The sequence below is a fragment of the Streptomyces sp. NPDC006602 genome (assembly GCF_042870385.1).
In the GTDB taxonomy this organism is placed as follows: domain Bacteria; phylum Actinomycetota; class Actinomycetes; order Streptomycetales; family Streptomycetaceae; genus Streptomyces.
Map to the genome: position 1 here is coordinate 195,353 of NZ_JBIAHG010000001.1, position 57,671 is coordinate 253,023.

A 57,671-nucleotide genomic window follows, 5' to 3' on the forward strand; every position below is an offset into this window, starting at 1 on the left:
CTTTTCTCTCTTGTCTTTTTCTTTGCCTTCTGTGTCGGGGGGCGGGGGGGCGCCCCCCCCCCCCCCCCCCCCCCCCCCCCCCCCCCCCCCGCCACGGGAAAGTCATCGCAGGAACCGGGGACTCATCGCAGGAAGGGGTCCACCGCGACCGCCACGAAGAGGATCGACACGTAGGTGATCGACCAGTGGAACAGCCGCATCTCCTTGAGCTTGGCGCCGGTCACCTCGGCACTGGCCCGGTTCTGCAGCCCGTGCGCCTCCCACAGCCAGAAGCCGCCGGCCAGCAGCGCGACCGCCGTGTAGAACCAGCCCGTGTAGCCGAGCGGCTGCAGCAGCAGCGACACGGCGACCATCACCCAGCTGTAGAGCACGATCTGCCTGGCGACCACCTTGTTGGAGGCGACGACCGGCAGCATCGGCACGCCCACGCGCGCGTAGTCGTCCCTGACCTTCATGGACAGCGGCCAGTAGTGCGGCGGCGTCCAGAAGAACATGACGAGGAAGAGGATGATCGGCGCCCACGACATGGAGTTGGTGACGGACGACCAGCCGATGAGCACCGGGAGGCAGCCGGCGATGCCGCCCCACACGATGTTCTGCGACGTACGACGCTTGAGGATCATCGTGTAGACGACGACATAGAAGAGGAGCGCTCCGAGCGACAGCCAGGCCGACAGCCAGTTGACGGCGAGGCCGAACAGCAGTGTGGAGACGACGGCGAGGGCGACGCCGAAGGCGAGGCACTCGCGCGGGCTGACCATCCCGGTGACCAGTGGACGCTGCGAGGTGCGGTCCATCAGCGCGTCGATGTCGCGGTCGATGTACATGTTCAGCGCGTTGGCGCCGCCCGCGGAGAGGTAACCGCCGACGCAGGTCAGCAGGACGAGCTTCAGATCGGGGACGCCCTGCTGCGCCAGGAACATCACCGGAACGGTGGTGATGAGCAACAGCTCGATGATCCGAGGCTTGGTCAGAGCTACGAACGCCTTGACACGGGCCCCGAACGGCCGGTGGCTCGGGCTCTGGCTCGCACCGAGTACCCCCGCTGGACGGGATTCGACGGCCGTCACGCACACCCCTACAGAGACATCCCAGCAAGCCCACCCGTGTGAAGTCCCGGTAAAGGCTCGCGCGTACCACGCCACTGTAGACGTTGCCCATACCCCGACATTCGCGGGGGTGCGGTCGTGTTGGGCGGCACCTCCGGAAGAGCCGCGCGGCACTCGATTGAGCACTCGGACGAGCGGCTCCGTATTCACATGCCGAACGCGGAACAGCCCGGTCGGCAGGCGGATCCCGAAGAGTCCCGGCACTCTGTAATGACTCGAAAAAACGCACGTTCTCACGGGGGTAGGCTCGACAACGGCCGGGGCGTTCAGTGCACCGGCATTCGACATGCGTGACATGTGGAGAGGAGCCCTGACCCAGGGTGAGCACCAAGCCGACCACCACAGACCTCGAGTGGACCGAGTTGGACCAGCGGGCCGTCGACACCGCCCGCGTCCTGGCCGCCGATGCCGTACAGAAGGTCGGCAACGGCCATCCCGGTACGGCGATGAGCCTGGCACCCGCCGCCTACACCCTCTTCCAGAAGGTGATGCGGCACGACCCGGCGGACCCCGACTGGGTCGGCCGCGACCGCTTCGTGCTGTCCGCGGGCCACTCGTCCCTGACCCTCTACACCCAGCTGTACCTGGCCGGCTTCGGTCTGGAGCTGGACGACCTGAAGGCGTTTCGGACATGGGGTTCCAAGACCCCCGGTCACCCCGAGTACGGCCACACCACGGGCGTCGAGACCACCACCGGCCCGCTGGGCCAGGGCGTGGCCAACGCGGTGGGCATGGCGATGGCCGCCCGCTACGAGCGCGGTCTGTTCGACCCCGAGGCCCCGGAGGGCACCTCCCCCTTCGACCACCACATCTTCGCGATCGCCGGTGACGGCTGCCTCCAGGAGGGCATCTCCGCGGAGGCGTCCTCGCTGGCCGGCCACCAGAAGCTCGGCAACCTCGTCCTCCTGTGGGACGACAACCACATCTCCATCGAGGGCGACACCGAGACGGCCGTCTCCGAGGACACCGTCAAGCGGTACGAGGCCTACGGCTGGCATGTGCAGCGCGTCGCCCCGAAGCCCGACGGCGACCTCGACCCGCACGCCCTCTACAACGCCATCGAGGCCGCGAAGCAGGTGACGGACAAGCCGTCCTTCATCGCGATGCGCTCGATCATCGCCTGGCCGGCGCCGAACGCGCAGAACACCGAGGCCGCGCACGGCTCGGCGCTGGGCGACGACGAGGTCGCGGCCACCAAGCGCGTCCTGGGCTTCGACCCGGAGAAGAGCTTCGAGGTCACCGACGAGGTCCTCGCGCACACCCGGGCACTGGGCGAGCGGGGCCGTCAGGCCAAGGCCGAGTGGGAGAAGTCCTTCCAGGAGTGGCGCAACAACAACGCCGAGCGGGCCGCCGAGTTCGACCGCGTCGCCGCGGGTGAGCTGCCCACGGGCTGGGAGGAGAAGATCCCGGTCTTCGAGGCGGGCAAGGGTGTGGCCACCCGTGCCGCGTCCGGCAAGGTGCTGCAGGCGCTGGGTGCGGTGATCCCGGAGCTGTGGGGCGGTTCGGCCGACCTGGCCGGCTCCAACAACACCACCATCGACAAGACCTCGTCGTTCCTGCCGGCGGACAACCCGCTGCCGGAGGCGAACCCGTACGGCCGCACGATCCACTTCGGCATCCGCGAGCACTCGATGGCCGCGGAGATGAACGGCATCGCGCTGCACGGCAACACCCGCATCTACGGCGGCACCTTCCTGGTCTTCTCGGACTACATGCGCAACGCGGTGCGGCTGTCGGCGCTGATGCACCTGCCGGTGACGTACGTGTGGACACACGACTCCATCGGTCTGGGCGAGGACGGCCCCACCCACCAGCCGGTCGAGCACATCGCGTCGCTGCGCGCCATCCCGGGCCTGAACGTGGTCCGTCCCGCGGACGCCAACGAGACCGCGATCGCCTGGCGCGAGATCCTCCGCCGTTACACCAAGGTCTTCGGCAAGGGCGCCCCGCACGGCCTGGCGCTGACCCGTCAGGGCGTGCCCACCTACGAGCCCAACGAGGACGCGGCCAAGGGCGGTTACATCCTGTTCGAGGCCTCCACGGGGACACCCGAGGTGGTACTGATCGCGACCGGTTCCGAGGTGCACGTCGCCGTCGAGGCGCGCGAGCGGCTCGAAGCCGACGGTGTGCCGACGCGGGTCGTGTCCATGCCGTCCGTCGAGTGGTTCGAGGAGCAGGACCAGGGGTACCGGGACAGCGTCCTGCCGCCGACGGTCAAGGCACGCGTCGCGGTCGAGGCCGGCATCGGTCTCACCTGGTACAAGTACGTGGGCGACGCCGGTCGCATCGTTTCCCTGGAGCACTTCGGTGCTTCGGCCGACGGCAAGGTGCTCTTCCACGAGTTCGGCTTCACTGCCGACAATGTGGCTGCCAAGGCCCGGGAATCCATCGCCGCCGCCCAGCGCTGACGCTCATACACGACACGTAGGAGATGCAATTTCCATGACAGACGCACTCAAGCGCCTCTCCGAGGAAGGCGTGGCGATCTGGCTGGACGACCTGTCGCGCAAGCGGATCACGTCCGGCAACCTCGCCGAGCTGATCGACCAGCAGCACGTCGTGGGCGTCACCACCAACCCGTCGATCTTCCAGAAGGCGATCTCCGAGGGCGACGGCTACGACCAGCAGGTCTCCGACCTCGCCTTCCGCAAGGTCACCGTCGAAGAGGCCATCCGGATGATCACCACGGCGGACGTCCGTGACGCCGCCGACATCCTGCGTCCGGTCTTCGACGCCACCGGCGGCCAGGACGGCCGGGTCTCGATCGAGGTGGACCCGCGCCTGGCCCACAACACCAAGGCGACGGTCGCCGAGGCCAAGCAGCTCGCCTGGCTGGTCGACCGCCCCAACACCCTCATCAAGATCCCGGCCACCCGCGCCGGCATCCCGGCGATCACCGAGGTCATCGGCCTCGGCATCAGCGTCAACGTCACGCTGATCTTCTCGCTGGAGCGCTACCGCGAGGTCATGGACGCCTTCCTGGCCGGCCTGGAGAAGGCCAAGGAGCGGGGTCTCGACCTGTCGAAGATCCACTCGGTGGCGTCCTTCTTCGTGTCCCGCGTGGACACCGAGATCGACAAGCGGATCGACGCGCTCGGCACCCCCGAGGCCAAGGCCGCCCGCGGCAAGGCCGGCGTCGCCAACGCGCGCCTCGCCTACCAGGCGTACGAGGAGGTCTTCTCCTCGGACCGCTGGAGCCCGCTGGAGAACGCCGGCGCCAACAAGCAGCGCCCGCTGTGGGCGTCGACCGGCGTGAAGGACAAGGCGTACAAGGACACCATGTACGTCGAGGAGCTGGTCGCGCCGAACACGGTGAACACCATGCCGGAGGCGACCCTGTTCGCCACCGAGGACCACGGCGAGATCCGCGGCGACGCCGTCACCGGCACCTACGAGCAGGCCCGCGCCGAGATCGCCGCGCTCGAGCAGCTCGGGATCTCCTACGACGAAGTGGTCCAATTGCTGGAGGACGAGGGCGTCGAGAAGTTCGAGGCGTCCTGGAACGACCTGCTCAAGTCGACCGAGGCGGAGCTTCAGCGCCTCGCCCCTTCGGAGGGCTGAACCCTTGTCGAGCAGCAACCCGCTGCGTGACCCCGCCGACCGACGGCTCCCGCGTATCGCGGGGCCGTCGGGCCTGGTCATCTTCGGCGTCACGGGCGATTTGTCACGAAAGAAGCTCATGCCCGCCGTGTACGACCTCGCGAACCGGGGTCTGCTGCCGCCGGGTTTCTCGCTGGTCGGCTTCGCCCGGCGGGAGTGGCAGCACGAGGACTTCGCGCAGGAGGTCCACGACGCCGTCAAGGAGCACGCCCGTACGCCGTTCCACGAGGAGGTCTGGCAGCAGCTCATCCAGGGGATGCGCTTCGTCCAGGGCACCTTCGACGACGACGACGCCTTCGAGCGGCTGCGCGGCACGATCGAGGAACTCGACAAGGCACAGGGCACGGGCGGCAACTTCGCCTTCTACCTGTCCGTGCCGCCGGGCGCGTTCCCGGTGGTCATCCAGCAGCTGAAGAAGCACGGCCTGGCCGACCAGTCCGGCGGTTCCTGGCGGCGCGCGGTCATCGAGAAGCCCTTCGGCCACGACCTGAAGTCGGCCGAGGAGCTCAACACGACGGTCGAGGAGGTCTTCGCGCCGGACCAGGTCTTCCGCATCGACCACTACCTGGGCAAGGAGACCGTCCAGAACATCCTGGCGCTCCGCTTCGCCAACACGATGTTCGAGCCGATCTGGAACCGGTCCTTCGTGGACCACGTGCAGATCACGATGGCCGAGGACATCGGCATCGGCGGCCGGGCCGGCTACTACGACGGCATCGGCGCCGCCCGTGACGTCATCCAGAACCACCTCCTCCAGCTGATGGCCCTCACGGCCATGGAGGAGCCCGCCTCCTTCGACGCGGACGCGCTGGCCGCGGAGAAGACCAAGGTGCTCGGCGCGGTGCGACTGCCGAAGGACCTGGGCCGCGACACCGTCCGCGGACAGTACGCGGCCGGCTGGCAGGGCGGCGAGAAGGTCATCGGGTACCTCCAGGAAGACGGCATCAACCCCCAGTCGAAGACCGACACGTACGCGGCCATCAAGCTGGAGGTCGACAACCGCCGCTGGGCGGGCGTCCCCTTCTACCTGCGCGCCGGCAAGCGGCTCGGCCGGCGGGTCACCGAGATCGCGGTCGTCTTCCAGCGGGCCCCGCATTCCCCCTTCGACCACACGGCGACGGAGGAGCTGGGCAAGAACGCGATCGTGATCCGCGTCCAGCCCGACGAGGGCGTCACGGTCCGCTTCGGCTCCAAGGTGCCGGGCACCTCGATGGAGATCCGGGACGTGTCCATGGACTTCGCCTACGGCGAGTCCTTCACGGAGTCCAGCCCCGAGGCGTACGAGCGGCTCCTCCTCGATGTGCTGCTCGGCGACTCGAACCTCTTCCCGCGCACCGAGGAGGTCGAGCTGTCCTGGAAGATCCTCGACCCGATCGAGGTGTACTGGGACCGGCACGGCAAGCCCGCCCAGTACCAGGCCGGCACGTGGGGCCCGGGCGAGGCGGACGACATGCTCGAGCGAGACGGACGGAGCTGGCGCCGGCCATGAAGATAGACCTCACGGACACCACGGCCAGCAAGATCAACAAGGCACTGGTGAAGGGCCGCCGGGCCATCGGCACGCCGGCCGTCGGCATGGTGCTCACGCTGGTCATCGTCACGGACGAGGAGAACGCGTACGACGCCCTGAAGGCCGCCAACGACGCCTCGCACGAGCACCCCTCGCGCACGCTCGTGGTCATCCGGCGCGTCTCGCGTTCACCCCGCGACCGTACGCAGTCCCGCCTCGACGCCGAGGTGCGGGTGGGCGTGGAGGCGGGCACCGGCGAGACAGTCGTGCTGCGGCTGTACGGCGAGGTCGCGAACCACGCCCAGTCGGTCGTCCTGCCGCTGCTGCTGCCCGACGCCCCGGTGGTGGTCTGGTGGCCGGTGAACGCGCCGCTGGACCCGGCGAACGACCCGCTGGGCGCGCTGGCCCAGCGCCGGGTCACCGACACCTACGCCTCCGAGCAGCCGGTACGGGAGCTCGGCGCCCGCGCCGACACCTACACGCCCGGCGACACCGACCTCTCGTGGACCCGCATCACGCCCTGGCGCTCGATGCTGGCCGCCGCCCTCGACCAGGTCACCTGCGAGGTCGAGGCCGTCGAGGTGGAGGGCGAGGAGTTCAACCCGAGCTGTGAGCTGCTGGCGATGTGGCTCGCGGACCGACTGGACGTGCCGGTGAAGCGGTCGCTGTCGTCGGGCCCGGGCCTGACGGCGGTCCGCATGAACACCGACTGCGGCCCGATCGTCCTGGACCGCGCCGACGGCTCCCTCGCCACCCTCTCCATCCAGGGTCAGCCGGACCGTGCCGTGGCGCTCAAGCGGCGCGAGACGGCCGAGCTGATCGGGGAGGAGCTGCGGCGGCTGGACCCGGACGACACGTACGCGTCCGCGCTGCGGTTCGGGGTCGACCGCCTGAACGTCTCCCACGGCAAGGGCGCCAAGATGTCCGGCGCGGAGAAAGCCACCGATGCCGAGGGACCGGTGGCCAAAGGAGAACCGGCTGCGGTCCCCACTCCCCTCGAAGCGGCTGCGAAAGCACCCGCGAAGGAAGCGGCGGCGCAGGCACCAGTGAAGAAGGCGGCGGCGAAGTGAGCACTCCGCAGCTGGTCGTGCATCATGACAAGGAGCTGATGGCCCAGGCCGCCACGGCCCGGCTGATCACGAAGATCGTGGACGCGCAGACCTCCCGGGGCTCGGCGTCCGTGGTCCTGACAGGCGGCCGCAACGGCAACGGCCTGCTCGCCGCGCTCGCCGCCGCACCCGCCCGGGACGCCATCGACTGGGGCCGCCTGGACCTGTGGTGGGGCGACGAGCGGTTCCTGCCCGAGGGCGACCCCGAGCGCAACGTCACGCAGGCCCGCGAGGCCCTGCTGGACTCCGTGCCGCTGGACCCGAAGCGCGTGCACGCCATGCCCGCGTCCGACGGACCGTACGGCGCCGACGCGGACGCGGCCGCCGCCGCCTACGCGGAGGAGCTGGCGCGGGCGGCGGGCCCCGAGAACCACGGCGCCGCTCCGACCTTCGACGTCCTGATGCTGGGCGTCGGCCCGGACACCCATGTGGCGTCCCTGTTCCCGGAACTCCCCGCGGTACGGGAGACCGAGCGCACGGTCGTCGGCGTCCACGGCGCCCCCAAACCCCCACCGACCCGCATCACCCTCACCCTGCCCGCGATCCGCGCCGCCCGCGAGGTCTGGCTCCTCGCGGCCGGCGAGGACAAGGCGCAGGCCGCGGCGATCGCCCTCTCGGGTGCGGGTGAGATCCAGGCCCCGGCGGCGGGCGCGTACGGCAGGCAGCGCACCCTGTGGCTGCTGGACGCGGCGGCGGCCTCACAGTTGCCTCGTTCGCTGTACCCGCCGGCGTCGCCCTGACCGGGCGGGTGGGGGCGGCGGAGATTCCCTTCGTCTGCCGTCCCCACTCCTCCCGGTCCGGCGACGCCGACCTGCGGCTGGACCCGATAGCCCCAGCCTCGCAGGACCCGCGAGGACAGACTCCTCGAACGGGCTGTCCGGCTCGGCGTCGGACTGGACGACGTCCCGGGCGAGGACGGACGGGCGTTCTCGGCATACTCCAGGTAGCGCTTCAGGTACTGCACGCTCTCCTCGGGGCTGTCGGGCAGGCTCGTACCGCGGAAGGAGGCGACGACCTCCATGCGGTGGCGAGCGCGGGTCACCGCCACGTTGAGGCGGCGCCATCCGCCGCCCCTGTGCGTGGAAGTGGCACTCCGGTCACTTGACCGATCCCGCCATCACCCCCTGCACGAAGTGCCGCTGGAACGCGAAGAACACCACCACCGGTACCACCAGGGACAGGAACGCCCCCGGTGCGAGCACGTCGATGTTGCTGCCGAACTGCCTTATCTGGGACTGGAGTTCGACGGTCAGCGGCTGCGAGGAGCTGTCCGCGAACAGCAACGCCACCAGCATGTCGTTCCACACCCACAGGAACTGGAAGATGGCGAGGCTCGCGATCGCCGGCCGGCCCACCGGCAGGACCAACCGCGTGAAGATCCGCCATTCGCTGCCGCCGTCCATCCGGGCCGCCTCCAGCATCTCCTTCGGCATCTCGGCGAAGTAGTTGCGCAGCAGGAACACCGCGAACGGCAGTCCGTACGCCACGTGGAAGAGGACGACACCGGGAATCGTGCCGAACAGGCCCAGCTGACCGAAGAGTTTGGCGACCGGGAGCAGTCCGATCTGCACCGGCACCACCAACAGCGCCACCACGACCAGGAAGACGGTTTCCCGTCCGGGGAAGTCCAGCCACGCGAACGCGTATCCGGCGAGTGCCGCGAGGACCACGACCAGGACGGTCGTCGGCACCGATATCAGCACGGTGTTCCAGAACGCCTGGGTCATCCCGGAGTTCTTCAGCAGCGCCGAGTAGTTGTCGAAGGACAGCTGCCCCGGGCTGGCGAACACGGTCCACCAGCCGCCCTTGGCCGTGTCCTCGGAGGACCGCAGCGAGGAGAGGAACAGGCCCGCGAGCGGGGTCAGCCAGACCAGGCCGATCACCACGAGGAAGGCCTGCACCAGACCGCTGCCCAGGCCGCGTCGCACGGCGTTCATCGCTGACTCCCTCGGAAACGACGGACGTTGAAGACCATGGCCGGGATCACCAGCAGCAGGAGCAGCACACCCAGCGCGCTGCCCAGGCCCTGGTTGTTGCCGCCACCGAACGACACCAGCCACATCTGCGTCGCGAGCACGGTCGCGTCCTCCTGCACCGGCCCGGGCGCGATGATGTAGACGAGGTCGAAGACCTTCATCACGTTGATCACCAGGGTCACGAAGACCACGGTGAGCACGGGTCCCAGCAGCGGCACCGTGATCCGCCGGAAGATCTGCCACTCGTTCGCCCCGTCCATCCGCGCCGCCTCCAGCGCGTCCCGGGGCAGCGCCGCGAGACCCGCGCCGATCAGCACCATCGCGAAGCCGGTCCAGATCCACAGGTACGCCCCGATGATCGCCGGCGTGACGAGCGCGGGCCCGAGCCAGGAGACGCCTCCGTACGGCTGAGCGAAGTTCGACGCGGGCAGCTTCACCGTGTACGAGCCCGAGTCGAGCCCGGTGAAGCGGAAGGAGCCGTCGGACGCTGTCGTCGTCCGCGCGACCGTCGTCCCGTCGTCGCCGACCGCCTCGACCTTCGTCTCCGGCAGCCCGCTCTCCTGCCGGTCGACCTTGCCCTGCTCCCCTCCCCCACCGGGGGTGAAGTCCAGGTAGACCACCCCGCGCAGCTCGTCCGGTGCCGCCTTTCGTCCGGCGGCCGCGGACGCGGGCTCGGCCCCCGTGGGCAGCTCCTTCGGCGGGACGCCGACCAGGCCGAGCGTCACCGAGTCACCCGGGGAGACGGTGGCGGTCGTCCGGTACGAGCCGTCCGGCTCCCCCGTCAGTCCGTGGCCGTCGCGGGCCCGGGCCGTCGGGTACGGCGAGGTGCCCGTGAAGGCGTCGTGCACCGAGACGACGGCCGCGTTCAGCACGCCCTTGTTCGGGTCCTCGTCGTAGGCCAGCCGGAAGATGATGCCGGCGGCGAGGAAGGACACCGCCATCGGCATGAACAGCAGCAGCTTGAACGCGGTGGCCCAGCGGACCTTCTCCACCAGCACGGCGAGTATCAGCCCGAGGCCGGTCAGCAGGGCGGGCGCCACCACCACCCAGATGGCCGTGTTCCGGACGGCCTTGAGGGTCGCCGGGTCGCGGAACATCTCGGTGTAGTTCTCGCCGCCCACGAAGCGGGTGCCGGACGCGTCGAAGAAGCTGCGGCCGACGGAGAACAGCACCGGATAGACGACCAGCGCGCCGAGCAGCAGCAGGGCGGGGAACGCGAACAGGACGGCGATGATCCGTCCCCGCCGCCGCGTGCGCCGGGCACGGGCGGCGGGACCGACGGGCGGAGCGCCCGCCTCTTTCACAAGGGTCGCGGTCATGGCCGGTCAGCCCTTGTACGCCTTGGCGGCCGCGGCTTCCAGCTGCGCCGCGGTCCCCTTCGGGTTCGACGGGTCGCGCAGGAAGTCCTGCAGCAGCTTCCACTCACCGGCGCCCTTGGTGCCGCCGAAGGCCGCCGGGGCCTGGTCGGACATGTCGAAGCGGACCGAATCCCCGGCCCCGACGAGCGACTTGGCGGTGGCGCGGGTGACGTCGTCGCCGTACGCGGCGAGGTCGAGCTTCTTGTTCGGAGACAGGAAGCCGCCCGCCTTTGCCCACACGGCTGCGGCCTCGGGGGTGGCCAGGTACTCCAGCAGCTCCATGCCGGCCTTGGCGTTCTTGCCGTCCTTCAGCACCACGGCCGCGTCGCCGCCGCTGACCACCGGGGCCTTGCCGCCGTCGACCGCCGGGAACGGGAAGAAGTTCGCGTCCTGGCCGATCGCCCTGCCGAACTGGTCCTTGGCGACGCCGGCGACGAAGTCGCCCTCGTAGACCATGCCGGCCTCCGGCTCGGGCCCGAACACCTTCTCCACCGAGCCCGGGAAGTCGGTGTTGAGCGCCCCCTTCTGCCCGCCCGCTATCAGCTGCTTGTCCTTGAAGAGCTTGCCGAGGGTCCCGAGCGCCTTGACCACCGACGCGTCGGTCCACTTCAGCTTGTGGGCGGCGAGGGCGTCGTACTTCTCGGGTCCGGCCTGGGAGAGGTAGATGTTCTCGAACCAGTCGGTGAGGGTCCAGCCGTCCTGACCGGCCACCGAGAAGGCGGCGAGACCGGAGTCGGAGACGGTGCGCCCCGCCTTCAGCATCGCGTCGTACGTGGCCGGCGGCTTGACCCCGGCCTGGTCGAGGGCCTCGGGGCTGTACCAGACCGTCGACTTGTGGGCGGCCTTGAAGTAGAGGCCGTAGAGGGTGCCGTCGACGCTGCCGTACTTCTTCCAGACGGGTGCGTACCCCGCGTCCACGGACTGCTCGGTGGCCTTCGACAGCGGCTTGAGCCAGCCCTGCTTCGCGAACTGCTGCAGCACGCCGACCTGGGGGACCATCACCACGTCAGGCGCGTTGCCGCCCTCGATCTTGCTGCCGACGACGGTGGAGACGTTGTCCCCGGTGGACACGAACTGCGTCTTGGCGCCGGTCTTCTCCCCGAAGGCGTCCAGCACCTTCTGGAAGTTCTTCTGCTCGCTGCCGGACCAGACACCGGCCACGGTGACCGTCTGCCCGCTGAGCGCCTTGTCGCCGCCGCCCGCCGAGACCGGGCCGCCGCCTCCGCAGGCGGTGGCTCCGAGTGCCAGGGCGAGAGCGGTGCAGCTCGCGAGCAGGGTCGTACGTCGTCGCATCATCGTTGATGTCCCTTCGAGGGGTGGGAAGTTGACGGGCAAGCAGAGGATCAGAGGTCGCTGATCCACCAGGCGGCCGTCGAGCCGGGGAGGACCCCGGCCGGGCAGGGGCCGCTGGACAGCAGGGGGGTGCCGGAGACCGGCGCGGGCGCGGGCGTCGTCCCGAAGTTGACGGCGCATACGAAGTCGTCACCGTCGTCGCCGCGGACGAAGCCGAGGACGCCGGGCGGGGTGTCCAGCCAGCGCAGCTGCCCATCGCCCAACTGAGGCAGCGCGGCCCGCAGTTGGAGGCCGTCCCGGTACAGGTGCCAGAAGGAGCGGGTGTCGGCGAGGGCGCGGTCGGTGGCGTACTCGGCGAAGTACTCGGGCTGCGGCAGCCAGGGCTTGGCGCTCTCGGCGCCGGAGGTGAAGCCGAACGGGGACGCCTGCCCGGACCACGGCAACGGCACCCGGCAGCCGTCGCGGATGCGGGCCCGGCTGCCGGTGCGGCGGAAGATCGGGTCGGTGAGCACGTCGTCAGGCAGGTCGACCACCTCGGGCAGGCCCAGCTCCTCGCCCTGGTAGATGTACGCGGCTCCGGGCAGCGCCAGCATCAGCAGGGCGGCGGCGCGGGCGCGGGCGGCACCGAGGCCGCTGCCTTCCGTGGCGGGTTCGCCGTAGCGGGTGACGGTGCGCACCTGGTCGTGGTTGTTGAGGACCCAGGTGACCGTGGAGCCGGTCCCGGCGATGTCCTGCATGGCCTCGGAGATGACCTTGCGGAAGGCGTCGGGGTCCCAGGGGGCGCTCAGCAGGTCGAAGAAGAAGGCCTGGTGGAGCTCGTCCGGGCGGACGTACCGGGCGTGTTCGCGGGCGGTCGGGACCGACACCTCGCCGACCAGCAGCCGCTCACGGCCGTCGCGCGCCGCGTACGCGTCGCAGACCGCACGCCAGTGCCGCCACACGTCGTGCACCTCGGGCTGGTTCCAGGCGAGCGGGTTGACCGAGTCGCGAGTGCGGGCGTCGGCCTCCGGGTCCGGGGAGTCGGGCAGGTCCGGGTGCTTGAAGAGGCCGGCGGCCACGTCGATGCGGAAGCCGTCGACGCCCCGGTCGAGCCAGAAGCGGAGCGTCCGGTCGAACTCGCCGGCGACCTCGGGGTTACGCCAGTTCCAGTCCGGCTGTTCGGGCGTGAACATCTGCAGGTACCACTGGCCGGGGCGGCCGTCCGCCTCGGTGACGCGGGTCCAGGCCGGGCCGCCGAACATGGCGTGCCAGTTGTTGGGCGGCTCGGTGCCGTCCGGGCCGCGGCCGTCGGCGAAGTGGAAGCGGGCGCGGGCCGCGCTGCCGGGTGCCGCGGCCCGCGCCTCCCGGAACCACGGGTGCTCGCTGGAGCAGTGGTTGGGAACGATGTCGAGGAGCACCTTGACGCCGAGCCGCCGGGCGGCCGCCATCAGCAGGTCGAACTCGGCGAGGTCGCCGAAGGTCGGGTCGACGTCGCAGTAGTCGGCCACGTCGTAGCCGTGGTCGTGCTGCGGCGAGGGGTAGAAGGGGCTCAGCCAGATCCCGTCGACACCCAGCTTCTTCAGGTACGGCAGTCCGGCCCTGACCCCGGCGAGATCGCCGATGCCGTCACCGGTGCTGTCCAGGAAGCTGCGGACGTACACCTGGTAGATCACTGCGTCGCGCCACCAGCGGCGGTACTTACTCGACATGCATGCATGTTAGGTAGATGTGTCGCGAGAGTGTCAATGAAAGAAACGAAGCTACTGCTGGGTTGGCGTGACAAACGTGGGCTTAAAGGGGCATTGCGCAGCCAGATGAGATGTCCGCGTTACCTAACAAGTAACTAGCGACTGGAGACGGCCGCGAGTTCTCGCGCCAGCCGCCGCACCGCCGCCGCGGGCGTCTCGCGCCCGCTCATCGCGTCGTGCAGGACCGCCTGCACCACCAGGCTCACCTGGTCGTAGCGGGGGCTCTTCGGCCGCGGGGCGGCCCTGCCGATGCTCGCGCGCAGCGTCGGCAGGTACGGGAACTCCCGCACCAGCTCGGGATCTTCGTACAGCGCGGCACGTACGGGCGGCAGCGCGCCGCGCGTGAGGACCTGGCGCTGGACGGGCTCGCTGGTGAGGTATGCGATCAGCCGCGCGGCCGAGTCGGGGTACCGGGCGTGCGTGCTGACGGCCAGGTTGGAGCCGCCGAGGACGCTCGTCCCCGGCCCGTCGGGTCCGGGCAGCGGCACGGCGCCGATCTTCCCGGCGACCGGCGAGCCCTTGGCCGACGCGACGACATAGGCGTACGGCCAGTTGCGGAGGAAGAGCAGCCGCCCGTCCTGGAAGGCCTGTTTGGACTCCTCCTCCTTGTACGTCAGCGCCTGCTTCGGGATCCAGCCCTCCCGCACCCCCCGGGCGAGGAACCCGATGCCCTCGCGGGCGGCGGCGGAGTTCACGGTGACCCGTTCGCCCTCGTCCCCGAGGATCGTGCCGCCCGCCGAGTAGACGGCCTCGGCCGCGTTGACGGTGAGGCCCTCGTAGGGGAGGAACTGGCCGGCGTAGCCGTCGAGCCCGTACTTCGGGGCGATGGTCTTCGCGTCCCGCTCCAGTTCGGCCCAGGTGCGCGGCGGCCGGACGCCCTCCTTCGCCAGGATGTCCTTGCGGTAGAGCAGCAGTCCGGCGTTGGTGACGTAGGGGACGGCGTACAGCTGTCCGTCGTAGGTCGCGGTGTCCTCGACCGGCTCGAGGAAGGACTTCAGCGGGAAGCGGTCGCGCGGGAGCGGCCGTATCCAGCCGGCGGCGGCGAACTCCGAGGTCCAGTTGACGTCGATGTTGAGGACGTCGAACCGGCTGCTGTCGCCGTCGCGCAGGTCGGTGGCCATCTGCGCGTGGGTCTCGTCGGCGGAGTCCGGGAGCTCGACGAGGGTGACCCGCTCGTCGGGGTGGGTGCGGTTCCAGCCCTCCAGCAGGGGGCCGAGATAGCCGGTGAGGTCTCCGGCGGTGGCCACGGTGAGCGGTCCACGACCGCCCGCGGCCCCGTCCTCGGCGTGCGCGCCGGAGGCGACGTACCCGGTCAGAACCACCGCGAGGACGAGAAGGCCCCTACCGGTGGCGTGTATCCACCGCATAGGTTCCTCCCTGTACACCTGGCGCCGGGCCCCTTCGCCCGGAGTCAGAGGCCATGTATACCTGTTAGGTATGCGCGATACTAGGGCCTGGAGCACATTACACAGACAGGAGGACTGCACGAGTGCGCCTGCCCCTCCTGGCTCTCCTCGCGCGCGGACCGGCCCACGGCTACGAGCTCAAGCAGGACCTTGAGCAACTGCTGGGGTCCGCGTACCCTCAGCCGAACGTCGGCCAGATCTACGTCACCCTCGGCCGCCTCGAGAAGACGGGACTGATCGAGGGCGAAGAGGTCGAGCAGTCGAGCCGGCCCAACAAGAAGATCTACCACCTCACCGCCGCGGGTCGGGACGAGCTGCGCGCCTGGTACGAGGAGACGGCCGACGAGCCGCGGGTGCGGGACGAGTTCTTCATGAAACTGGCCCTCGCTCCGCAGACCGGTCTCGCCGACCGGATCGTCCTCATCAACAAACAGCGGCGCCAATTCCTCAACACCATGCGGAACCTGTCGAAACTGGCCGCCGCAGAGAACCGGGACAACCGCATCGCCCATCTGCTGATCGAGGGCGCGATGCTGCACCTGCAGGCCGACCTCGACTGGTTGGAGCGGTGCCAGGAAGAACTGGAAGAGATGCAAGATCTGAAGGAGCTGGAGTGAGCGACCGTCCCGCTCCTGTGCTGCGCGCCGAGGGCCTGGTCAAGACCCACCACGGCGAGGGCGCCCCGACCCATGCCGTGCGCGGGGTCGATCTGTCGGTACAGCAGGGCGAGTTCGTGGCGATCACCGGCCCGTCCGGAGCCGGCAAGTCGACTCTGCTGCACCTGCTGGGCGGCCTGCAGCGGCCGGACCGCGGGAGCCTCTGGCTGGACGGCGCGGGTACGGACGCGTGGAGCGAGGCCCGCTGGGCCCTGGAGCGCAGAAAGCGCATCGGGTTCGTCTTCCAGTTCTTCAACCTGGTGTCCAACCTGTCGGTCGCCGACAACGTGGAGCTGCCGGCCCTGCTCGCCGGCGCCTCCCCCAAGCAGGCCCGCGCCGAGCGGGAGGGGCTGCTGGCCGAGCTGGGGCTCGTGGGCAAGGAGCGGAGCACGCCGGGCGAGCTGTCCGGCGGTGAACAGCAACGGGTCGCGCTCGCCCGGGCCCTGGTCAACCGTCCCCCGCTGCTGCTGGCCGACGAGCCCGCGGGCAGCCTGGACAGCCGGGGCACCCGCGAGGTGATGCGGCTGCTGACCCGCTTCCACCAGCGCGGCCAGACGATCGTGCTGGTCACCCATGACGCCCGCCTGGCGAGCGCCGCGGACCGAGTGATCAGCTTCTTCGACGGGCGGATCGCCGACGACGCGCACCTGGACGGCACGCCGTCGCGCGGCACCGGCATATCCGGCGTGCTGGAGTTCAGGGACTGACATGCGGGTGTACGACGGCGCCGTCGCGTGGCGCGAGACGAGAGGCTGAGCCCGTGCGAGCCACCTTGCGCTGGGCGCACTCGGATCTGCGCACGCACCGCGGCGAGGCGCTCTTCCTCGTGCTGGCCACCGTCGGCATCGTCGCCTCGCTGCTGCTGGCCACGGCCCTGTTCGGCTACGCCACCAACCCCTGGCAGCGGGTCTTCACCCAGGCACGCGGCGCCCACGTCTGGCTGCACACCGGCCCGTCGGCGGACGCGCGCGAGCTGGCGGGGCTGGACGGCGTGGAGTCGGTCGCCGGCCCCTACCCGACCGAGTCCGCCACCCTCGCCTCCCGCGGCGCCCGCGCCTCCGTCGAATTGCGCGGCACGTCCGGTCGGCCCACCGTCGGCCGCCCGCTGGTCACCTCCGGTCACTGGCTGGAGGCCGGCACCCCGGAGGGGGTCGTCCTGGAGAGCCGTCTCGCCCGCGCCCTGCTGGCCGAGCCGGGCGACACCCTCACCCTGCCGGGCACGGCCCGGAAACTGACCGTCCTCGGCATCGCCGACAGCGCCGAACCGCGCTACCGGCCGGGCGAGCAGCCGGGACTCGTCTGGGCGCTCCCGTCCGCGGTGCGCGACCCGGGCGGCCAGGTGACCGGGCTGCGCCTGGCGGACCCCGACGACACGGACTACGCCGTCCAACGCGCCGTCACCCTCCTCGGCGCCGGTGCCGTCAGCGAGGTCTCCACCTGGCAGCAGGCGCGCGCCGAGGCCCAGGGGGACAACCGGCTGCTGGGGCAGGTGCTGGGCCTGTTCGGGCTCGGCGCGCTGGTCGCCGCGGGGCTCGCGGTGCACGGGGCGATCGCCACCCGCATCCGCGGTCACCTGCGGGACATCTCGGTACTGAAGGCGATCGGCTTCACGCCGGGGCAGGTCGTCCGCGTCTTCCTGTTCCAGCACATCGCCTACGCCCTGCTCGGCGCCGTGGCCGCGGCGGCGCTCACCCAGGCGCTGGGCAGCCGCATTCCCGGGCGCCTCGGGGACGCGGTCGGGGTGTGGCAGGGGCTGCCCGGGCACACCCCGGCGCTGTTCGCGGTGCCGGCGGCGGCGGTGCTGTTCATCGGCGCGACCACCGGTCTCGCGGCCTGGCGGGCCGGACGCGTACCGCCGGTCCCGGTGCCGCGGCCCGCGGCGCCGGTCGGCGGGCGGCTCTCGGGTGTGGCGCGCCGGGCGCTCGGGCTGCGGCTGCCGCCCGCACTGGTCCTCGGCTGGCACAAGGCGTTCACCCGGCGTCCGCGGTCCCTGGCCACGGTGGCCCGGCTGGCGCTGCCGCTGCTGCTGATCGTGGTCGCGATGAGCGCCTGGACCACCATGGACCGCTTCCACAGCAGGCCCGGGCAGATCGGCGTCCCGGCCGCGCTCACCGTCCACACGGACTCCGGTCTCGGCGAGCGGGACACCCGCGCCCTGCTGGAGCGCGACCCGCAGGTCGCCGCCGTCTACCCGGGCGTGGAGGTGGCGGCCCTCGTGCCGGGCCAGACGGCCACCATCGCGCTGCGCGGCCTCGGCACCCACCGGGAGCCGTACCCGTACGCCCTGGCCCAGGGCCGCGCCGCGCGCGGCCCCGACGAGGCGGTGGCCGGGCAGGGGCTGCTCGACCTGCTCGACGTGCGCGTGGGCGACTGGGTGCGGATGACCGTGGGCGACCAGCCGCAGATCCTGCACATCGTGGGCCGCAGCATCGAACCGGAGAACGCCGGCCGGGTCATCTCCACCTCGCTCGACACCCTCCGTGAGAACGACCTGGGCCTCGGCCCCGCCCTTTACCAGCTCCGGCTGCGCCCCGGCGCGCACCCACAGGAGGTCGCCGCCCGGCTGACCACCGCCGGACGCGGCCACCTGGACGTGCACGCCGTGACGAACCCGGCCGACGGGCTCTCGCCGGTGCGCGGTGTCGTGGTCGGCCTGATCGCCGTCCTCGCTCTCATCGGGCTGATCGAGCTGCTCGCCGCGATCGGTGACACCGTGCGCGAGGGCGAACGGGATCTGCTGGCGCTCAAGGCCATCGGCCTGTCCCCACAGCAGATCACCGCCGTCACCGTGGTGTCCACCGGCTGCACTGTTTTGGCCGCCGTCCTCGTCGGTACGGCCCTGGGCGCGCCCCTCGCCCGCTGGCTGATCGACGCCCAGGGCAGGTCGAGCGGCATCGGTGCCGGGATCGCCCAGGGACCGTCCCCGACTCTGCTGGCCCTGTTCGGCGCGGCCGCGGTGCTGGGCGCGACCGCGCTCGCCGTACTGCCGGCGTCCCGCGCGGCACGGCGCCGCCTCGCGGACACGCTGAGCGCGGTGGCCTGAGGGGACACGCTGAGCGCGCGGGCCCGAGCGGGCGCCCTCGCACGTACGGCGGGGGCGCCGCCCTGCCTCACTGCCGGCCGCGCAGCTCCCGGTACGTCGCCACCAGGGCCTTCGTCGACGCGTCCAGGTCGGGCACGTCAGCGCCCTCGGTGAGCGCCGGCTCGACGCGCTTGGCGAGGACCTTGCCGAGTTCGACGCCCCACTGGTCGAAGGAGTCGATGTTCCACACGGCCCCCTGCACGAACACCTTGTGCTCGTAGAGCGCGATGAGCTGGCCGAGGACCGACGGGGTCAGTTCGGGGGCGAGGATCGTGGTCGTGGGGTGGTTGCCCTGGAAGGTCTTGTGCGCAACCAGCTCCTCGGGCACGCCCTCCGCGCGCACCTCGTCGGGCGTCTTGCCGAACGCCAACGCCTGGGTCTGGGCGAAGAAGTTGGCCATCAGCAGGTCGTGCTGTGCCACCAGGCCGGGCCGCAGGCCTGCGACCGGCTCGGCGAAGCCGATGAAGTCCGCCGGGATCAGCTTCGTGCCTTGGTGGATCAACTGGTAGTACGCGTGCTGCCCGTTGGTGCCCGGGGTGCCCCAAACGACCGGCCCGGTCTGCCAGTCGACGGGCTTTCCGTCCCGGTCCACCGACTTGCCGTTGGACTCCATGTCCAACTGCTGGAGGTAGGCGGTGAACTTGGACAGGTAGTGGCTGTAGGGCAGCACCGCGTGCGACTGGGCGCCGAAGAAATTGCCGTACCAGATGCCCAACAGGCCCAACAGCAAGGGCACGTTGGACTCGGCGGGCGCGGTGCGGAAGTGCTCGTCGACGAGGTGGAAGCCGTCCAGCATCTCCCGGAAGCGGTCCGGGCCGATGGCGGTCATCAGCGAGAGGCCGATGGCCGAGTCGAAGGAGTACCGGCCGCCGACCCAGTCCCAGAACTCGAACATGTTCGCCGTGTCGATGCCGAACTCCGCCACCTTCTCGGCGTTCGTCGACAGGGCCACGAAGTGCCGGGCGACGGCCTCCTGACCGGCCTTGAGCTCGGTGAGCAGCCAGTCGCGCGCCGAGGTCGCGTTCGTGATCGTCTCGATCGTCGTGAACGTCTTGGAGGCGATGACGAACAGGGTCTCGGCCGCGTCCAGGTCGCGGACGGCCTCGTGCAGGTCGGCGCCGTCCACGTTCGACACGAAGCGGACCGTGAGGTCGCGGTCGGTGTAGGCGCGCAGCGCCTCGTAGGCCATCGCGGGGCCCAGGTCGGAGCCGCCGATGCCGACATTGACCACGTTCCTGATGCGCTTTCCGGTGTGGCCGGTCCAGGCGCCGGAGCGCACCCGCTCGGCGAAGTCGGCCATCTTGTCGAGGACGGCGTGCACACCCGGTACGACGTTCTCGCCGTCGACCTCGATCACCGTGTCGCGCGGCGCCCGCAGCGCGGTGTGCAGCACGGCCCGGTCCTCGGTGGTGTTGATCTTCTCCCCGCGGAACATGGCGTCCCTGAGGCCGAAGACGTCGGTCGCGGCGGCGAGCTCCCGCAGCAGCCGCAGGGTCTCGTCGGTGACGAGGTGCTTCGAGTAATCGACGTGCAGGTCACCGACCTGCACCGTGTACCCGCTGCCGCGCCCGGGGTCGGCGGCGAACAGCTCGCGCAACTGCACCTCGCCGAGCCCCTCGCGGTGCTTGGCCAGAGCGGTCCACTCGGGCGTCTGGTTGAGTCTGGTACGGCCGTCTGCGTTCATGTCGGACTTCAGCTCTCTTTCCTACCTGTCCGTGCTGCCCGCTGCCGGTCCCAACCTAATTGATCAGCGCGGGGCGCGAGCTGTCGTGGCGCCGTCGTCGGGCGCGACAACAGATACGTCCGTCTTGAGGGCGGGTATCAGCGAGGCGACGGACAGGACGAAGAAGCCGGCCGCCAGCAGGGCCGGGGTGTTCAGGCCCCAGGCGGTGGCCACGGCACCGCCCAGCAGCGCGCCCACGGGCGCTCCGGCGACCGCCAGGGTCCGGAAGGCCGAACTGACCCGGCCCAGCAGCTCGGCGGGGCTGCGCTCCTGCATCAGCGTCCGCGTGTTGACGTTCCACACCATGCCCATGAACCCGAAGACGGCCATGGCCGCCGCCAGCGCGACGGTACTGCGCACCGAGCCCATGACGACGAGCGCACCGATCTGCACCGTCCCGGCGAGCAGCACCGCACGCACCCGCCCGAGGCGCGCGACGACACGGCCGCTCGCCGCTCCCCCGGTCAGGCCGCCTACCGCGTACGCGGTCATGGCCGCCGCGTATCCCGCCGTACCGGCGCCCAGCCAGCCGGTCACCAGGAAGACCAGGCCGGCGATGAGGGCACCCATGCCGATGTTGCAGAGGGCCGTAGCGGCGCACAGGCCGCGCAGGGACCGGTCGTGCCGCAGGGTGCGCAGCCCTTCGGCGATCTCGCGGCGCAGGGTGCTGCCCGCAGGTCTCGGCGTCCGCTCGGGCACAGCGGTCCGCAGGGACGCGACCAGGGCGGCCGCCAACAGGAAGGTCACCGCGTCGGCCGCGAAGGGCATCGCGGCTCCGACCACCAGCAGCAGCGGCACGACCGGTGCGGCCAGCAGGCCGCCCACTATCTGTTGGCCTGTCATCAGGCGGGCGTTCGCGCTGCCGAGCGCCTCGCGGTCCACCAGGACGGGCAGCAGGGCCGTGGCGGCGTTGTCGAAGAGCGTCTGCAGGGTGGTCAGGGCGAAGGCCAGCGCGATCAGCAGGCCGATCGAGGCGTGCCCGAAGGCGACGGCCACCGCGAAGCAGGCGACGAGCAGCCCCCGTACCGCATCCACCGTCCACATCGCCCGCCGCTGGTCCACCCGGTCGGCGACGGCACCGCCGAGCAGCCCGAAAACGATCCACGGCAGATAACCGCAGGCGGTCACGGACGCGACGAGCAGCGGCTCGTCGGTCAGGGACACCGCGAGCAGGGGCAGCGCGGCGCCGCGCAGTGCGTCACCGAAGCTGGAGAGCACGGCGGCACTCCACAACCGCCCGAATCCCCCACGCCACGCGGGCGCACCCAGGCCCGTAACCTCAGCCGTCGCCACAGTTCCCCCTCACGATTCGCCTGTTCACAAACCGTAGAGGGCACCACTGACAATCGGCCTCGGCGCGACAGCCTGCCCGCGGGGCGCCGAACAAGTCCGGCCGGGCATCCACGGATGCCCGGCCGACTTCAACTCCTAGATTTCACCTCGCAGTTTGGCGAGCGCCTCGGCGAGGATCGCCTCGCCGTCCGCGTCGCTGCGCCGCTCCCGCACATAGGCGAGGTGCGTCTTGTAGGGCTCGGTGCGCGGTGGGTCCGGCGGGTTGTCCCGGTCCTGGCCTGCTGGAAAGCCGCAGCGGGGGCAGTCCCAGGTTTCGGGAACCTGCGCGTCGCTGGCGAAGCTGGGCACCGTTTCGTGCCCGTTGGAGCACCAGAAGGAGATGCGCAGACGCGGCGCGGACTCGCCCCGCTCGGCCTCGCCCATCGGCCCCGCCCCGACCCGGCTTCCTCGGATCGCGTTGCCACTTGCCACGGTCGTAACTCCCTGCGTGATGGTGCCGCAAAGCGAGTCGGCGTTTCGCTTCGCTGCGAGCGCCTCAGTCTACGTAAGGCCCAACGCGCGTCCAGTGATTCGAGTTACAGCTCCCCCACACACAGACGCAAGCCCCATGATAGGCCGCGCTCAGGTGCGCGTACCGAACATGGGGCGTTACGTGCGGATCGGGCGTGCTACGTGTGCGACGCTGATCAGTTGTTCGCCTTCATCAGCAGGCCGAGCACGACAATGCACGCGAACCACAGCAGACCGACCACCACGGTGATGCGGTCGAGGTTGCGCTCGGCGACCGAGGAGCCACCGACGGACGACTGCATGCCGCCACCGAACATGTCGGAGAGGCCGCCGCCCTTGCCCTTGTGCATCAGCACCAGCAGCATCATCAGCAGGCTGAAGACGATCAGGGCGATCGAGAACCCCATAACCACGGCTGGACCAACTTCCTCGGATCTGGACAGACGACGGGGCACAGCGACAGCGCTGTGCCCCGCAAGAGTACGACGTTCCGCTGCTACCGCATACTCACTGGTCGCGGAAGCGCGCGATCTTGACGAACTCCTCCGCGTCCAGCGAGGCACCGCCGACCAGGGCGCCGTCGATGTCGGCCTGGGCCATGATCTCGGCGACGTTGCCGGACTTCACGGAGCCGCCGTACTGGATGCGGACCTTGTCAGCCAGCTCCTGCGTGTACAGCTCGGCGATCTTGCCGCGGATGGCTGCGCAGACCTCCTGCGCGTCCTCGGCGCCGCAGACCTTGCCGGTGCCGATGGCCCACACGGGCTCGTAGGCGATGACCACGGACTCGGCCTGCTCGGCCGGGAGGTCCTTGAGGCCGCCCTCGACCTGGCTGAGCGTGTGCGTGACGTGGTTGCCCGCCTCGCGGACATCCAGCTCCTCGCCGACGCACAGGATCGGGGTCAGGCCGTGCTTGTAGGCGGCCTTGACCTTGGCGTTGACCAGCTCGTCGGTCTCGTTGTGGTACTGACGGCGCTCGGAGTGGCCGATCGCCACGTACGTGCACTTCAGCTTGGCCAGCATCGCACCGGAGATCTCGCCGGTGTAGGCACCGGAGTCGTGCGCCGAGATGTCCTGGGCGCCGTACTTGATCCTGAGCTTGTCGCCGTCGACCAGGGTCTGCACGGAGCGCAGGTCGGTGAAGGGCGGCAGGACGGCGACCTCGACCGCGTCGTAGTCCTTGTCGGCCAGGGCGAAGGCGAGCTTCTGGACGTGGGCGATGGCCTCGAGGTGGTTGAGGTTCATCTTCCAGTTGCCCGCCATCAGCGGCATGCGCCCCGAAGAAATAGATGCAGCCATGTAGGTCAGTCCTCCAGTGCGGCGAGGCCGGGGAGCGTCTTGCCCTCGAGGTATTCGAGGGAGGCGCCGCCGCCGGTCGAGATGTGGCCGAATGCGTTCTCGTCGAAGCCCAGGATGCGGACGGCCGCGGCGGAGTCGCCACCGCCGACGACCGTGAAGCCCGGGGAGTCGAGGAGGGCCTGGGCGACCGCCTTGGTGCCCTCGGCGTAGTCGGGGTGTTCGAAGACGCCCATGGGGCCGTTCCAGAAGACGGTGGCCGCGTCGGCGAGCTTCGAGGCGTACAGCTTGCGGGTCTGCGGACCGATGTCCAGGCCCAGCTGGTCGGCGGGGATGGCGTCCGCGGCGACGGTGTTGGGGTTCGCCGGCGCCTTGGTCTTCAGGTCCGGGAAGTCGGTGGAGGTCAGCACGTCGACGGGGAGGACCAGTTCGACGCCGTTCTTCTCCGCCCGCTCGATGTACTCCTGGACGACCGGGATCTGGTCCTCCTGGAGGAGGGAGGCGCCGACCTCGTACCCCTTCGCCTTGAGGAAGGTGAACACCATGCCGCCGCCGATGAGGAGGCGGTCCGCCTTGCCGAGCAGCTGGTCGATGACGGCGAGTTTGTCGGAGACCTTGGAACCGCCGAGCGCGACGACGTAGGGCCGCTTGACATCCTCGGTGAGCTTCTTCAGGACGCCGACCTCGGTGGCGATGAGGTAGCCGGCCGCGTGCGGCAGACGGGCCGGCAGGTCGAAGACCGAGGCGTGCTTGCGGTGCACGGCGCCGAAGCCGTCCCCCACGTACACGTCTGCGAGGGCGGCGAGCTGGTCGGCGAAGGCGCCGCGCTCGGCGTCGTCCTTGCTCGTCTCGCCGGCGTTGAAGCGCAGGTTCTCGATGACGGCGACCTGGCCGTCGGTGAGGCCCGCGACCGTGGAGGTGGCGGACTCGCCGACGGTGTCCGTGGCGAACTTGGCCTCGGCGTCGAGGAGTTCACCGAGGCGCGCGGCGGCCGGGCCGAGCGAGAAGGCCGGGTCCGGGGCGCCCTTGGGGCGGCCCAGGTGCGAGGCGACGACCACTCGGGCGCCCGCCTCGGCGAGGGCCTTGACTGTGGGCAGGACGGCGCGGATGCGGCCGTCGTCGGTGATCGTGGTGCCGTCCAGCGGCACGTTCAGGTCGGCGCGGACGAAGACCCGCTTGCCCGCGACGCCTTCGGCGAGAAGTTCGTCGATCGTCTTCATTGAGGGAACTCCTGAGGAGGGCTCGTGATGCTCGTGATCGTAAGAGGGCTGATCTGTACGTGCGTCAGGGCTCGGGCAGCGCGTCCCTGCGCTGCCCGAGCCCTGACTCACATCAAAGTGCCTGCTCTGTTGATCAGAGCTGGTTGCCGACGAAAACCGTCAGGTCGACGAGGCGGTTGGAGTAGCCCCACTCGTTGTCGTACCAGCCGAGGATCTTCACCGAGTTGCCCTCCTGGACCATGGTCAGGGAGGAGTCGAAGGTGCAGGAGGCAGGGTCGCCGACGATGTCCGAGGAGACGATCGGGTCCTCGGTGTAGGTCAGGTAGCCCTTGAGGTCGCCGTCGTCGGAGGCCTTCTTGAACGCGGCGTTGACCTCGTCCTTGGTGACCTCGCGCGACAGCGTCACGACCAGGTCGGTGGCCGAGCCGGTCGGGACCGGGACGCGCATCGCGATGCCGTCCAGCTTGCCCTTGAGCTGCGGGAGGACCAGCGCGGTGGCCTTGGCGGCACCGGTGGTGGTCGGGATGATGTTCTCGGCGGCGGCGCGGGCGCGGCGCAGGTCCGAGTGCGGGAAGTCCAGGATGCGCTGGTCGTTCGTGTACGCGTGGACCGTCGTCATCAGGCCCTTGACGATGCCGAAGTTCTCGTCGAGAACCTTCGCCATCGGCGCCACGCAGTTGGTGGTGCAGGAGGCGTTGGAGATGACGTGGTGGTTGGCCGCGTCGTACTTGTCCTGGTTGACGCCCATCACGATGGTGATGTCCTCGTCCTTGGCCGGAGCCGAGATGAGGACCTTCTTGGCGCCGCCCGTGATGTGCTTCTCGGCGTCGGCCTTCTTCGTGAAGATGCCGGTCGACTCGATGACGATGTCGACGCCCAGCTCGCCCCACGGGATGTCGGCGGGGTTGCGCTCGGAGAGAACCTTGATCGTCTTGCCGTCGACGGTGATCGTGTCGGCGGTGTGCGACACCTCGGCCTTGAGGCGGCCCAGGATGGTGTCGTACTTGAGCAGGTGAGCGGTGGTCGCGGTGTCACCCAGGTCGTTGACAGCCACGATCTCGATGTCAGCACCCTGCTCCAGCAGCGCGCGGAAGTAGTTACGACCGATGCGGCCAAAGCCGTTGATGCCTACGCGGATCGTCACGAAACCGATCTCCTCGTTGGTACGCCGGGTTCGACTCCGGCGAGCTGTATGGGATGTCCCCGACCGCCTACGACCCTACCCCCCTGAGGGCGCCGGGGTGACATCGAGATGCCCCATACCCGGCAGGGCGGTCCGTACCCGCCAGTAGGGTACGGACCGCCCGGGCCCGAAGCCCGATCACCCGATGTGACCACACCGGGTCACACGCGGTTGACCAGGCAGGTTCACCCGCCGAGGGCCGCGAGTGCCTTCCTCACCAGAGCCGTCCGCTCGGCCGCCGAGGCGACGTGCTCCAGGCCGAAGCCCAGCAGCACCGTGTCGTCCGTGGTGACCGCTCCGTACGTCTGGAAGAGCGTCCCGGTGCGCGTCCAGTCCTTGAGGACGGCCGGACTGCCCGCGGGCGGTCCGGCCACGCTCCAGACGCCCAACGACGTCTCGAAGCCCTCGGTCTGGGTTGCGGTGCCGCCGACGACCAGCGAGGCCTCGTCGGCGAGGACGCCGTGGCCGCCGCTGCCCGGGTCGGTGACGTAGCTGATCGAGACCTCGACCGACTTCCCGGCGTACGCGCTCAGGTCGAAGTTCACCTGCTGCCAGCCGCTGGAGGCACCGGTGAGGGCGTTCCACGCGCCGGTGGTACCGGTCGCGGTGCAGCCGCCGGCCGCCACGGTCAGGTAGTGCTCGAGCTGGGGGTGCTCCCCTACGTAGTACCCGGCCTCGCAGTCCGCGGGCACGGTGGTGCGGGTGGCGCCGCCCGCCTCCGGGAGTGTGGTCCAGTCGTCGGCGCCGGTGCTGTGGGCCTCGACCAGCGCGTTGTCGTAGCCGGGCTCGGTGTCCCACAGCAGCTGGGTGCGCAGGGTGGGTGCGTCGGCCGCGCTCACCCCGGTGAGGTCGACGGTCCGGGTGAGCCGCTTGTAGGCATCGTCCGTGTGGACGGCGGCGGCCATGGAGGAGCCCGCGTACGGCCCGTACGGGTTGACCGTCCCGGCGAACCGGCCCGCGCCCGCGGAGGCGAACTGCGGGTACTTGTCGACGGGCAGTTCGTCGGACGTCACGCCGTACGTCCCGGCCCGGTCCAGCGGGTTGCCGGCCGCGGGGGCGAGCGCGCCCGTGAAGCCGGCGAGTTCGCCGGAGCCGGTGAAGCCGGTGGCCCCGGGGGTCGACGTACGGGTGTAGGCGCCCAGGTAGTACTGACTGAAGTCGTTCGACAGGGTGCCGCCACCGAGGTCGACGTTGCCGCCGGCCTGTTCCCCCGCCTCGACCAGCTTGCGGCCCTCGTTCAGGAAGGCGCGCAGCTGTAGCTGGGTGGCGACGCCCGGGGTGCTCGCGCCGGTGTAGTGGACGACGGTGTCGAAGTGGTTCAGCACGCCGAGCGCGTCGGGCGCGCCCTGGGTGGCGACGTCCCACACCAGCGCCTTGTGGCCGTTCGCCTTCAGCGCGTCGACGTAGGTCTGCGCCTGCGTGGCGGCCGCGCCCTCCTCGGCGACGACGAGCGTGTCCGCTCTGGGTCGTGCGGCGACGGTGTACGTGAAGTGCTCGCTGGAGACAGCCTTCCCGCTCTTCGTCTCGCCGGTGAACCACCCCTCGACCTTGTCGCCCGGGCCGCCGTCGTGGACCTTGGCCCGGTACTCGTCGAAGTAGAGGTTGTCGTCACCGCCGTACGTCTCGCCGCCCTTCCATGCCCTGAGCGCCATGTCTTCCGTACGCCCGCCGTTGACGCGGTACTTGAGTTCCTTGTCGCGCACCGACTTCCGTACGACGACCGAGATCTCCTGGTCCGCTCCGCGCGAGTACGACGTCGAGAACGCGGCCGGGGTGAAGTCGGCGGCGCTCAGGCCGACCGCGGACTTGGGCTGGTCGGGTCTGGCGGCGGTCTCGGCGAGGGAGAGCGCGAACGGGATGTTCTTGGCGAACTCCTGCTGGATCAGCTTCTCGTCGTCCGGGAAGGTGAAGATCGACAGGCAGTCGGTCGGCTCCCAGGCGTCGTTCGGGTCGACGTTCGAGGCGGTCTGGCAGGTCGACATCTCGGGGGTGAACATCGCCATGCCGTTGACGTTGGCCGCGTGGCCGTCGGCCTCGCCGTTGGTGGTGTACAGCTCCGAGGAGACCTGCGGGTGGTAGCCCGGGATCGCGGAGTTCTCCGGGGTGCCGGCGAGCGCCTCGTAGAGCACGTCGTCCGGGGTGGGGGTGGCGACCTGCCAGCCGACTCCGTAGAGGAGGAGTTCGGCGGCGGAGTGGTAGTTGATGCCGTACGTGAAGCCGATCCGCTTCTCGAAGGCGTCCAGCGCCTGGGTCTCGGGCTCGGAGCCTGGGGCGGCGCCGCGGTAGGTCTGGCTGGTGGGGTTGGGGGAGGAACCCTCGTCGTCGTAGCCCCACTTGTAGGCGAAGTTGCGGTTGAGGTCGACGCCGTCGCCGGTGGTGATGGCGCCGTCGCCGTTGTTGTCGCGCAGGTTCTTGCGCCACAGGCGGTTGTCGGAGTTCTGGAAGGTGTAGTCGTAGCCGTCCGGGTTGGCCGACAGCACGAACCACAGCTCGGTCGAGTCGACGAGCTTCTTGATCTTCTTGTCCGTCTTGTAGTTGTCCAGGTAGTGGTGCATCAGCCGGCGGGTCATCTCCGGCGTGATCCACTCGCGCGCATGCTGGTTGGACAGGTACAGGACGGACGGCTTGGAGCCGTCCTTGGTTTTCTTGGCGCCCTTGGTCATCCTCAGGGCCAGGATGTCCTGGCCGTTGACCGTCTTGCCGATGGAGACGACCTTGGTGAGGTCGGGGTTCTCCTGCCCGGTCCTGACGATCTCCTCCTTCAGCCGCCCTTTCCGCTGTACGGACGGAACACGCCCTCGGCGGCTGCCTCGACCCGGTTCTCGGCCTTGGCGGACAGCTTGTGCTCGGTCAGGTCGACGCCCTGGTCCTCGAGTTTGTCGGCCTGCTGGTCGGTGAGGTAGACCTCGACCGTGGCCTCGCCCTTCTCGGGTACCTGCCCACCGAGTTCGTGGCCGTCCTGGCCGGCCGCGAGCAGCAGGGGTACCTGCTGCTGTGTCACGTCGGCGCGGAAGACCTTGACCTCGTTCGGATCGGGAGAAGCTCCGCTCCCTGCGGCCTGGGCGACGGGTGCGATTCCCGCACCGCCCAGCAGGAGCGCGCCAACAGCGAGGATCGGTCTCGCTCTTCGTCTCATGAACCCCCCTAGTCGTGGTTCGCCACGTCGGCGAAACAGAGATGCCAGGCTCATGTCAGTCGATGATCCAGTCAAGGGTGCCTCACGACACGCAAACGCCGGTGCCGATCACCCAAGTGGGCGTCGACACCGGCGTGTTGAATGTGCCGCGGGGCTCACCCCACGAGGTTGTCCGCCATCTCCTCGGTGATGCTGGACTCGGTGCCCGGGATGCCGAGGTCCTGGGCCCGCTTGTCCGCCATCGCCAGCAGGCGGCGGATACGGCCCGCGACGGCGTCCTTGGTGAGCGGCGGGTCGGCGAGCGCGCCCAGCTCCTCCAGGGAGGCCTGCTTGTGGTCCATGCGCAGTCGGCCGGCGGCGGCGAGGTGCTCGGGGACGTCGTCACCGAGGATCTCCAGGGCGCGCTGGACGCGGGCGCCGGCGGCGACGGCCGCGCGCGCGGAGCGGCGCAGGTTGGCGTCGTCGAAGTTGGCGAGACGGTTCGCCGTGGCCCGCACCTCGCGGCGCATCCGGCGCTCCTCCCAGGCCAGCACCGACTCGTGCGCGCCGAGCCGGGTCAGCAGGGCGCCGATCGCGTCACCGTCACGGACGACGACCCGGTCCACTCCGCGCACCTCGCGGGCCTTCGCGGCGATCGACAGCCGGCGGGCGGCGCCGACCAGGGCGAGCGCGGCCTCGGGGCCAGGGCAGGTCACCTCCAGGGAGGAGGAGCGGCCCGGCTCGGTGAGCGAGCCGTGCGCCAGGAAGGCACCGCGCCAGGCCGCCTCCGCGTCACAGGTGGCGCCGGAGACGACCTGCGGCGGCAGGCCGCGGATCGGGCGGCCCCGGCCGTCGACCAGGCCGGTCTGCCGGGCCAGCTGGTCACCGCCGGCGACCACCCGCACGACGTAGCGCGAGCCGCGGCGCAGTCCGCCGGGCGCCATCACGATCAGTTCGGAGCTGTGGCCGAAGATCTCCAGGATGTCCCGCTTGAGGCGGCGGGCCGCCATCGCGGTGTCCAGCTCCGCCTCGATCACGATGCGCCCGCTCACCAGGTGGAGGCCGCCGGCGAACCGCAGAATGGCGGAGACCTCCGCCTTCCTGCAGCAGGTACGGGTGACGGGGAGCCGGGAGATCTCGTCCTTCACCGCTGCCGTCATCGCCATGGGCCGATCCTTCCATGCATCCGAAAAATACGGTCGTACGCGGCGGCCAACAGCTCCGGGTCGTGCCGAGGAGTTCCGTCCCTCCGGGCGACCGGGGCCAGCTCGACCGCGGCACCGAGCCGCTTGGCGGCCTCGGTGAGCACGTCGCGGTCGGGCACGGCGGCCTCGTCGGCCAGCACCACGTCCAGGGCGAGTTTAGGGGCGTGTCGTCCCAAAACCTCCAAATGACGCTGCGGGGAGAAGCCATCGGTTTCTCCGGGCTGCGGGGCGAGGTTCAGGGAGAGGACGCGGCGCGCCTTCGTCTGGGTCAGCGCGTCCAGCAGTTCGGGCACGAGCAGGTGCGGGATCACCGAGGAGAACCAGGAGCCGGGGCCGAGGACCACCCAGTCCGCGTCGAGGACGGCCGCCACTGCCTCCGGCACCGCCGGCGGGTCGTGCGGCACCACCTGCACGGACTGCACCTCGCCGGGCGTGAGCGCCACGGTCGCCTGTCCCCGTACGGTGTCGACGTCCTCGGGGCGGTCCGGGTCGTGGCCTTTGACCAGGGCCTGGAGCTCCAGCGGTACGGCGGACATGGGCAGCACGCGCCCGTGCGCGCCCAGCAGCCTGCCGACCAGGTCGAGGGCCTGGACGTGGTCGCCGAGCTGCTCCCACAGGGCGACGATCAGCAGATTGCCGACCGCGTGTTCGTGCAGGTCGCCCTTGGACTGGAAGCGGTGCTGGATGACGCGGGCCCAGGTCTGGCCCCACTCGTCGTCGCCGCACAGCGCGGCGAGCGCTTTGCGCAGGTCGCCGGGCGGCAGCACGCCCAGCTCGTCGCGCAGGCGTCCGCTGGAGCCACCGTCGTCGGCCACGGTGACGACGGCGGTGAGGTCGCCGGTGATGCGGCGCAGTGCGGCGAGCGAGGCGGACAGGCCCATGCCGCCGCCGAGGGCGACCACTTTGGGCTGGGCACCCCGGCGGCGCGGTTTGGCGCCGCGGGCCTCGACGGGCCGGCTCGCGCGCCCCTCGGGCACGGCCCGGCGCAGCCTGGTCAGCCGGGGAGTACGTCCCGTCATTCCCGTCCCATGTCCCGGTGCACGACCACCGTCTCCACGCCCTCGGCCGCGAGGCGAGCGGCGAGCCTCTCCGAGGTGGCGACGGATCGGTGCTTGCCGCCGGTGCAGCCGATGGCGATCGTCACGTACCGCTTGCCCTCACGGCGGTAGCCGGCCGCGATGAGCCTGAGCAGCTCGGAGTACCGGTCGAGGAACTCCTTGGCGCCGGGCTGGTTGAAGATGTACGCGGCGACCTCCTCGTTGAGGCCGGTGAAGGGGCGCAGCTCCGGGACCCAGTGCGGGTTGGGCAGGAAACGCATGTCCGCGACCAGGTCGGCGTCGACCGGGAGGCCGTACTTGAAGCCGAAGGACATGACGGTGGCCCGCAGCTCCGGCTCCTCCTCTCCGGCGAACTGGGCGTCCATCTTGGCGCGCAGCTCGTGCACGTTGAGGCTGGAGGTGTCGATCACCAGGTCGGCGTCGCCGCGCAGCTCGCGCAGCAGCTCGCGCTCGGCGGCGATGCCGTCGACGATGCGGCCGTCTCCCTGGAGGGGATGCGGGCGGCGCACCGACTCGAAGCGCCGCACCAGGGCCTCGTCCGAAGACTCCAGGAAGACGATCCGCCGGGTGACGTGCTTGTGGTCCAGGTCGGCGAGGGACTGGCGGAGGTTGTCGAAGAAGCGGCGGCCGCGTACGTCGACGACGACCGCGATCCGCGCCACGTTGCCCTGGGAGCGGGCACCGAGTTCCACCATGGTGGGGATCAGCGCGGGCGGGAGGTTGTCGACGACGAACCAGCCGAGGTCCTCCAGACACTTGGCGGCCGTGGAGCGGCCGGCCCCGGACATCCCGGAGATGATCACCAGCTCGGGGATGGCCGCGTCCGGGATCGCGGTCGTGTCGTTGGGTGTGCCCGTACTCACCTGTGCTCCGTCTCCGGATTGACCTTGTCGCCCGTCGTGCTCGTTCACATTCATGTCTCCTGCCCCCGTCGTTCGTCCGGGGCGCCCATCGTCACGGGCTCCCCACCGGAACCCGTGGTGTCGGGTTCCTCTTCCATGATCTCTCCAGTCGCCGTGTTCACCGCCGGCGTGGCCGGAGCCGCCTGAGCGAGGGCCACGGCGATGGTCTCGGCCGTCTTGCGGCCTATGCCGGGAACCTCGCAGATCTGGTCGATGGTGGCGGATCGTAGCTTCTTCAACGAACCGAAATGTTTCAGCAGTGCCTGCTTGCGCGTATCCCCGAGCCCGGGCACGTCGTCCAAAGGGCTCGACCGGAAGCGCTTGGCGCGCTTGGCGCGCTGGTAGGTGATCGCGAAGCGGTGGGCCTCGTCGCGGACGCGCTGAAGGAGGTAGAGGCCCTCGCTGGTGCGAGGCAGGACCACCGGGTCGTCGTCGTGCGGCAGCCAGACCTCCTCCAGTCGCTTGGCGAGACCGCAGACGGCGATGTCGTCGATGCCCAGCTCGTCGAGGGCCTTCTTGGCGGCGGCCACCTGCGGCTGCCCGCCGTCGACGACGACGAGCTGGGGCGGGTAGGCGAAGCGCTTGGGCCGGCCGTCGTCGTTCTTCAGGCCGTCGTCGAGGCCGTCCTCGCCGTCGGTCCACTCCCCCGTCTTCTCCTTCTCGGCCAGGTAGCGCCGGAATCGGCGGGTGATCACCTCGTGCATGGAGCGGACGTCGTCCTGTCCTTCGAAGCCCTTGATCTGGAAGCGGCGGTACTCGCTCTTGCGCTGGAGCCCGTCCTCGAAGACGACCATGGAGGCCACCACGTCGTCGCCCTGGAGGTGGGAGATGTCGTAGCACTCGATCCGGAGCGGGGCGCTGTCCAGGTCCAGGGCCTCGGCGATCTCCTCCAGCGCGCGCGAGCGCGTGGTCAGGTCGGAGGCGCGCTTGGTCTTGTGCAGGACGAGCGCCTGCTGGGCATTGCGCTGCACGGTCTCCATGAGGGCCTTCTTGTCGCCGCGCTGCGGGATGCGCAGCGACACGTTGGACCCGCGGCGCACGGTCAGCCACTCCTGGACCGGCTCCACCGGGTCGGGCAGGGCCGGGACGAGGACCTCCTTGGGGACGGAGTCGCCGGTCTCCTCGCCGTAGAGCTGCTGGAGGGCGTGCTCGACCAGAGCGCCGGTGGTGATCTCCTCCACCTTGTCGGTGACCCAGCCGCGCTGGCCGCGCACGCGTCCGCCGCGGACGTGGAAGATCTGCACGGCCGCTTCCAGCTCGTCCTCGGCGACCGCGATGAGGTCGGCGTCGGTCGCGTCGGCGAGCACGACCGCGTTCTTCTCCATGGCCTTCTTCAGGGCCTCGATGTCGTCGCGCAGGCGGGCCGCCCGCTCGTACTCCATCTCCTCGGCCGCCGCCGTCATCTGCTTCTCCAGGCGGCGCAGATACGTGCCGGTGCGACCGGCCATGAAGTCGCTGAACTCCTCGGCGAGTTCGCGGTGCTCCTCGGCGGACACGCGGCCGACGCAGGGCGCGGAGCACTTGCCGATATAGCCGAGCAGGCAGGGGCGGCCGGTGCGGGTCGCGTTCTTGAAGACGCCGGCCGAGCAGGTGCGGACGGGGAAGACACGCAGCAGCAGGTCGACGGTGTCGCGGATGGCCCAGGCGTGTCCGTACGGTCCGAAGTAGCGCACGCCCTTCTTCTTGTGACCGCGCATCACCTGCACGCGCGGGAACTCCTCGTTCATCGTCACCGCGAGGTACGGGTAGCTCTTGTCGTCGCGGTACTTGACGTTGAACCGGGGGTCGTACTCCTTGATCCAGGAGTACTCCAGCTGCAGCGCCTCGACCTCCGTGGACACCACCGTCCACTCCACGGACGCGGCCGTGGTGACCATGGTGCGGGTGCGGGGGTGCAGGCCCGCCAGGTCCTGGAAGTAGCTCGCCAGACGCTGGCGCAGGCTCTTCGCCTTTCCGACGTAGATCACCCGGCGGTGCTCGTCACGGAACCTGTACACCCCGGGAGAGTCCGGGATCTGTCCCGGCTGGGGGCGGTAGCTGGAGGGGTCGGCCATGTCTCACACCCTACTGGCGGGGGCTGACAGCGCGGCGGCCTGTGGACAACGCCCGGGATGCTGCGGTCATGCTTCCCCACGGTGCCCTCGGTGACCGAGAGCCACCGCCCGTGGACGCACTCGGGACTGTCCGCGCGGACGATCAGGGAGGTGCTGGGCGAGGACGGGGCGGCGCCCCGGGGTGCGGGGCGCGAAGTCGGCCAGGAGTGCGCCACGGTTGGGCATCAGGTGTTGTCGGGGCTTGGTCAACACGCTTCAATGCGGGAGAACTCGGGGCCCTGAACGACGGCGTACGGATGTGAAGACCCCCGCCGCCGGCGCATGGCCCCGACGACTCCCGCGCACGGTCTGACCAGCCGTTGTGAACATTCACAGAAAGGCCCCTGCATGCCGCACGCCACACCGCACGCGGACGTCGCCACCGTCGCCACCGCGGAACTGGACTCGGCCCTGCGTGGCGGCCCCTTCCACGTCGCGCTGCGCGCCGCGATCGCCGCCCGCGGACTGCCGCTGCAGCGTGTGCAGCACCATCTGTCGCGCCACGGGGTCAAGGTCGGCGTGACGAGCCTGAGTTACTGGCAGCAGGGCGCCCGGCGCCCGCAGCGCCCCGAGTCGCTGCGCGCCGTACGGGCGCTGGAGGAAATCCTCCAGCTGCCGGAGGAGTCGCTGATCCGGCTGCTCGCCCAGACCGACGAGGACCCGGCCGCGCAGCGGCCCGCGGCCCGCTCGTACCGCTCCCTCGTCGAGGCCTCCGGCGCACTGGAGCAGCTGCTGACGGAGCTGGGCACGCCGCTCGACGGCGGGCTGCACACCCTCGGGCACCACGAGCGGGTACGGATCGGCGCGGGCCGCGAGCTGGCCGGACGCGAGTCGCACCACATCGTGCGGGCCCACCGCGACGGCGTCGACCGCTTCGTCGCCGTCCACCACGGCGACCCCGGGTGCGCGCCCGAGCGCATGAGCGTCCAGGCCTTGGAGAACTGCCGTACGGGACGGGTGCGTTCGGACCACGAGACCGGGGTGTTGGTGGCCGAACTGCTCTTCGACACCCGGCTGCGGGCCGGCGACACGTTCCTCTTCCGCTACGGCGTCGAGGACGGCACGGCCGGAGTGTCACGGGAGTACGTCCGCGGATTCGGGCCGGCGGGCGGCCAGTACGCGCTCCAGGTGCGCTTCGACGAGCACGCGCTGCCGGTGCGCTGCCACCGGTTCGCCCAGCACTCCGCGGCGGCGCCGCGCAGCGGGCGCCAGGAGCTGGCCCTGACCGGCCGCCATCACTCGGTGCACCTCGTCGAGCCACGGGTGCGGTCGGGGGTGGTGGGGATCGGGTGGGACTGGGAGTGACTCCCTGCTTCGTGGGCTGCTCCTGGGCTGCTCCTGGGCTGCTCCCGGGCAGGTCTCCCTGAGCATGCTCCCCGCAGGACCCTTGGGCGCGCGCTTGGCAGCGCTCTGGGTAGGTACTGGACGTAAACGCTTGCGCAAGCGTTTACGTCCGCCGCCGCATGCGATACGTTCCCGGTGCCGTTCCGGGAGGAATCCGATCCCGGGGTCGTTCCGGAGGGAGATCCCATGCCGACCATGGCCGACGTCGCACGCAGCGCCGGCGTGTCCGTGGCGACCGTCTCGCACGTGCTGAACGACACCCGGCCGGTACTGCCGCACACCCGTCAGGCCGTGCTGGAGGCCGTCGAGGAGCTCGGCTACACGCCCAACACCCTCGCCCGCTCGCTGGTGACCTCCCGCACCCGGTCCATCGGCCTCGCGGTGTCGGCGATCAGCAACCCCTACTTCACGGAGATCCTCCAGGGAGTCGAGGCCGCCGCCCTGGAGCACGGCTACAGTCTGCTGATCGCCGACCCGCACGACGATCCGGTGCACGAGCGCAAGGTCGTCCAGCTCCTGCACGAGCGGCGGGTGGACGGCATGATCGTCGCGCCCTCCGCCGACCCACGCGGACTCGTCGCCTACCTCGCGCGTCACGACGTACCGGCCGTGTTCCTCGACCGGGTGATCGACTCCCCCGGGGACCGCGCCCCGCGCTTCGACCAGGTCTGCGCCGACAGCGCCGAACCGACGGCCCAGCTGGTCACGCATCTGGCCGGGCTCGGCCACCGCCGGATCGCCCTGGTCGCGGGCCGGCCCGGGCTGAGCACCACCGGTGAGCGGATCACCGGGTACCGGCACGGCCTCGCCGCCGCCGGGTTCCCCTACGACGAACGCCTCGTCGTGCACGGCGACTCCGAGTCGGCCGGCGGCGAACAGGCGACCGCGGCCCTGCTGTCCCTCGCCGCGCCGCCCACCGCGCTCGTCACCGCCAACAACGTGATGACCATCGGCGCTCTGCGCGCGCTGCGTGAGCGCGGTCTGTCCGTGCCGGACGACATCGCGCTGTGCTGCTTCGACGACTTCGCCTGGGCGGACCTGTTCACGCCCCGGCTCACCGCGATCGCCCAGCCCAGCAAGGAGATCGGCGCCCAGGCGGTCCGGGTGCTCCTGGAGCGTCTCGCCGCGCCGGACCGGCCCGCGCGGACCGTTCGGCTGGCCTGCACCTTCGTCCACCGCGCCTCGTGCGGCTGCGTCGACGAGCCGGAGCAGAAGCACTCGGCGCAGCGCTCGCATCCCCCGGAGCGCTCACAGCTGCCCCGGCCCTAGCAGCCCCCTCAGCCTTTGCAGCCCTCGCAACCCTTGCATCCCCCGCAGTCCGAGAGAGGAACCGTCTCGTGATCGTCGTCGCCGGAGAGGCCCTGATCGACCTGGTACCGCAGGGCACGGGCGCCCTCGCGGGCCTCAAGCCGGCGCTCGGCGGCGGCCCGTACAACACGGCCCTGGCCCTCGGCCGCCTCGGCTCCCCCACGGCCTTCTGTTCCCGCGTCTCGTACGACGCCTTCGGCGAGGCGCTGCTCGACGGGCTGCAGGAGGCGGGGGTGGACGTGACGGCCGTACAGCGCGGCAAGGAGCCGACCACCCTCGCGGTCGCCACGATCGACACGCACGGCTCGGCCGCCTACTCCTTCTACGTCGACGGCACCGCGGACCGGCTGTTCACGGTGCCCACGGAACTTCCCGCGGGCACGCGGGCGATCTCCTTCGGCACCTGCTCGCTGGTCCTGGAGCCGGGGGCGAGCGCCTACGAGGAGCTGATGCGGACCGCGGCAGCGCAGGGCGTGTTCACCGCGCTCGACCCGAACATCCGGGCGGGGCTGATTCCCGACGCGGACGCCTACCGGGCCCGCTTCAAGAGCTGGCTGCCGTCGGTGTCACTGCTGAAGCTCTCGGAGGAGGACGCGCTCTGGCTGGGCGGCACCCCGCGCGAGTGGCTGGCCGCGGGGCCCGCTGCCGTCGTGATCACCCACGGGGGCGACGGGCTGACCGCCTTCACCCGGGACGGCGCGGTGCACCCGGTGCCGGGCGAGAAGGTCGAGGTCGTCGACACGATCGGCGCCGGCGACACGGTGAACGCGGCCCTGCTGCACGGCTTGTCCGGCCGGGACGCCCTGTCCCCGGAGGCGCTCGCCGGCCTGGGCGCGGACGGCTGGGCCCAGTTGCTGGGGTTCGCCGCGCGCGCGGCGGCGATCACCTGCTCACGCGCGGGGGCCGAACCGCCGTACGCGGCGGAACTGGCCTGAGCGACGCCGGGCCACCGAGGCCTGGGCCGCTGCGGGACCTTGTGATCGGCCCCGAAGCGGCCCCTGCTTCAGTGGTCCCCGCTCTACCGGTCCCCGCTCCAGTGGTCCCTCGTCATGCCTTGCGGGCCCGGGTCGTCTTCTTCGCGGGCGTGGCCTTCTTCGTGGCCCCGGTCGCCTTCTTCGCCGCCGTGTTGTTGACGGCCTTGGCCGTCTTCGCGGTGGTCGTCCTGGCCGTTGCCGTCTTCTTCGCCGCCGATGTGGCTGCCACCGCCTTCTTGGCCGCCGCCTTGCGCGGGGCCCTCACCGGGGTCGCGTCGCTGATCCGGTCGGCGCCGAGGACCTCCTGGAGGAACTTGCCGGTGTGGCTGGCCGGGACGCCGGCGACCTGCTCGGGCGTGCCCTCGGCGACGACCAGGCCGCCGCCCGCGCCGCCCTCGGGGCCCATGTCGACGACCCAGTCGGCGGTCTTGATCACGTCGAGGTTGTGCTCGATGACGATGACCGTGTTGCCCTTGTCGACGAGACCGCCCAGGACTGTCAGCAGCTTGCTGATGTCCTCGAAGTGCAGACCGGTGGTCGGCTCGTCCAGGACGTAGACCGTGCGTCCGGTGGAGCGCTTCTGAAGCTCGCTGGCGAGCTTCACCCGCTGGGCCTCGCCGCCGGAGAGGGTGGTCGCGGACTGGCCGAGTCGGACATAGCCGAGACCGACGTCGTTCAGCGTCCTCAGGTGGCGGGAGATCGCGGGCACGGCCTCGAAGAAGTGCATGGCTTCCTCGATCGGCATGTTCAGGACGTCGGCGATGGACTTGCCCTTGTAGTGGACGTCCAGGGTCTCCCGGTTGTACCGGGCGCCGTGGCAGACCTCGCACGGGACGTACACGTCCGGGAGGAAGTTCATCTCGATCTTGATCGTGCCGTCGCCCGCGCAGTTCTCGCAGCGGCCGCCCTTGACGTTGAAGGAGAAACGGCCGGGCATGTAGCCGCGGACCTTCGCCTCGGTGGTCTCGGCGAACAGCTTGCGGACGTGGTCGAAGACGCCGGTGTAGGTCGCCGGGTTCGACCGGGGCGTACGACCGATGGGCGACTGGTCGACGTGCACGACCTTGTCGACGAGGTCGTCGCCGTCCACGCGCGTGTGGCGCCCCGGGACGTTCCGGGCGCCGTTGAGCTCGCGGGCCAGGTGGGTGTACAGGATGTCGTTGACCAGCGTCGACTTGCCGGAGCCGGACACGCCCGTGACGGCGGTGAACACGCCCAACGGGAAGGACACGTCGATGTCCTGGAGGTTGTTCTCGCGGGCGCCGTGCACCGTGAGCCGGCGGGACGGGTCGTGCGGGCGCCGGATGTCGGGCAGCGGGATGGACTTCTTGCGGGACAGGTACTGGCCGGTCTGCGACTCGGCGTTGGCGAGCAGCTCCTTGAGGGAGCCGCTGTGCACGACATTGCCGCCGTGCTCGCCCGCGCCGGGGCCGATGTCGACGATCCAGTCGGCGACCTTGATGGTGTCCTCGTCGTGCTCTACGACGATGAGCGTGTTGCCCATGTCGCGCAGCCGGACCAGGGTCTCGATGAGCCGGTGGTTGTCGCGCTGGTGCAGGCCGATGGACGGCTCGTCCAGGACGTACAGGACGCCGACGAGTCCGGAGCCGATCTGGGTGGCCAGGCGGATGCGCTGGGCCTCGCCGCCGGAGAGCGTGCCGGCCGCGCGGTTCAGCGAGAGGTAGTCCAGGCCGACGTCGACCAGGAACCTGAGCCGCTCGTTGACCTCCTTCAGCACACGCTCGGCGATCTTCTTGTCGCGGGCGGTCAGCTTCAGCTCGCCCAGGAAGTCCGCACAGTCGCTGATGGACATCGCGGCGACCTCGGCGATCGACTTCCCCATGACGGTGACCGCGAGGACGACCGGCTTGAGGCGCGTGCCCTCACAGGTGGGGCAGGGCACCTCGCGCATGTAGCCCTCGAAGCGCTCCCGGCCGGCGTCGCTCTCGGACTCGCTGTGCCGGCGCTTGACGAAGGGGACGGCGCCTTCGAACGGGGTCGTGTAGACGCGCTCGCGGCCGTACCGGTTGCGGTAGCGGACCTCGATCTGGGTCTTGTGGCCGTACAGCAGGGCCTTCCTGGCACGCTGCGGCAGACCGGCGAAGGGGATGTCCGTACGGAATCCCAGCGCGTCCGCGAGGGCGCCGATCAGGCGGCCGAAGTAGTCCTTGGTGTGGCCGTGCGACCAGGGGTGGATGGCGCCCTCGTCGAGGGACTTGTCCTCGTCCGGGACGATCAGCTCGGGGTCGACCTCCATGCGCGTGCCGATGCCGGTGCACTCGGGGCAGGCGCCGAAGGGCGAGTTGAAGGAGAAGGAGCGGGGCTCCAGCTCTTCGAAGGACAGGTCGTCGTAGGCGCAGTACAGGTGCTCCGAGAACATGCGCTCGCGCTCCGGGTCGTCCTCGGGGAGGTCGACGAAGTCCAGCACGACCATGCCGCCGGACAGGCCGAGCGCGGTCTCGACGGAGTCGGTGAGGCGGCGCTTGGCTGAGTCCTTCACCGTGAGGCGGTCGACGACCACCTCGATGGTGTGCTTCTCCTGCTTCTTCAGGGTGGGCGGGTTGGAGAGCTGGATCGTCTCGCCGTCCACGCGCGCGCGGGAGTAGCCCTTGGTCTGGAGGTCGGCGAAGAGGTCGACGAACTCACCCTTGCGTTCACGCACCAGCGGCGAAAGCACCTGGAAGCGGCTCCCCTCCGGCAGCTCCAGGACTCGGTCGACGATGGCCTGGGGCGACTGGCGCGAGATCGGGCGGCCGCACTCGGGACAGTGCGGCTTGCCGATGCGCGCGAAGAGCAGACGCAGATAGTCATAGACCTCGGTGATGGTCCCCACCGTCGAGCGCGGGTTGCGCGAGGTCGACTTCTGGTCGATGGAGACGGCCGGCGAGAGACCCTCGATGAAGTCGACGTCCGGCTTGTCCATCTGGCCGAGGAACTGGCGGGCGTACGAGGAGAGCGACTCCACGTAGCGCCGCTGGCCCTCGGCGAAGATGGTGTCGAAGGCCAGGGAGGACTTGCCCGACCCGGACAGGCCCGTGAAGACGATGAGCGAGTCGCGAGGCAGGTCGAGCGAGACGTTCTTCAGGTTGTGCTCGCGCGCGCCACGGACGATGAGACGGTCGGCCACGCCGGTCCGCACCTTTCTTGAGAGAAGTGACAGGGGCGGGGCCCCCGTGCTTTCTCAGACTAGGGGGAGCCACTGACAACGCCGGTCGGATTCCCGGATGCGTAACAATCCCCGGCTCTCCAGCATGCCCGACGCCAGGCCCGACCATATAGCACGCGTATTCGATTTACGGCACTGCTTCACCACCTTCACCCAAAGGGGTGGCGGAGCTAGGGTCAGCACCATGATTGATCACGCTCATGACCTGGCGTCTGTACGTGACGCGACCGACCGCTTGCTCCTCGCAGTCGCCAAACTGGACAACGCGGCTGTGACCGAGCCGTCACGACTGCCCGGCTGGACCCGTGGCCACATCCTCGCCCATCTCGCCCGCAACGCGGACGCCCTGGTGAACGTCCTCGAAGGCCGTCCCATGTATGCCTCCGGGGACGCCCGGGACGCCGACATCGAGCGGGACGCCCCGCGCCCCCTTGATGTCCAGCTCGCCGACCTGCGCGACAGTGCGGCCCGCTTCCAGGAGACGGGCGCGGCACCGGCGGACTGGTCGCGCGTCGTGGAGCTGCGCAACGGTGTCACCGACTCCGCGTCCCGGGTGCCGTTCCGGCGCTGGATCGAGGTGGAGCTGCACCATGTGGACCTCGGGATCGGGTATGAGCTGGAGGACCTCCCCGAGGAGTTCACCCAGCGCGAGATCAACTTCCTGGCCGACCGCTTCCGGGGCCGTCCCGACGTACCCGCCGTGCTGATCGGGCAGGACGACCGTCGCCGAATCCCGACCGGCCGCGACTGGGCGGTGGAGATCACCGTCACCGGCCGCCCGGCCGACCTGTTGGGCTGGCTCGCGGGCCGCCGCGACGGATCCGGTCTGACAGTGGTCGGCGGCCCGCTGCCGGCCCTTCCCCCGCTGTAGTCGCACCCTCGGCCGGACCCCTCCCCCGCTATAGGCTGAACGTCATGACGTACAGCGGAGCGGTGAAGGTCGGCGGCCCGGCCGACGTGCACGAACTGCCGGACCTGATCATCACGAAGATCGCGGTCGGTCCGATGGACAACAACGCCTATCTGCTGCGCTGCCGGGCCACGGGCGAGCAGCTGCTGATCGACGCCGCCAACGACGCGGGCACCCTGCTGGGCAGCATCGGCGACGACGGCATCGCGTCGGTGGTCACCACGCACCAGCACGGCGACCACTGGCAGGCGCTCGCCGAGGTCGTCGCGGCCACGGGCGCGCGGACGTACGCGGGACGGGACGACGCCGACGGCATCCCCGTACCGACCGACGTCCTGGTCGACGACAACGACACCATCCGCGTCGGGCGCGTGGAGCTCACCGCGCGCCACCTGGTCGGCCACACGCCGGGCTCGATCGCCCTCGTCTACGACGACCCGCACGGGCATCCCCACGTGTTCACCGGCGACTGTCTGTTCCCCGGCGGCGTGGGCAACACCCGCAAGGACCCGAAGGCGTTCGCAAGCCTGATCCACGACGTCGAGACGAAGATCTTCGACGCTCTCCCGGACGAGACCTGGGTGTACCCCGGGCACGGCAACGACACGACCCTGGGTGCGGAGCGACCGCATCTGCCGGAGTGGCACGCGCGCGGGTGGTGAGCGTCGGCGCTCAGGAGCGGTGTGCGTCGGCGCTCGAGCTGTGAGCATGAGGCGCCTTGTGCTCAGAGCCGTGAGTACGAGGCGCACGACTGTGAGCGCGCGCCCCGCGCCAACTCCGCTCACGCGCCCCGTGTGAACCCTTCACACACGTCGGTGCCACGCGCGCGCTCCCCGCGCACCTGGTTGCGCGGTCAACTGGCAGCAGCCCGCACAGGATGACGGCTCCTGCGCGGTACGGGCCGCCGGCCTTTCGATCCCCGCCCTCGGCCGGCGGCCCCGTTGAAAGAGGGCCCCGCGGGGCGGCGTAAACGCTTACGCGTCGGTCTGCCCCGCCCCCGCCAGCGCCGCGACCCGCTCCACCCCGAACACGTATCCCTGCACTCCGCATCCGGCGATGACCCCGTCGGCGCGCAGCGAGACGTACGAATGGTGCCGGAAGGACTCACGCTGGTGGATGTTGGAGATGTGGACCTCCAACACCGGAAGGCCGTCACAGGTGTTGAGCGCATCCAGGATCGCTACCGAAGTGTGCGAGTAGGCACCGGGGTTGATCACGATCCCGCAGTGGTTCAGCCGCGCCTCGTGGATCCAGTCGACCAGCTCGCCCTCGTGGTTGGACTGGCGGAAGTCCACCGTGCCGCCGTGCGCGGCCGCCGCCTTGGCGCACAGGGCCTCCACGTCGGCGAGGGTGTCGGAGCCGTAGATCTCCGGCTGACGCTGGCCGAGCAGGTTCAGGTTGGGGCCGTTGAGGATCATGATCGGGGCGTTGGCCAGGGTGCGGGGCACGGTTCCTCCGGTCCGTTCGGGGTGGGGCGATCCGATGAGGACCACTGCTCAGACCCGGTTTATCACGGTGCACGGCCGGGCCGTCGGCCCATACCCTCCCGGCATGACGACGCTTTCGTACCCACCCAAGCCGTCGCCCGGCGACCGGATAGCCGTGATCTCGCCCTCTGCCGGTCTTCCCGGCCTCTTCCCGCGCCCCTATGAGCTGGGTCTCGAGCGGCTCCGCAAGGAGTACGGCCTCGAACCGGTCGAGTATCCGGCGACCCGCAGGATGGGCGCCACGCCGCGGGAACGGGCCGACGACATCCACGCCGCCTTCGCCGACCCGGACATCAAGGCGGTCGTCGCGTCGATCGGCGGCGACGACCAGATCACCGTGCTGCCGCTGCTGGACCGGGAGTTGATCGCCGCGAACCCGAAGCCGTTCTTCGGGATGAGTGACAACACGAACCTGCTCGCGTTCCTGCGCAACACCGGAATCGTCAGCTATCACGGCGCGGGCGTGATGTGCGAATTGGGCCGCCCCGGCGCCATGCACCCGCAGACCGCCGAGTCGCTGCGCGCCGCGCTGTTCACCTCGGGCGAGTACGAGTTGAAGCCCGCCGAGCGCTGGAACGACGTCGACCGCGACTGGGCGGACCCGGCGACCTTCGACGCGGAGCCCGAGACCCGGCCCGGCGCCGGATGGACCTGGCTGAACGCCGACCGGGTGGTCGAGGGGCGCAGTTGGGGCGGCTGTCTGGAGATCGTCGGCTGGCTTCTGATGGCCGACCGCGAAGTCGCGCACGACCTGACCGAGTACGACGGCGGAGTCCTCCTCCTGGAGACCTCGGAGGACATGCCGAGTGCCACGGAGGTCTTCTGGACCATGCGCAACATGGGCGAGCGCGGTCTGCTGCAGCGCTTCGCCGCGCTGCTGATGGGCCGCCCGAAGACCTGGTCCTTCAAGCACCCGAACAGCCCTCAGGAGGCCGCTCGTTACGCCGCCGAGCAGCGCGAGGCCGTGCTGCGCGCCATGCGGACGTACGCCCCCGACACCCCGATCGTCCTCGACGTCGACTTCGGGCACACCGACCCACAACTCGTCATCCCGTACGGCGGCACCGTCCGCGTCGACGGTCCCGCCCGGCGCATCACCGTCACGTACTGACGCGGGCCGCGACCCAACGCGCCCCCGTACTCGTGATCACCGTGGGGCAGTTGACGCGGCATACGGAACGTACGCACCGTAAAGGCACCATCCATGCTGCGGCTCGCGACCGCCTCGCTTGCCGGGACGGCCATCGAGTTCTACGACTTCTTCGTCTACGGGACCGCGGCGGCGCTGGTCCTGGGGCCGCTGTTCTTCCCGACGTTCTCGCCGTCGGCGGGGACGCCGGCCGCCTTCGGGACGTTCGGCGTGGGGTGTCGGCGCGTATCTGACCGGGATCGCGCGTGAATGAGGGTGGCCTGGTGAGAAGCACCGCGAGCGGTGCCCGGCAATTCGCGGGGCACCGCTCGCGGGTGGTTGCTCCTACATCCGACGTGGTCAGGCCTCGATGCTGTCCCTCGCAGCGCCTTCGCCCTGCTCCTGCGCCGCATCGGCCGCCGCCTGCTTCCTGGACGCCCGCAGGCTGGTGATCGTGGTGACGATCAGGACCGAGCAGATCACGCCGAGGGAGACCGGGATGCTGATCTCCGGGACATGGACCCCCGACTCGTGCAGGGCGTGCAGGACCAGCTTGACGCCGATGAAGCCCAGGATGATCGACAGGCCGTAGCTGAGGTGGACCAGCTTCCTGAGCAGTCCGCCGATCAGGAAGTACAGCTGCCTCAGGCCCATCAGGGCGAACGCGTTGGCGGTGAAGACGATGTACGGGTCCTGGGTCAGGCCGAAGATCGCCGGGATCGAGTCGAGCGCGAACAGGACGTCCGTCGTACCGATCGCGAGCATCACGACCAGCATCGGGGTCATGACCCGCTTGCCGTTCTCCTGGATCCACAGCTTGGTGCCGTGGTACCGGTCGGCCACGCCGAAGCGGCGCTCGGCGGCCTTGAGCAGCTTGTTCTCCTCGAACTCCTCGTCCTCCTCGTCGGCGCGGGCCTCCTGGATGAGCTTCCAGGCGGTCCAGATAAGGAAAGCACCGAAGAGGTAGAAGACCCACGCGAAGCTGGCGAGGATCGCGGCACCGGCTGCGATGAAGATCGCGCGCAGCACCAGGGCTATGAGTACACCGACCAGCAGCACCCGCTGCTGGTACTGGGAGGGCACCGCGAACTTCGCCATGATCAGAACGAAGACGAAGAGGTTGTCGACGCTCAGGGACTTCTCGGTGATGAAGCCCGCGAAGAACTCGCCCGTGGGCTGGCCGCCGGCGAAGACGAGCAGGCCGAGGCCGAAGAGCCCGGCCAGGACGATCCAGACGATCGTCCAGATTCCGGCTTCCTTGATGGACACGTCGTGCGGCTTGCGGCCGATGAAGAAGTCGACCGCGATGAGGGCGGCAAGGCCCAAGATTGTCAGACCCCACAGCATCGGGGAAACATCCACTGCTGCCTCCGGCAGTACGTAACGGCAAGTAACCAGCGTCGTCGCGCTGCCGGAGGTCTCTTCCACCCAGGATGGGCCGACGCCCCGGGATCAGGCCTGATCCGTATTGACGGGTACGCCGCAGTCGACAGGGAGTACTCCCCTCCGTGACAACGACGGTACCCAATCACCAAGGAAAGGTAAAGCGATTGGCAAAAGAAAGGTCAACCTTGCTGGTCAGATGGCTTTACGTGTACTTGGTGCGAGCCATCGCGACCTGAGTGAGCACCTGGTGGAGCACCTGGCTGCCGGGCGGCACGAGGGAGGGCTCGTACGTCCAGGCGTGCCCGACCCACGGGTCGGCGAGGTGGTCGTCGGGCACCGCGGTGAGGCGCAGCAGCGAACGCCACAGCGGGTCGAGCAACGGGCCGTACCCGGCGGCGTCCTCACGGTCCGCGACCATCATCAGGTGGACGCCGACAGCCGGGCCCTCGTCAGCGAGGTAGCGGAGCCGGGTCACGGCGCGGTCGTCGAAGCCGTGCGGGAAGTCGTTCACGATCAGCAGTTGCTCGGCGGTGTCGAGGCCGGGCGGGAGCGAGTCGGCCGCGCCCGCGCGCACCGCCATCTGCACCAGGTCGACACGCTCGGTAAGCCGTGCCAGGACGTCCGCCACCCCTGCCGCCCCTACCGCGGGCGGGGCGGCGAGCACTCCCGTCTGCATGAGCGGGGCGAGCGCCTGCGCCGCCGAACCGGCGGGATCGATGACGTGCACGGTGAACTCGCCCGCCGGATGGACCGCGAGCAGCCGGGCCGCGTGGGCCACCGCCGTCTCCATCGCGAGGCGTCCCAGGTCGTGTGAGTCGGTGAACGAGCCGTCGAGCGATCCGGTGTGTCCGCTGTCGATCCACAGACCACGCTCCAGCGGCAGGCGGACCAGCAGCGGTATGCGCAGCCCAGCGGCCTCGGGCAGGTGGACATCGCCCAGGCGCAGGGCCATGGGCACCTCCAGCGGCACGCGGTAGCCCTGCCACACGGGGTTGTCCCAGCGCGCGTACGCCGGCGGCAGCGCAGGTTCGACGACATCGGCCTCGGCGGAGAGCTGAGCGAGGTCCCGGTCGAGAACCGCTCTGGCCTGGTCGACGAGCTGGGCGTGCTTGGCCTGGGCCGCCTCCCGCGCGGCCTCGCCCTGTCCGCCGAGCCGGCTCCGCGGATCGGACAGGACCTGGTCGAGCTCCTTCTCCATGCGCGAGTCGGCGAAGTCGACGGCACTGCGGTACGCGGCCATCGTCCGGGCCAGGTCCTCGAACATGCCCCACACCTGGTTGTAGAGCCGCTCGTCCATGGACCACCCGGTGGCATCGCCCGCGACCGGCTGCGCGGGTTGGGCCGTAGGCGCCGTCGGCTGAGGCGGCGGAGCCGCGCTCTGTCGACGCGGGTGGCTGTAGTCGATCGGGCCGCCGGGGGTGACGCCGGGCGGCTGGGCGGCGAAGGGGGCCGCCGGTGCGGGCCCATAGGGGTGACCGGGCTGCGGTGTGCCGTAAGGCGACGTGGGCTGCTGGGGGGCACTGGCTGCCGGGGTGCCCTGCGGGTTGTCCGAAGACGTCGGCTGGGGCGGGCCGCCGCGGGTCTGCGCGCCGTACGAAGGCGAAGGTTGCGGCGGGACGCCGGGAGCCTGCGGGTCGTACGGGGGCACCGGCTGTGGCGGTACGGCACCGGAGGCGCCCTGGGCCGCTTGGCGGCCCTGGTCGCCGCCGAGAGCCGGTGCGGCCGTTTGGTGGGAGCGGTCGGGGTCCGTGGGGCGGGGCGGGGCCGGCAGAGAGCGGGCCAAGCCCTGGGCCACCGCCTCGTTGATGACGGTCGCGAGCTGGTGGGCCTCGGGCAGGCCCTGGTCGGTGAGGAGCTCGGCGAGGCCGCCCGCGTATCCCTGGCCGATGGCACGCACCTTCCAGGCGCCCTGGCGGCGGTAGAGCTCCAGGGCGACGACAGCCGACTCGGCGTCCAGACCGGTGATCGTGTAGCTGACGACCTCCGTGCCGTCGAGGCCGGTGACCGCGACGAACGGGGCGGCGACGGCGCCGAAGCTCGCCGGTCCGCCCCCTCCCGCCGCAGGCAGGGCGAGCAGCACATCGACCCGGTGCACGGCCTCCGGCACGGCGCCGAGGTCGACCGCGAGGCGGTGGTCGGCGGCCGCCTGGCGGGAGACCTCGAGCCCCGGCAGCGTGGGGGCGCCCGGGTGGGCGACCCACTCGGCGCCGTGCACCTTGCCGTGCTCGTCGCCGAGCGTGACGCCCACCACGATCGGCGAGCCGGCCGCCACCCGAACCTCGAGACGGGCCTGGGAGAGCGGGTGATTCTGCCCCCGCACCAGCTCGGCCGCCATCGCCTTCTCCCCCTGGGTCGACATGTCGTGTGCTGCCCGCCGCACTGCCCTACAGGTGCGGCAGGATCGCCGGCATCAGGTCCTGGAAGGTGCGGCCGTTGGCCGGAGTGCCGAGGGCCGTCATCGTCCAGCCCGGGCCCGTGCGGTGCACCTTGGCCATGATCTGGGCCGTGTACGCGCCGCCGCCCGCGAGTGTGTAGCGGGCGAGTTCCTGGCCGTTGGTCTCGTCGACCAAGCGGCAGAACGCGTTCTGCACCTCCTGGAAGGTTTGCCCCGTGAAGGAGTTCACGGTGAAGACGATCTGGTCGATGTGGACCGGCACCCGCGCCAGGTCAACGAGGATCGCCTCGTCGTCGCCGCCCTGCCCCACGCCGCCGACCAGGTTGTCGCCGGTGTGGCGCACCGAGCCGTCGTCACTCACCAGATGGCGGAAGAAGACGACGTCGACCGGCTGCTTGTCCGCGAACAGGACGGCCGAGGCATCGAGGTCGACCTCCCGGGTGCGCGAGCCGAACAGGCCACGCCGGGGAGCCGCCTGCCAACCGAGACCCATGCGCACCGCCGTCAGACTGCCGCCGTCGCGCTTCTGCAGGCTGATGGCCTGACCCTTGGTCAGATTGACGCCACCGCCGGGCGCGCCGCCCTTGGATACGTCCACCACGGGCTGGTCCCCTCTCGTATTTCCCCTGTTGCCGCGGGATCCGCGGATGACCAGAACCCTACGCAGGGGCACTGACAGCGCCGTACCCCGGTCCGCGCTTTGTGTCGGTCTTGCAACACATGGCGTAGGCGCGGGCATCAGGCCAGGCCGGCCTCCCTCATCTGGCGGAGTTCCTTCTTCATCTCCGAGACCTCGTCGCGCAGTCGAGCCGCGATCTCGAACTGGAGGTCGGCGGCTGCGGCGCGCATGCGCTCCGTCATCTCCTCGATCTGCTCGGCGAGCTCGGCTGCGGGGCGATCGGTCGGCACCTGCCCCATGGATTTACCCTTGGCAGCGCCCTTGGCTGCCTTGCTGCCGAGGGCGGGCACGGGAGCCTTGACGCCCTTGCCGTCCTTCAGCTTGCGGTACCCGGAACCGAGCAGCTGCTCGGTGTCGACGTCCTCGCGGGCGATCTGCGCGACGATGTCGTTGATCTTCTTGCGGAGCGGCTGGGGGTCGAGGCCCCTCTCCTTGTTGTACGCGACCTGCTTCTCCCGGCGGCGGTTGGTTTCCTCGATGGCCTTCTCCATCGCCGGGGTGATCTTGTCGGCGTACATGTGGACCTGGCCGGAGACATTGCGCGCCGCGCGGCCGATGGTCTGGATGAGAGACGTGCCCGAGCGCAGGAAGCCCTCCTTGTCGGCGTCGAGGATCGCCACCAGGGACACCTCCGGCAGGTCGAGGCCCTCGCGGAGGAGGTTGATGCCGACCAGCACGTCGAATTCGCCGGAGCGCAGTTCGCGCAGCAGCTCGACGCGGCGCAGGGTGTCGACGTCGCTGTGCAGGTAGCGCACCTGAATGCCGAGTTCCAGGAAGTAGTCGGTGAGGTCCTCGGCCATCTTCTTGGTGAGGGTGGTGACCAGGACGCGCTCGTCCTTCTCGACGCGCCCTCTGATCTCGTGCACCAGATCGTCGATCTGGCCCTCGGTGGGCTTGACGACGACTTCCGGGTCGATCAGGCCGGTGGGGCGGATGATCTGCTCGACGAAGCCTTTCCCGCGCGAGAGCTCGTACTTGCCCGGCGTCGCCGACAGGTAGACGGCCTGGCCGATCCGCTCCTGGAACTCTTCCCACTTCAGGGGGCGGTTGTCCAGGGCGGAGGGCAGCCGGAAGCCGTGGTCGACGAGGGTGCGCTTGCGGGAGGCGTCTCCCTCGTACATGGCGCCGATCTGCGGCACGGTGACGTGCGACTCGTCGATGACGAGCAGGAAGTCGTCCGGGAAGTAGTCCAGCAGGGTGTTCGGCGGGGAGCCGGGCTCGCGGCCGTCGAAGTGCATCGAGTAGTTCTCGACTCCGGAGCAGGAGCCGATCTGGCGGAGCATCTCGAGGTCGTACGTCGTGCGCATGCGCAGCCGCTGGGCTTCCAGGAGCTTGCCCTGCTTCTCCAGCTCGGCCAGGCGCTCCCCGAGCTCCTTCTCGATGTCGTTGACGGCCCGCTCCAGGCGCTCGGGCCCCGCGATGTAGTGGGAGGCCGGGAAGACGTACAGCTGCTGGTCGTCGCTGATGATCTCGCCGGTGAGCGGGTGGAGGGTGGACAGCGCCTCGATCTCGTCGCCGAACATCTCGATGCGGACGGCGAGCTCCTCGTAGACCGGGAAGATCTCGATGGTGTCGCCGCGGACGCGGAAGGTGCCGCGGGAGAAGGCCAGGTCGTTGCGGGTGTACTGGATGTCCACGAAGCGGCGCAGGAGCTGGTCACGGTCGATCTCGTCGCCGACCCTGAGGGGGACCATGCGGTCCACGTACTCCTGCGGAGTACCGAGGCCGTAGATGCAGGACACCGAGGCGACCACGATGACGTCGCGACGGGTGAGCAGCGAGTTGGTCGCGGAGTGGCGCAGCCGCTCGACCTCCTCGTTGATCGAGGAGTCCTTCTCGATGTAGGTGTCCGACTGCGGGACGTAGGCCTCGGGCTGGTAGTAGTCGTAGTACGAGACGAAGTACTCGACGGCGTTGTTCGGCAGCAGCTCCCGGAACTCGTTGGCCAGCTGGGCGGCCAGCGTCTTGTTCGGCGCCATCACGAGGGTGGGGCGCTGGAGCTTCTCGATCATCCACGCGGTGGTGGCGGACTTGCCGGTGCCGGTCGCGCCGAGCAGGACGACGTCCTTCTCACCGGCCTCGATGCGCCGGGTGAGCTCGGCGATGGCCGCGGGCTGGTCGCCGCTGGGCTGGTACGGGCTGACGACCTCGAAGGGCGCCACCGTGCGTTCGATGTGGGAAACAGGCCGCATGCCATCAACCGTACGGCCCCCCACTGACAACGCGGCCCGATCAGCGGTTTTGCACGACTCAGGGCGCCGACGGCCTCAACCGGCTCAGCGGTTCTGCGGGGTGCGGGAGTCCCGGTGGGCCAGGTTCCGGCGGGTGCGGAGGGAGGGGCGACGGGCGGCGGGGTGGGAGACCAGCTGGCGGGCGGGGACGCCCGGCTTGCTCTCGACCGGGGTCCAGGCGGGCTTCCCCATGAGCATCAGCGGGTCGAACATCACGACCACTCCCGCGAGGATCAGGAAGGCGAGCGGGCCGATCATCATGGGCGCCAGCAGGGCGGCTGCGGAGTCGCCCCCGGTGGGGGCCGTGGTGCTGTGCAGATGGACCCGGAGGGCGGCCATGCCCGTGTAGTGCATACCGGTCACGGCGAGCCCCATGACAAGGCTCGCGCCCACGCTCCACAGGAAGCCCCGCACCTGTCCGGCGGCCCACAGGGCGGCCGTGGCGGCGACGACGGCTATGACGACGGAGGCGGCCACGGTGAAGGTGTTGTACTCCAGCTTGCCGTTGAGACGCATGCCGGCCATGCCCAGGTAGTGCATCGAGGCGACTCCCAGGCCGGTGACCGCACCCCCGGTCATCAGGGCCGTGCCGGCCGCCCCCTTGTAGCCGACGATGAAGATCCCGAGGCCCACCATGACGATGGCGACGCCCAGACTCGCGAACGTCGTCGCCCTGTCGTAGTGGATCGGCGCCTGCTCGACCTTGAAGCCCATCATCGCGATGAAGTGCATGGTCCAGATGCCCGAGCCGATCGCGGCCGCGCCGAGGGCCAGCCAGCCGGGACGCCAGGAGTTGCTGACCAGCATGGATCTGGTGGTGCAGCGCAGACCGAGGGCCCCGCCCAGGCAGGCCATCAGGTAGGCCACCAGCGGTGTGACGAGTCCGTAGCTGAATCCGTCGACCGTACCTTGCATGCGCGGCTGCCCTTCCGCCCTCTTACTTCCCGGAATTCCCTGATGTGCGCCCCTTCCCAGCACCGCCCGAGCGGTCAGGGTTGACGCAGAGAGTATGGCTCCCACCGGAACGGTCGAACGATTTTCCGGCAAAGAAACACGGCCCTGCCCCAGTTGTGCGGCTAGTGAGCGGACTCGGGACAACCCCATTCAACTTGTGGTCATTCTGCACCCCCCTGCCGTTGACCCTCTGCTGTCACAGTTGTGCTGTCCGTGATCACTCGACCGCGAGGAGTACGCATGCACGCGCGCACACTTGCCGCCACGACCACCGCGCTCCTGGGAACCGCCGCTTTCCTGCTTCCCCCCTCCGACGTCCGGGCCGACGAGGCGGCCCAGCGGCCTACGGTGATCGCCCACAGAGGTGCCTCCGCCTACGCGCCCGAGAACACCCTGGCCGCCGTCGACAAGGCGGCCGAGCTGGGCATCGACTGGGTCGAGAACGACGTCCAGCGCACCAAGGACGGCGAGCTCGTCGTCCTGCACGACGACAGTCTGCGGCGCACCACCGACGTCGAGGAGGTCTTCCCCCACCGGGCGCCCTGGAAGGTGCGGGACTTCACCACCGCCGAGATCGCGCGCCTCGACGCGGGGAGTTGGTTCGGCCACGCGTACACGGGCGCGCGCGTGCCCACGCTGGAGCAGTACGTGCGCCGCGTCGAGGTGCACCACCAGAAGCTGCTCCTGGAGATCAAGAACCCGGATCTGTATCCCGGCATCGAGGGCCAAACGCTCAAGGTCCTCAAGAACAAGGGCTGGCTCGACCAGCGGCACCTGGCGAGCCGGCTGATCGTGCAGAGCTTCAGCGCGGCCGCCGTGCGGGCGGTCCACGAGCTGAAGCCCGCCGTCAAAACCGGCTTCCTCGGCACACCGGCCGTGGCGGAGCTGTCCGCCTATACGGCCTTCGCCGACCAGATCAATCCCTCGTACGGCTCCCTCTCCAGGCAATACGTCTCCGCCGTGCACGCCTGCGCAGGTCCACACGGCAGGCCGCTGGAGGTTCTCACCTGGACGGTCGACACCGCGGCCACGGCCCGCCTGGTCGCCGGGTACGGCGTCGACGGGGTCATCGCCAACAAGCCGGACGTGGTGCGCGCCGCGCTGCGCGGGTAGCGACCGGGGAGCCTCGGCCCCCCGGGGCTCTTCCCGAACGTCAATGTCAGTGGTGGGCCGTACGGTGGTCCGCATGAACAGCCATGGGCAGGACGAGCAGCAGGTCGTGTGGGCCGTCGTCGCCACCGACATCGGTCCGCTGCTGCTGGCCGCGACCCGCGAGGGTCTGGTCAACGTGGTGTTCCACGCCACGGACACGGTCCGCGACAAGGCGCTGGACCGGCTGGCGTCCCGGCTGGGCGGCGCGCCCGCCCAGGCACCCGACTCGCCGCTGCTGGCCGAGGCGATACGCCAGGTGGAGGCGTACTTCGCGGGTGAGCGGCACGATTTCGAGCTGCCGCTGGACTGGTCGCTGATCTCGGGCTTCAACCGGCAGGTGCTGCGCGAGCTGGCGTCCGGCGTCCCGTTCGGCAAGGTGGTCGGATACGGCGATCTGGCGGGGCGCGTGGGTCAGCCGGGTGCTGCCCAGGCGGTGGGCGTGGCGATGGGCTCCAATCCGCTGCCGGTGGTCGTGCCCTGTCACCGGGTCGTGGAGAGCGACGGCGGCATCGGCGGTTTCGGGGGCGGTCTGGAGACCAAGCGGAAGCTGCTGGCGTTGGAGGGTGTGCTGCCCGAGCCGTTGTTCTGAGCGGTCGGGCGGCGGGTCAGCGCGCGAGGGCCGGCCGGAAGGCCGTAGCGGTAGCAGACTCCGCTCTGCGCACAGCCGCTGGCATCCGACTGGCATCCGCAAGACCCGGAGCCGAAGGGACGGCGATCACGCATCAGCGGAAAAATGGCGGTCGGTCTGACGTCGTTCAGGAAGGGGCCACGACGATGCGCGCGTGACCCCCTCACACGCTAGTCGTAGTGCCGGGCCTCGAAGACGTTCCCGTCGGGGTCGCGGAAGTAGAAGCTGCGCCGGGCCATTCCGCGGGCACCGAAGGAGTCGTACGAGAAGTCCGAGACGGGGACCGACCGTTCCTCCAGGCGGGCGCGCAGTGCCTCGAAGTCGTCGCCGGGCAGGGCCAGGCAGACGTGGTTGACCGGGTGGCCCGCGCTCTCGGCGGCACCGGGGACCATCTCCATGCCCTCCGCCATGGAGAGCGGCATGAGGTCGAGGATGCTCTCGTCATTGAGCCGTACGGACGGGAAGGACACCGCCCCCGCGGCGAAGTCGGTGACCCTCAGGGGTGCCATGCCGACCGCCTTCTCGAAGAAGTCGGCCGCCGCCACCGGGTCCCGCACCCACAGGACGACATGGTCGAGACGTGTCGTGTTGTCCGTCATGCAGTCCAGGCTGGTGTCGTCCCCCACCGGCTGCAAGTGTTTGACGGGGTGCGCCGCTCGCCAGACATGAGGGAAGACCGACCGACAGGAGGCAGGCACGTGGTGCTGGTGGTGTCCGAGGAAGTGCGCGATGCGATCGACGCGCGTCAACCGGTGGTGGCCCTTGAGTCCACGATCATCGCGCACGGGCTGCCGCGCCCGCGCAATCTGCAGGTGGCACTGGAGCTGGAGGATGTCGTGCGGCAGGAGGGGGCCGTGCCCGCGACGATCGCCGTGCTGGACGGACGACCCCATGTCGGCTTGGACAAGAGGCAGTTGGAGCGGGTCGCGAACGAGGACGGTATCCGCAAGCTGGGCCACCGCGACCTGCCGCTCGCGGTGGCCTCCGGGGCGAGCGGGGCGACCACGGTGTCTGCGACCGCGCTGCTGGCGGCCCTGGCGGGCGTGCGGGTGTTCGCCACGGGCGGGCTCGGCGGGGTGCACCGGGAGTGGACGGTGACGCAGGACGAGTCGGCCGACCTCGGTCTGCTGGCCCGGACTCGGATCACCGTGGTGTGCGCGGGCGTGAAGTCGATCCTGGACGTGCCGGCGACCCTGCAGCGGCTGGAGACGCTGGGGGTGGCGGTGGCCGGGTACGGCACGGACCGGTTCCCCGGCTTCTACCTGTCCGACTCGGGGCATCCCGTGGAGTGGACGCTGGACAGCCCGGGGCAGGTGGCGGACGTCATGCGGGCGCAGGACGCGGTCGACGGGCCCGAGTCGGCGCTGATCGTCGCCAACCCGGTGCCCGAGGAAGAGCAACTGGATCCCGAGCTGCACGCGCGCGTGCTGGCCGACGCGCTGCACGCGTGCGAGGAGGCGGGGGTCACGGGGCAGCGAGTCACGCCGTTCCTGCTGAACTACCTGGTGCGGCACACCGACGGCGCCTCGCTGACCGCCAATCTCGCGGCGGTGCGCGGCAACGTACGGCTGGCGGCCCGGATCGCGGCGGCCTGGACCAGGGCGTGACAGCGGAGCGGCCCGGGCCCGGTGCGGCGGATCACCGGCACGGCGGAGTGCACACAGGCGGCGCGCTGCTGGTCGTCGGGGACGTCGTCACGGACGTCGTGGCCCGGCACCAGGGGCCGCTCGCTGGAGGTACGGACACGGCGGCCACGATCCGCACGGTGCCGGGCGGAGCGGGCGCCAATGTGGCCTGCTGGGCCGCTCACCAGGGCGGTGCGGAAGTGCGGCTGCTCGGACGGGTGGGCGCGGACTCGGCCGCCTGGCACGAACGGGAACTGCTCGCGTGCGGAGTACGGCCCCGGCTGGTCGTCGACCCCGAGGCGCCGACCGGGACGGTGATCTGCCTCGTCGACACGGGTGCCGCCGCCGAGCGGACGTTCCTCACGGACAGCGGCGCGGCGCTGCGGCTCACGCCCGGGGACTGGTCGGACGCGCTGCTCGACGGCGTCGCGCGGCTGCATCTCTCGGGCTACCTGCTGTTCTCCGAGCCGAGCCGCGCGCTGGTGGCGGTCGCGCTGGAGGCGGCACGCGCGCGTGGCGTGCCGGTGAGCATGGATCCGGCGTCGGCCGGTTTCCTCGTGGAGCTCGGGGTCGACCGTTTCCTGACGCTGGTCGAGGGCGTGGACGTTCTGCTGCCCAGCCGTGACGAGGCACGCCTGCTCACGGGGTTGCCCGATGCAGCGGACGCGGCGGCCAAGCTGAGCCGCCACGTCCCGCTGGTGGTCGCCAAGCTGGGCGCGGAGGGTGCGCTGGTGGCCCGCTCCGGAAACGTGGTCGCCCACGTCCCGGCGCTCCCCGCGACACCTCGGGACACCACGGGAGCCGGCGACGCCTTCACTGGCGCCTTCCTCGCCGCCCTCCTCACGGGCGCCGGGCCCGAGGCCGCGGCGGCGGAGGGGTGCCGGGCGGGGGCGGCTGCGGTGGCGCGGGTGGGGGGTAGACCGCCGGTGGCCGGCTTCGACTGACGGCAGCCGACGGGTTCGTACTGTTGCGATCGCTGCCCCGGCCCGATGCCACCGTGCCGGGCTCCCGGCCTCGGCTCAGCTCGTTCCCTACGCCGTACGCGCTGCTCCTAAGCCGTACGCCCACTTCTCGACCTAAGAGTCCCACTCCTACGCCTTACGCCCCCACGCCGAGATCATCGGTGCCGTGGCGAGGTCCATGCCGCCGGAGGCCACGTTCGCGAGGTGGCGGTCGATGTCCTCGTCCGTGGCGAGGCCGGTGGTGACGAGCTGTTCGCGGATCTGGCGGATCGTGGCGGATTCCAGGGCGCCGCAGGCGGGTGAGGTGAGCGGGAAGTAGGCGTCGGCCTCAACCCGGCGCAGGCCGGCCTCGCGGAGCAGGCGCGGCAGCCTGCGGCCGTAGGCAAGGTCGGCGCCCCGGTCGGCGAGAAGTTGACGGAAGCCCTGCCGCAGCCGGTTCGCCAGCTGCTGCTCGGGGCCGTGGTCGTCGGGGCAGAGCAGCGGCTGCATGGCGGGATCGGCGTCCTCGACCAGGATCCGTCCGCCGGGGCGCAGGGCCTTGACCATCGATCGCAGCGCCCTTTCCCGATCCGGGACATGGACGAGGACGAGCCGGGCGTGGACGAGGTCGAACCCGTCCCCGGGCGGCTCCTGGGCGCCCACGTCGTGGACGCGTACCTCGACCGGCGGGCGGGCGGCCGCGGCGAGGCGCGAGGTCTCGATGTCGGTCGCGACGACCCGTCCGGTCGGGCCGACCTTCTTGGCCAGCCAGGACACCACGGAGGTGCCGCCGGCGCCGACTTCCCAGCAGCGCCAGCCGGGTCCGATGCCGAACGCTTCGAGGTGCCGGAAGGTCGTGGGGTCGAAGAGGGTGGCGAAAGCGTCGAAACGCTCCGCCGCCTCGGTCTGCCGGTTGTCGAGGAGATACCCGTCGGTTC

44 protein-coding genes and 2 pseudogenes (1 of these 46 cut by a window edge) are annotated in these 57,671 nt (G+C 70.4%); 19 read left to right on the plus strand and 27 right to left on the minus strand.

From position 1 onward, the window contains the following. Positions 1-122: 122 nt before the first annotated feature. Positions 123-1,076 carry a heme o synthase gene (locus ACFYO2_RS00925; RefSeq protein ID WP_388342239.1) on the minus strand — a complete coding sequence of 318 codons (954 nt, stop codon included), beginning with the start codon at positions 1,074-1,076 and terminating at the stop codon, positions 123-125. Between the two features lie 353 nt (positions 1,077-1,429). Between ACFYO2_RS00925 and tkt the strand changes: the two genes are divergently transcribed. Genes tkt through pgl form a run of 5 tightly spaced genes read left to right on the plus strand, consistent with a single transcriptional unit; the run spans position 1,430 to position 8,068 of the window. Further along, positions 1,430-3,517, plus strand: coding sequence for a transketolase (tkt, locus tag ACFYO2_RS00930; protein WP_388342241.1), 2,088 nt, complete (start codon positions 1,430-1,432; stop codon positions 3,515-3,517). Between the two features lie 34 nt (positions 3,518-3,551). Then, positions 3,552-4,670: a transaldolase gene (gene tal / locus ACFYO2_RS00935; protein ID WP_388342243.1), complete on the plus strand. Its 1,119-nt coding sequence runs from the start codon at positions 3,552-3,554 to the stop codon at positions 4,668-4,670. Positions 4,671-4,674: 4 nt separating this feature from the next. Further along, on the plus strand, positions 4,675-6,198 hold the full coding sequence (zwf, locus tag ACFYO2_RS00940) for a glucose-6-phosphate dehydrogenase (RefSeq protein WP_388342245.1): 1,524 nt from the start codon (positions 4,675-4,677) through the stop codon (positions 6,196-6,198). Continuing rightward, the gene (gene opcA / locus ACFYO2_RS00945) at positions 6,195-7,289 is read left to right on the plus strand and encodes a glucose-6-phosphate dehydrogenase assembly protein OpcA (RefSeq protein WP_388342248.1); all 1,095 of its coding nucleotides are present in this window, start codon (positions 6,195-6,197) and stop codon (positions 7,287-7,289) included. The genes zwf and opcA overlap by 4 nt, the downstream gene beginning before the upstream one ends. Further along, positions 7,286-8,068, plus strand: coding sequence for a 6-phosphogluconolactonase (pgl, locus tag ACFYO2_RS00950; RefSeq protein WP_388342251.1), 783 nt, complete (start codon positions 7,286-7,288; stop codon positions 8,066-8,068). Before opcA ends, pgl begins: the two co-directional genes overlap by 4 nt. Before the next feature lie 357 nt (positions 8,069-8,425). On the opposite strand, the gene ACFYO2_RS00955 is transcribed toward pgl, so the two are convergent. The 5 genes from ACFYO2_RS00955 to ACFYO2_RS00975 all read right to left on the minus strand — a co-directional run bounded on the left by ACFYO2_RS00955 (position 8,426) and on the right by ACFYO2_RS00975 (position 15,049). Beyond that, entirely contained in the window at positions 8,426-9,265 is an 840-nt protein-coding gene (locus ACFYO2_RS00955; protein WP_388342253.1) for a carbohydrate ABC transporter permease, read from the minus strand. Next, positions 9,262-10,623 carry an ABC transporter permease subunit gene (locus tag ACFYO2_RS00960; RefSeq protein WP_388342255.1) on the minus strand — a complete coding sequence of 454 codons (1,362 nt, stop codon included), beginning with the start codon at positions 10,621-10,623 and terminating at the stop codon, positions 9,262-9,264. The genes ACFYO2_RS00955 and ACFYO2_RS00960 overlap by 4 nt, the downstream gene beginning before the upstream one ends. A 6-nt stretch (positions 10,624-10,629) precedes the next feature. Next, positions 10,630-11,958, minus strand: coding sequence for an ABC transporter substrate-binding protein (locus ACFYO2_RS00965; RefSeq protein ID WP_388342257.1), 1,329 nt, complete (start codon positions 11,956-11,958; stop codon positions 10,630-10,632). A gap of 47 nt (positions 11,959-12,005) precedes the next feature. After that, positions 12,006-13,643, minus strand: a complete 1,638-nt coding sequence (locus tag ACFYO2_RS00970) for a glycoside hydrolase family 13 protein (RefSeq protein ID WP_388342260.1) — start codon at positions 13,641-13,643, stop codon at positions 12,006-12,008. 134 nt (positions 13,644-13,777) lie between these two features. Continuing rightward, a complete protein-coding gene (locus ACFYO2_RS00975; RefSeq protein WP_388342262.1) occupies positions 13,778-15,049 on the minus strand; it encodes an ABC transporter substrate-binding protein in 1,272 nt (423 codons plus the stop codon). A gap of 122 nt (positions 15,050-15,171) precedes the next feature. Between ACFYO2_RS00975 and ACFYO2_RS00980 the strand changes: the two genes are divergently transcribed. From ACFYO2_RS00980 to ACFYO2_RS00990, 3 genes are read left to right on the plus strand one after another with little or no spacing between them, the layout of a single operon-like run. After that, the gene (locus ACFYO2_RS00980) at positions 15,172-15,705 is read left to right on the plus strand and encodes a PadR family transcriptional regulator (RefSeq protein ID WP_388342263.1); all 534 of its coding nucleotides are present in this window, start codon (positions 15,172-15,174) and stop codon (positions 15,703-15,705) included. Further along, positions 15,702-16,451 carry an ABC transporter ATP-binding protein gene (locus ACFYO2_RS00985; RefSeq protein WP_388342266.1) on the plus strand — a complete coding sequence of 250 codons (750 nt, stop codon included), beginning with the start codon at positions 15,702-15,704 and terminating at the stop codon, positions 16,449-16,451. Before ACFYO2_RS00980 ends, ACFYO2_RS00985 begins: the two co-directional genes overlap by 4 nt. 53 nt (positions 16,452-16,504) lie before the next feature. After that, positions 16,505-18,787, plus strand: coding sequence for an ABC transporter permease (locus tag ACFYO2_RS00990; RefSeq protein ID WP_388342268.1), 2,283 nt, complete (start codon positions 16,505-16,507; stop codon positions 18,785-18,787). Between the two features lie 67 nt (positions 18,788-18,854). Here the strand turns inward: ACFYO2_RS00990 and pgi are convergent, their stop codons facing one another. From pgi to uvrC, 12 genes and pseudogenes are all read right to left on the minus strand, one after another. Beyond that, on the minus strand, positions 18,855-20,510 hold the full coding sequence (pgi, locus tag ACFYO2_RS00995; protein ID WP_388342271.1) for a glucose-6-phosphate isomerase: 1,656 nt from the start codon (positions 20,508-20,510) through the stop codon (positions 18,855-18,857). Between the two features lie 63 nt (positions 20,511-20,573). After that, positions 20,574-21,842, minus strand: coding sequence for an MFS transporter (locus ACFYO2_RS01000; protein WP_388342273.1), 1,269 nt, complete (start codon positions 21,840-21,842; stop codon positions 20,574-20,576). 135 nt (positions 21,843-21,977) lie between these two features. Continuing rightward, positions 21,978-22,313, minus strand: coding sequence for an RNA polymerase-binding protein RbpA (locus ACFYO2_RS01005; RefSeq protein ID WP_078615979.1), 336 nt, complete (start codon positions 22,311-22,313; stop codon positions 21,978-21,980). A 215-nt stretch (positions 22,314-22,528) separates the two neighbouring features. Next, entirely contained in the window at positions 22,529-22,759 is a 231-nt protein-coding gene (secG, locus tag ACFYO2_RS01010; RefSeq protein ID WP_053753335.1) for a preprotein translocase subunit SecG, read from the minus strand. A gap of 100 nt (positions 22,760-22,859) precedes the next feature. Beyond that, positions 22,860-23,615, minus strand: coding sequence for a triose-phosphate isomerase (tpiA, locus tag ACFYO2_RS01015; protein ID WP_388343896.1), 756 nt, complete (start codon positions 23,613-23,615; stop codon positions 22,860-22,862). A 41-nt stretch (positions 23,616-23,656) separates the two neighbouring features. Further along, positions 23,657-24,868, minus strand: a complete 1,212-nt coding sequence (locus ACFYO2_RS01020; protein WP_388342276.1) for a phosphoglycerate kinase — start codon at positions 24,866-24,868, stop codon at positions 23,657-23,659. A 133-nt stretch (positions 24,869-25,001) separates the two neighbouring features. Continuing rightward, on the minus strand, positions 25,002-26,012 hold the full coding sequence (gene gap / locus ACFYO2_RS01025) for a type I glyceraldehyde-3-phosphate dehydrogenase (protein WP_388342278.1): 1,011 nt from the start codon (positions 26,010-26,012) through the stop codon (positions 25,002-25,004). Positions 26,013-26,236: 224 nt separating this feature from the next. Next, positions 26,237-29,187 (minus strand): annotated as a pseudogene (locus ACFYO2_RS01030) (M14 family zinc carboxypeptidase). A 155-nt stretch (positions 29,188-29,342) separates the two neighbouring features. Then, positions 29,343-30,332, minus strand: a complete 990-nt coding sequence (gene whiA, locus ACFYO2_RS01035; protein WP_266441473.1) for a DNA-binding protein WhiA — start codon at positions 30,330-30,332, stop codon at positions 29,343-29,345. Next, positions 30,323-31,390, minus strand: a complete 1,068-nt coding sequence (gene yvcK, locus ACFYO2_RS01040; RefSeq protein WP_388342280.1) for a uridine diphosphate-N-acetylglucosamine-binding protein YvcK — start codon at positions 31,388-31,390, stop codon at positions 30,323-30,325. The genes whiA and yvcK overlap by 10 nt, the downstream gene beginning before the upstream one ends. Continuing rightward, entirely contained in the window at positions 31,387-32,346 is a 960-nt protein-coding gene (gene rapZ / locus ACFYO2_RS01045; RefSeq protein ID WP_388342282.1) for an RNase adapter RapZ, read from the minus strand. The genes yvcK and rapZ overlap by 4 nt, the downstream gene beginning before the upstream one ends. Next, positions 32,343-34,385 carry an excinuclease ABC subunit UvrC gene (gene uvrC / locus ACFYO2_RS01050; RefSeq protein WP_388342283.1) on the minus strand — a complete coding sequence of 681 codons (2,043 nt, stop codon included), beginning with the start codon at positions 34,383-34,385 and terminating at the stop codon, positions 32,343-32,345. The genes rapZ and uvrC overlap by 4 nt, the downstream gene beginning before the upstream one ends. A 387-nt stretch (positions 34,386-34,772) precedes the next feature. Here uvrC and ACFYO2_RS01055 point away from each other — a divergent pair, with 387 nt between their 5' ends. From ACFYO2_RS01055 to ACFYO2_RS01065, 3 genes are all read left to right on the plus strand, one after another. Beyond that, positions 34,773-35,729, plus strand: coding sequence for a hypothetical protein (locus ACFYO2_RS01055; protein WP_388342285.1), 957 nt, complete (start codon positions 34,773-34,775; stop codon positions 35,727-35,729). 225 nt (positions 35,730-35,954) lie between these two features. Next, the gene (locus ACFYO2_RS01060; RefSeq protein WP_388342288.1) at positions 35,955-37,037 is read left to right on the plus strand and encodes a LacI family DNA-binding transcriptional regulator; all 1,083 of its coding nucleotides are present in this window, start codon (positions 35,955-35,957) and stop codon (positions 37,035-37,037) included. Positions 37,038-37,105: 68 nt separating this feature from the next. Continuing rightward, entirely contained in the window at positions 37,106-38,011 is a 906-nt protein-coding gene (locus ACFYO2_RS01065) for a carbohydrate kinase (RefSeq protein ID WP_388342290.1), read from the plus strand. Positions 38,012-38,123: 112 nt separating this feature from the next. Here ACFYO2_RS01065 and uvrA read toward each other — a convergent pair whose 3' ends face one another. Then, positions 38,124-41,177 carry an excinuclease ABC subunit UvrA gene (gene uvrA / locus ACFYO2_RS01070; protein WP_388342292.1) on the minus strand — a complete coding sequence of 1,018 codons (3,054 nt, stop codon included), beginning with the start codon at positions 41,175-41,177 and terminating at the stop codon, positions 38,124-38,126. Positions 41,178-41,400: 223 nt separating this feature from the next. Here uvrA and ACFYO2_RS01075 point away from each other — a divergent pair, with 223 nt between their 5' ends. Together ACFYO2_RS01075 and ACFYO2_RS01080 are read left to right on the plus strand one after the other, a co-directional pair. Next, positions 41,401-42,087 carry a maleylpyruvate isomerase family mycothiol-dependent enzyme gene (locus tag ACFYO2_RS01075; protein ID WP_388342294.1) on the plus strand — a complete coding sequence of 229 codons (687 nt, stop codon included), beginning with the start codon at positions 41,401-41,403 and terminating at the stop codon, positions 42,085-42,087. Positions 42,088-42,131: 44 nt separating this feature from the next. After that, positions 42,132-42,788, plus strand: a complete 657-nt coding sequence (locus tag ACFYO2_RS01080) for an MBL fold metallo-hydrolase (protein WP_388342297.1) — start codon at positions 42,132-42,134, stop codon at positions 42,786-42,788. A gap of 312 nt (positions 42,789-43,100) precedes the next feature. Here the strand turns inward: ACFYO2_RS01080 and aroQ are convergent, their stop codons facing one another. Continuing rightward, positions 43,101-43,574 carry a type II 3-dehydroquinate dehydratase gene (gene aroQ, locus ACFYO2_RS01085; RefSeq protein WP_388342299.1) on the minus strand — a complete coding sequence of 158 codons (474 nt, stop codon included), beginning with the start codon at positions 43,572-43,574 and terminating at the stop codon, positions 43,101-43,103. A gap of 103 nt (positions 43,575-43,677) precedes the next feature. Here aroQ and ACFYO2_RS01090 point away from each other — a divergent pair, with 103 nt between their 5' ends. Continuing rightward, positions 43,678-44,724, plus strand: a complete 1,047-nt coding sequence (locus ACFYO2_RS01090) for a S66 peptidase family protein (RefSeq protein WP_388342301.1) — start codon at positions 43,678-43,680, stop codon at positions 44,722-44,724. A gap of 60 nt (positions 44,725-44,784) precedes the next feature. Further along, positions 44,785-44,979, plus strand: a pseudogene (locus tag ACFYO2_RS01095) (MFS transporter); the annotation flags it as partial. 123 nt (positions 44,980-45,102) lie between these two features. On the opposite strand, the gene ACFYO2_RS01100 reads toward ACFYO2_RS01095, so the two are convergent. The 5 genes from ACFYO2_RS01100 to ACFYO2_RS01120 all read right to left on the minus strand — a co-directional run bounded on the left by ACFYO2_RS01100 (position 45,103) and on the right by ACFYO2_RS01120 (position 52,348). Then, the gene (locus tag ACFYO2_RS01100) at positions 45,103-46,104 is read right to left on the minus strand and encodes a TerC/Alx family metal homeostasis membrane protein (RefSeq protein ID WP_388342304.1); all 1,002 of its coding nucleotides are present in this window, start codon (positions 46,102-46,104) and stop codon (positions 45,103-45,105) included. 226 nt (positions 46,105-46,330) lie between these two features. Beyond that, a complete protein-coding gene (locus ACFYO2_RS01105) occupies positions 46,331-48,463 on the minus strand; it encodes a TerD family protein (RefSeq protein WP_388343899.1) in 2,133 nt (710 codons plus the stop codon). Between the two features lie 49 nt (positions 48,464-48,512). Next, positions 48,513-49,079: a TerD family protein gene (locus tag ACFYO2_RS01110; protein ID WP_388343902.1), complete on the minus strand. Its 567-nt coding sequence runs from the start codon at positions 49,077-49,079 to the stop codon at positions 48,513-48,515. 182 nt (positions 49,080-49,261) lie between these two features. Continuing rightward, positions 49,262-51,394 carry an excinuclease ABC subunit UvrB gene (gene uvrB / locus ACFYO2_RS01115; protein WP_388342307.1) on the minus strand — a complete coding sequence of 711 codons (2,133 nt, stop codon included), beginning with the start codon at positions 51,392-51,394 and terminating at the stop codon, positions 49,262-49,264. Positions 51,395-51,478: 84 nt separating this feature from the next. After that, positions 51,479-52,348 (minus strand): MHYT domain-containing protein, encoded by an 870-nt coding sequence (locus ACFYO2_RS01120; RefSeq protein WP_388342310.1) that lies wholly within the window; start codon positions 52,346-52,348, stop codon positions 51,479-51,481. Positions 52,349-52,627: 279 nt separating this feature from the next. Here ACFYO2_RS01120 and ACFYO2_RS01125 point away from each other — a divergent pair, with 279 nt between their 5' ends. Continuing rightward, entirely contained in the window at positions 52,628-53,500 is an 873-nt protein-coding gene (locus ACFYO2_RS01125) for a glycerophosphodiester phosphodiesterase (RefSeq protein WP_388342312.1), read from the plus strand. Positions 53,501-53,573: 73 nt separating this feature from the next. Continuing rightward, the gene (locus tag ACFYO2_RS01130) at positions 53,574-54,128 is read left to right on the plus strand and encodes a methylated-DNA--[protein]-cysteine S-methyltransferase (protein WP_388342315.1); all 555 of its coding nucleotides are present in this window, start codon (positions 53,574-53,576) and stop codon (positions 54,126-54,128) included. 209 nt (positions 54,129-54,337) lie between these two features. On the opposite strand, the gene ACFYO2_RS01135 is transcribed toward ACFYO2_RS01130, so the two are convergent. Further along, positions 54,338-54,766 (minus strand): VOC family protein, encoded by a 429-nt coding sequence (locus tag ACFYO2_RS01135; protein ID WP_388342317.1) that lies wholly within the window; start codon positions 54,764-54,766, stop codon positions 54,338-54,340. A gap of 99 nt (positions 54,767-54,865) precedes the next feature. Here ACFYO2_RS01135 and ACFYO2_RS01140 point away from each other — a divergent pair, with 99 nt between their 5' ends. Then, entirely contained in the window at positions 54,866-55,774 is a 909-nt protein-coding gene (locus ACFYO2_RS01140) for a pseudouridine-5'-phosphate glycosidase (RefSeq protein ID WP_388342319.1), read from the plus strand. Then, positions 55,771-56,736, plus strand: a complete 966-nt coding sequence (locus tag ACFYO2_RS01145) for a carbohydrate kinase family protein (protein ID WP_388342321.1) — start codon at positions 55,771-55,773, stop codon at positions 56,734-56,736. The genes ACFYO2_RS01140 and ACFYO2_RS01145 overlap by 4 nt, the downstream gene beginning before the upstream one ends. 147 nt (positions 56,737-56,883) lie before the next feature. Here the strand turns inward: ACFYO2_RS01145 and ACFYO2_RS01150 are convergent, their stop codons facing one another. After that, a protein-coding gene (locus tag ACFYO2_RS01150) for a methyltransferase (RefSeq protein WP_388342324.1) crosses the window boundary here: on the minus strand, positions 56,884-57,671 show its 3' portion. The gene runs 7 nt beyond the window's last position; the window shows 788 of its 795 coding nt (coding positions 8-795); its start codon lies off the right edge, out of view — the gene reads right to left on this strand; its stop codon occupies positions 56,884-56,886.

What these genes read in the sequence shown, in the direction of transcription:
- ACFYO2_RS00970 (WP_388342260.1), bottom strand. Translation starts at nt 13,643, where the DNA reads ATGTCGAGTAAGTACCGCCGCTGGTGGCGCGACGCAGTGATCTACCAG.
- pgi (WP_388342271.1), bottom strand. Translation starts at nt 20,510, where the DNA reads ATGAACGCAGACGGCCGTACCAGACTCAACCAGACGCCCGAGTGGACC.
- ACFYO2_RS01020 (WP_388342276.1), bottom strand. Translation starts at nt 24,868, where the DNA reads ATGAAGACGATCGACGAACTTCTCGCCGAAGGCGTCGCGGGCAAGCGG.
- secG (WP_053753335.1), bottom strand. Translation starts at nt 22,759, where the DNA reads ATGGGGTTCTCGATCGCCCTGATCGTCTTCAGCCTGCTGATGATGCTG.
- uvrC (WP_388342283.1), bottom strand. Translation starts at nt 34,385, where the DNA reads ATGGCCGACCCCTCCAGCTACCGCCCCCAGCCGGGACAGATCCCGGAC.
- whiA (WP_266441473.1), bottom strand. Translation starts at nt 30,332, where the DNA reads ATGGCGATGACGGCAGCGGTGAAGGACGAGATCTCCCGGCTCCCCGTC.
- ACFYO2_RS00960 (WP_388342255.1), bottom strand. Translation starts at nt 10,623, where the DNA reads ATGACCGCGACCCTTGTGAAAGAGGCGGGCGCTCCGCCCGTCGGTCCC.
- ACFYO2_RS01090 (WP_388342301.1), top strand. Translation starts at nt 43,678, where the DNA reads ATGACGACGCTTTCGTACCCACCCAAGCCGTCGCCCGGCGACCGGATA.
- ACFYO2_RS01080 (WP_388342297.1), top strand. Translation starts at nt 42,132, where the DNA reads ATGACGTACAGCGGAGCGGTGAAGGTCGGCGGCCCGGCCGACGTGCAC.
- opcA (WP_388342248.1), top strand. Translation starts at nt 6,195, where the DNA reads ATGAAGATAGACCTCACGGACACCACGGCCAGCAAGATCAACAAGGCA.
- yvcK (WP_388342280.1), bottom strand. Translation starts at nt 31,390, where the DNA reads ATGACGGGACGTACTCCCCGGCTGACCAGGCTGCGCCGGGCCGTGCCC.
- ACFYO2_RS01105 (WP_388343899.1), bottom strand. Translation starts at nt 48,463, where the DNA reads ATGGCGGCCGAGCTGGTGCGGGGGCAGAATCACCCGCTCTCCCAGGCC.
- ACFYO2_RS00975 (WP_388342262.1), bottom strand. Translation starts at nt 15,049, where the DNA reads ATGCGGTGGATACACGCCACCGGTAGGGGCCTTCTCGTCCTCGCGGTG.
- ACFYO2_RS01135 (WP_388342317.1), bottom strand. Translation starts at nt 54,766, where the DNA reads ATGACGGACAACACGACACGTCTCGACCATGTCGTCCTGTGGGTGCGG.
- uvrB (WP_388342307.1), bottom strand. Translation starts at nt 51,394, where the DNA reads ATGCGGCCTGTTTCCCACATCGAACGCACGGTGGCGCCCTTCGAGGTC.
- ACFYO2_RS01060 (WP_388342288.1), top strand. Translation starts at nt 35,955, where the DNA reads ATGCCGACCATGGCCGACGTCGCACGCAGCGCCGGCGTGTCCGTGGCG.
- ACFYO2_RS01075 (WP_388342294.1), top strand. Translation starts at nt 41,401, where the DNA reads ATGATTGATCACGCTCATGACCTGGCGTCTGTACGTGACGCGACCGAC.
- ACFYO2_RS01130 (WP_388342315.1), top strand. Translation starts at nt 53,574, where the DNA reads ATGAACAGCCATGGGCAGGACGAGCAGCAGGTCGTGTGGGCCGTCGTC.
- ACFYO2_RS01120 (WP_388342310.1), bottom strand. Translation starts at nt 52,348, where the DNA reads ATGCAAGGTACGGTCGACGGATTCAGCTACGGACTCGTCACACCGCTG.
- tal (WP_388342243.1), top strand. Translation starts at nt 3,552, where the DNA reads ATGACAGACGCACTCAAGCGCCTCTCCGAGGAAGGCGTGGCGATCTGG.
- ACFYO2_RS00965 (WP_388342257.1), bottom strand. Translation starts at nt 11,958, where the DNA reads ATGATGCGACGACGTACGACCCTGCTCGCGAGCTGCACCGCTCTCGCC.
- rapZ (WP_388342282.1), bottom strand. Translation starts at nt 32,346, where the DNA reads ATGAATGTGAACGAGCACGACGGGCGACAAGGTCAATCCGGAGACGGA.
- ACFYO2_RS01125 (WP_388342312.1), top strand. Translation starts at nt 52,628, where the DNA reads ATGCACGCGCGCACACTTGCCGCCACGACCACCGCGCTCCTGGGAACC.
- tpiA (WP_388343896.1), bottom strand. Translation starts at nt 23,615, where the DNA reads ATGGCGGGCAACTGGAAGATGAACCTCAACCACCTCGAGGCCATCGCC.
- ACFYO2_RS01055 (WP_388342285.1), top strand. Translation starts at nt 34,773, where the DNA reads ATGCCGCACGCCACACCGCACGCGGACGTCGCCACCGTCGCCACCGCG.
- ACFYO2_RS00955 (WP_388342253.1), bottom strand. Translation starts at nt 9,265, where the DNA reads ATGAACGCCGTGCGACGCGGCCTGGGCAGCGGTCTGGTGCAGGCCTTC.